The following is a 57,671-nucleotide window of genomic DNA, read 5'->3' as shown; positions in this document are numbered from 1 at the left end:
CTACGCCGCGCTGCGCGGCAGGCGCGCGGTCGTCGGGCCGCCCGTACCGGTGGAGGAGGCTGCGCATTCGCTGCGGTGGGCACGCCGCCTGGCCGAGTTGCGTGCGACCGGCGTCGTTGCCGCACCGGCACCGGCAGCCACCCCGGCACCCACTCCGGCCGGCGTCGCATCCGATGGCGCAGCCCCCGATGACGCAGCCCTCGTCGACGCCGCATCCGTTGAAGCCGCATCCGCTGACACCGCATCCGTTGAAACCCTGCGCGCCGATGCCGTGTTCGACGGGCCCTCGCCCGCCGGCGCCGACGACGTGCTGCGTGCCGACGAGCATCTGCTCACGCTGTGGCTGCTGAGCGATCCGCCGTTGGCGCGGCTGCTCAGCGACAAGGCCGTCGCGCCGCTCGACGGGTTCAACGTGCGCCATCGCGAGCGGCTCGCCGAGACGCTGCTGGCCTGGATCCAGCGGCGCGGCAGCGCCCCGGACATCGCGGCGCAGCTCAACATCCATCCGCAGACCGTGCGTTACCGCATGCACCAGCTCGAGGAACGCTACGGTGACCGGCTCTACGACCCCGACGGGCGCGTGTGGATCGCCACCGGGCTGCTGGCGCGGAACCTGCTCCGCAAGCAGGACGCCGCGCAAGTGTGACTGTCCGTGCACGGCGGTGGGGTCACGTCAGCGCGCGGAACGTGGCGTGCAGCACACTCCCACCTGGTGGCCGGCCATGTCGTGACCGAGGCAGACCAGTGAAAGCGGACATCGCCCGCATGCCGGTGAGCAACGGGCACCGCCGTTTTGTCAGCGCGGTGACAACCGCCTTGGTGCCGCCGTTCGGCTACTCGAACGGGTTATTGTCGGGCGCCACCCCGACGGGGGAGATTGACACCGGCTCGAGTTGGTTCGGCTCGCGAACCGCCCGGTGCGGCGTGCGACGACGGTGTCGCCGCCTCGGTCACCGGGTGCCGAGGTTCGCGGGGACATCATTCCCAGGAAAGGACCCTCGATGACGCGCAGGGAAGTCACGGACGTGCCGATCATCACCGGCACCATCACGTCGAAGTAGTCGCCGACCGGCGCACCTCGTCCGCCGGTCGGCGTCAGGCCCCGTGGGTGCCGGGCCCGGCCGGTGTCAGGCCCTCGCGGCGAGGTCGCGCAGCAGCGATCCCATGCGTTCGGCCGCGGCCCTGCCCGCCTCGATGACCTCCTCGTGGCTGAGCGGTTCGCCCGTGATTCCGGCCGCCAGATTCGTCACCAGCGACAGCCCGAAGACCTCCAGCCCCGCAGCCCGTGCCGCGATCGCCTCGAGCACGGTCGACATGCCGACCAGGTCGGCGCCGAGGGTGCGCAGCATGCGGATCTCGGCGGGCGTCTCGAAATGCGGTCCCGGCATCGCCGCGTACACGCCTTCGGCCAGTGACGGGTCGATCGACGACGCCACCTCGCGCAGCCTGCTCGAGTACAGATCGGTCAGGTCGACGAAGTTCGCGCCCACGATCGGCGACGTGGCCGTCATGTTCAGGTGATCGGAGATCATCACCGGCTGACCGACCTCGAAACCCTGCCGCAGCCCGCCCGCGGCGTTGGTCAGCAGCACGGTCTTCACGCCTGCCGCCGCGGCGGTGCGGATGCCGTGCACGACATTGGCCACGCCGCGGCCCTCGTACAGGTGCGTGCGGCCGAGCAGCACCAGCGCCCGGTTGTCACCGAGCGACACCGAACGCGCGGTGCTGCCGTGCCCCACGGCGCCGGGCTTGGCGAACCCGGGCAGGTCGCCCAGTTCGACCTCGGCGTCGGGCGCGCCGATGACGTCGGCGGCCGGCCGCCAGCCCGAGCCCAGCACGATCGCGATGTCGTGCCGCTCGGTCCCGGTGCGCTCGGCGAGAACGGAGGCGGCCTGCCGGGCCGTCTCGTGGGCCTGATCGGTGGGGGAAGCGTTCGAATCCGTCACGACCGCGCAGGTTACTGCAGGCCCGCACCCTTCCGTGGCGGGAACGCCGGACCCGGCCGGCTCTCGTGGGAGCGCGCGTCCGCCGTCGTCAGTCCGTCTGCCGGAACGTCGGGACGATGCGCTCGAACAGGTGCTGCCTGCCCAGCCGTTCCTGGTCCACCGGGACGGTCACGGCCACCACCCACAGGCCGGTGCTGGTGGGGAACACGTCGGCGGTGGTGCTGCGGTTGATCGCGCGGCCGTCCTCACCGGAGTCCTCGTCGCGGCCGCCGCGTTCGGCGGTGCGGTAGGTGATGCGCAGGCCCTCACCGTCGTGGATGTTCTCCTGCTGCACGAGCGTGAAGTCCGAGCCGGTCCACGACTCGCGCAGCCGGCCAACGTACTGCTCGGCGCCCAGATCCTCGCCCGCGAACCGTTCCACCCCGAGCGTCCGCGCGCCGTCGGCCGAGACGAATTGGATGTGCGTGCTGGTGGGCAGCGTGTCGGCGGGCCGCTGGGTGACGAACCGTTTCCAGTCGGAGGGCACCCGGACGGTGAACAGTCCGCCCTTCGCGCCGCGCATGTTGGTGGCGTCGCCGTGGCGCAGCTGCAGCGGCTGTGGCGTGGCGGACTCGGGCCCTTCGGCGGTGCGCTCGGGCTGCGCCCCTTCGGCCGGAGGGGCGAGCGACTGTCCCGAAACAGTGCGTACCAGCAGGAACCCGCCCGCGACGGCCAGCAGGAACACCGCGATGACCGCCGCCGAGATCAGCACGAGCCGCCTGCGCGAGGCGGGTTCCGGCTCGGCGGCATGGCTCGGGCCCGTCGACGGCGCGAACGGCAGCGGCCCCGGATCTGCGGCCAGCTCACCCGAACCGCCCGACTCGGACCCGTCGGTCGCGGTCGTCTCCGGCGCAGGTTCGGCGTCCTGCGCGGCCGGCAGCCGCGGGATGATCTGCGTGGCGCCCGGGTCGTGTCCGCCGCCGGCCTCCGTGTCGTCGAACAGCGACGCGGGGAACACGTCCTCCCGGTGCGGGGGCAGCATCGGCCGCAACCTGCGGCGCACCTCGGCGAGGGGTGTGCGTGCGCTCGGCTCCTTGGCCATCAGTCCTTGGATGACGACGGCGAGCGGGCCGGGCGACGGGGTCGGCGGGGTGCCCCGCACGACCTCGGTCACGGTGGCGAGCGGGTCGCCGCCCTCGTCGTAGGGCGGTCGTCCCTCCGTGGCGGCGAACAGTGTCGCGCCGAGTCCCCACAGGTCGGCCGCGTAGGTGACGGCTCCGCCCGAGGCGACCTCCGGTGCGATGAACGCGGGGGAGCCGAGCATCATCCCGGTGTGGGTCATCGTCACTTCGGAGACGTTGCGGGCGATGCCGAAGTCCGTCAGCTTGATCCGGCCGTCGTCGGCGATGAGCACGTTGCCCGGTTTGACGTCGCGGTGGGTGATGCCCGCCGCGTGGGCCGCCTCCAGTGCCGCCGCGACGGCCTCGGCGACCGTCACCGCCTGCGCCGTGGTGAGCCGCTGGCGATCGCTGTCGAGGATCGAGGCCAGGCTTCGTGAGGGAAGCAGCTCCATGACGACGTACGGATCGTGGCCCTCGCGGACGACGTCGTGCAGCACCACGACGTTGGGGTGCGACAGCGCCGCGATCGCACGCGCCTCGCGCAGCGTGCGTTCGCGCAGCTCGGCGAGTTGTTCGGCGGGCACGCCCGGCGGGACGTGCACCTCCTTCAGCGCGACCTGCCGTTGCAGGAACTCGTCGTGAGCCACCCAGACCGTGCCCATCGAGCCGGCACCGAGCACGGAGTCGAGTCGGTAGCGGCCTGCGACGACACGCGGCTGGTCTGCGGACACGTACACATTCTGTCGGGTGTCGGCGTTCGCGGGTGGCCGGGTACCCGCCCGCCCGCGGGGCCGGGTCGCGATCAGCCTCACACTTGACGGACCGCCGTGGGTCCTACCATCACTCGGTATGACGGAAGTGGCAGGAACGCCAGGTGCGGGCGGCCCGGAATCCCGGCAGACCGGTTCGGCCGGCGGTGCGGCCGCGGCCCCGAGCCTGTCGCTCGCGGCCGAGTTCGACACCCCCGACCACGAGACCTGGCAGCGGCTCGTCGCGGGCGTGCTCGGCAAGACCGGTGCGCTGCCCGAGGGCTTCGACGGCGCGCCGGAGAGCCTGCTGACCACCACGACCTACGACGGCATCGAGATCCAGCCGCTGTACACGGCGCGTGACGAAGCGCCGGACGCGGGCTTTCCCGGGCTGCCGTCGTTCGTGCGCGGCCGCCGCCCCGAGGGCAATGCGGCCGCCGGATGGGACGTCCGGTCCCGTCACGGACACGGCGACGCGGCCGCGGTCAACCGCGAACTGCTCGCAGACCTGGAGAATGGCGTCACCTCGGTGTGGCTGCGCGCGGGTCGCGGGGGCGTGCCCGTGGAGTCGCTGGCCGACGCGTTGCACGAGGTGCGGCTCGACCTGGCGCCGGTGACGCTCGACGCGGGCGCGGACTACGTGGCCGCGGCCGACGCGCTGCTGGCCGTCCACGCCGAACACGGGGTGCCCGACGCCGAAGTCGGAGGCACGCTCGGCGTCGACCCGATCGGCCTGCACGCGCGCACGGGCACCGCCCACGACCTGACGCCGGCCGCCCAGCTCGCCGCGCGCGTCGCGGCCCGGCACCCGCTGCTGCGCACCGTCGTCGCCGACGGGCTGCCGTTCCACGAGGCGGGCGGATCCGACGCCCAGGAACTCGGCGCGACGATCGCCGCGGGCGTCGCCTACCTGCGCGCGCTGGTCGACGGGGGCCTCGACGTCGAGGCGGCCGCCGCACAGCTGGAGTTCCGTCTCGCCGCGACGGCCGACCAGTTCCTGACGATCGCGAAGCTGCGCGCCGCCCGCAGGCTGTGGGCGCGGGTCGCCGAGGTGTCGGGCGTGACCGGTGCCGGCGCCGCCATGCGCCAGCACGCGGTCACCTCGCCCGCGATGGTCACCCGGCGTGATCCGTGGGTGAACATGCTGCGCACGACGATCGCCGGGTTCGCGGCGGGCGCGGGCGGGGCCGACGCCGTCACAGTGCTGCCGTTCGACGAGGCGCTGGGCAGGCCCGAGGAGCTGTCGCTGCGCATCGCGCGCAACACCCAGGCGATCCTGCTCGACGAGACCAGGCTGGCGGGCGTCGTGGACCCGGCGGGCGGGTCCTGGTACGTCGAGAAACTCACCGACGAACTGGCCCGGGCGGCGTGGCGCGAGTTCACCGCCATCGAACGGGCGGGCGGCGTCGTCGCGGAGCTGACCTCCGGTGCGCTCGCGGCGCGCCTCGCCGAAACTCGCGGCGCCCGGTCGGAGCGGATCGCGACGCGCAAGGACCCGATCACCGGCGTCAGCGAGTTCCCGCTCGCCGACGAGCAGCTCCTCGAACGCCGTCCCGCCGAACCGGACGGGCTCGACGGCGGCCTGCCGCGCCTGCGCTACGCGCAGGAGTTCGAGGCGCTGCGCGACCGCGCCGACGCTCACCTCGCCGCCACCGGCTCGCGGCCGGCGGTCTTCCTCGCCACGCTCGGCACGCTGGCCCAGCACACGGCGCGCGCCACGTTCACCGCGAACTTTCTGCAGGCCGGCGGCATCGAGCCCGTCAACCCCGGCGAGACCGGCTCCGCAGCCGACCTCGTCGCGAGGTTCCGCGAGAGCGGAGCCGCCGTGGCATGTCTGTGCGGCCCGGACACCGGCTACGCCGAGCAAGCCGCCGACGTCGTCGCGGCCCTGCGCGAGGCCGGTGCCACCGAGGTGTGGCTCGCGGGCAAGGCACCCGACGACGTGACCGTCGACGGCACCGTCCACTCCGGATGCAACGCGCTGGCGGCGCTCACCCGCGTCCTCGACACGCTCGGCGTCGACGGGCAGGGCAGCGGTGAGCGGGGCCGCGGTGAGCGGGGCCGTGACAGCCAGGGAGCCGACGAGCAGGGAGCCGCCCGATGAGCATCCCCGATTTCTCCGACGTCGACCTCGGCGCGCCCGCGGCCGGTGACCGCGAGCGCTGGGCCGAGGCGCTGCAGTCGGCCACCGGCAAGGGCGCGGACGCGCTCGAATGGGAAACGCCGGAGGGCATCGGCGTAAAACCGCTCTACACGGCGTCCGACCTGTCCGATGTGGACTTCCTGAACACGTATCCCGGTGCGGCGCCGTTCCTGCGGGGTCCGTACCCGACGATGTACGTGAACCAGCCGTGGACCGTGCGGCAGTACGCCGGTTTCTCCACGGCCGCCGAGTCGAACGCCTTCTACCGGCGCAACCTCGCGGCCGGCCAAAAAGGACTGTCGGTGGCGTTCGACCTCGCCACGCACCGCGGTTACGACTCCGACCACCCGCGTGTGGCCGGTGACGTCGGCATGGCGGGCGTGGCGATCGACTCGATCTACGACATGCGCCAGCTGTTCGACGGCATCCCGCTCGACAAGATGTCGGTGTCGATGACCATGAACGGCGCGGTGCTGCCGGTGATGGCGCTCTACATCGTGGCCGCCGAGGAGCAGGGCGTCGCGCCGGAGAAACTCGCGGGGACCATCCAGAACGACATCCTCAAAGAGTTCATGGTCCGCAACACCTACATCTATCCGCCGCAGCCGTCGATGCGGATCATCTCCGACATCTTCGCCTACACCTCGCAGCGGATGCCGAAGTTCAACTCGATCTCCATCTCCGGCTACCACATGCAGGAGGCCGGAGCGACCGCCGACCTCGAGCTGGCGTACACGCTGGCCGACGGCGTCGAGTACCTGCGCGCGGGAGAGGGCGCGGGCCTGGACATCGACGCGTTCGCGCCGCGGCTGTCGTTCTTCTGGGCCATCGGCATGAACTTCTTCATGGAGGTCGCCAAGCTCCGCGCGGCCCGGCTGCTGTGGGCCAAACTCGTCAAGCGGTTCGGTGCGCAGAATCCGAAGTCGCTGTCGCTGCGCACCCACTCGCAGACCTCCGGCTGGTCACTCACCGCGCAGGACGTCTACAACAACGTCGTGCGCACGTGCGTCGAGGCGATGGCCGCCACCCAGGGCCACACGCAGTCGCTGCACACCAACGCGCTCGACGAGGCGCTCGCACTGCCCACGGACTTCTCGGCGCGCATCGCCCGCAACACGCAGCTGGTGCTGCAGCAGGAATCCGGCACCACCCGCGTGATCGACCCGTGGGGCGGCAGCGCCTTCGTCGAGAAGCTCACCTACGACCTCGCCCGCCGCGCGTGGGCGCACATCGAGGAGGTCGAGGCGGCCGGCGGCATGGCCAAGGCGATCGATGCCGGCATCCCGAAGCTGCGCATCGAGGAGGCGGCCGCACGCACCCAGGCGCGCATCGACTCCGGCCGCCAGCCGGTCGTCGGCGTCAACAAGTACCGCCCCGAGGCCGACGAGCAGATCGACGTGCTCAAGGTCGACAACGCCGAGGTCCGCGCGCAGCAGCTCGAGAAGCTGGAGCGGCTGCGGGCCGAACGCGACTCCGGCGCTGTCGAGGAGACGCTGCGCAGGCTCACCGCGGCGGCGGAGGGGACGGGGAACCTGCTCGAACTCGCCGTCGACGCGGCCCGCGCCAAGGCCACCGTCGGCGAGATCTCCGAGGCACTCGAGAAGGCGTGGGGACGTCACGCCGGGCAGATTCGTACGATCTCGGGTGTGTACCGCGACGAGGTCGGCAAGACCGAGGGCGACGGCGGCATCGACACCGCACGGGAGCGGGTCGACGCCTTCGCCGAGCAGGAGGGGCGCCGCCCGCGCATCCTCGTGGCCAAGATGGGCCAGGACGGCCACGACCGCGGACAGAAGGTGATCGCCTCGGCGTTCGCGGACGTCGGGTTCGACGTCGACGTCGGCCCGCTGTTCTCCACGCCCGCCGAAGTGGCGGCCCAGGCGGTCGAGGCGGACGTGCACGTCGTCGGCGTCTCGTCGCTCGCGGCGGGGCACCTCTCGCTCGTGCCCGCGCTGCGGTCCGAGCTGGCCGCGCTCGACAGGGAGGACATCCTCGTCGTGTGCGGCGGGGTCATCCCGCCGCAGGACTACGACGAACTGCGCGCCGCGGGCGCCGCCGCGATCTTCGGTCCCGGCACCGTCATCGCCGACGCCGCGCTCGACCTGCTCGACCAGCTGGAGCAGGACGGATAGTGCCGCGCCGCAACGCCGTCGACGTCGCCGCGTACGCGAAAGGCGTGCGCGCCGGCGACCGCGGCATGCTGTCGCGGGCGATCACGCTCGTCGAATCGTCGAAACCCGAACACCGGCAGCAGGCACAGGAACTGCTCGTCGAGCTGCTGCCGCACGCAGGCGGTGCCCGGCGGATCGGCATCACCGGCGTCCCCGGCGCCGGCAAGTCGACCTTCATCGACCAGCTCGGCACGCAGCTGACCGAGGCGGGACATCGCATCGGCGTGCTCGCGGTGGACCCGTCGTCCACCCGGACCGGCGGGTCGATCCTCGGTGACAAGACCCGCATGGCACGGCTGGCCGTCGACCCGTCGGCGTTCATCCGCCCTTCGCCGACGTCCGGCACGCTCGGCGGCGTCGCCCGCGCCACCCGCGAGACGATCGCGCTGATGGAAGCGGCGGGCTACGACGTCGTGCTCGTCGAGACAGTCGGCGTCGGCCAGTCCGAGGTCACCGTCGCGGGCATGGTCGACTGCTTCCTGCTGCTCACCCTCGCCCGCACCGGGGACCAGCTGCAGGGCATCAAGAAGGGCGTGCTCGAACTCGCCGACGTCATCGCGGTCAACAAGGCCGACGGCGAACACGCCCACGACGCCCGCCGCGCCGCCCGCGAACTGTCCGGTGCGCTGCGCATGCTCTACGGCGCCGACGCGACCTGGACTCCGCCGGTGCTGACCTGCAGCGGCCTCACCGGTGAGGGACTCGACGAGGTGTGGGGCAAGATCGGCGAGCACCGCGCCGCGCTCGAAGCCACCGGTGAACTGGAGGCCAAGCGCACCCGCCAGCGCATCGACTGGACGTGGGCGATGGTGCGCGACCAGCTGCTCGACCGTCTCGCCGAGGACTCCGGCGTGCAGGAGGTCGCGGGCGAGGTCGAACGCGGTGTCCGCGACGGCACCCTGACCGCGACACTCGCCGCGGAACGGATCCTTGCCGCGTTCGGGTACGGCTTCGGCGACACACCGAGTGGGGGCTGACCACCCCGCGGATTCGGCGGCAGACTGACGGTGATGTGTGCCTGTCATGTGTCCGCTCCCGTGAGGTCCGCCGCGTCGTCGTCGCGTGCCGGCCGGACGGTCCCCGGCGTCGCGGTCCTTGCGGTGCTTGCCGTCGTGTCCGGTGGCGTGTGGTTCGGTGTGGCGGCCGCCGCCGCGCCCGCCGCGGCCGGTGCCGTTCCCGGTGCGGCTGCCGCTTCCGGTGCGCACGCCGGGGCCGTTTCCGCTTCGGGGACGGCTGCCGTGACGGAGGCGCCCACCGGCGGTTCCCCGTCCGCCGACGACGCGGTGGCCGATGTGCGGACTGCCGAGGTGGCAGGTGCTGACGTGGTGTCGGGTGCTGACGTGGTGTCGGGTGTCGACGTGGTGGGGTCCCCGCCGGCCGGCCTCCGCACGGCGGACGTCACAGCGATCGCGCAGGGAGGGGACTCCGGGCCGGAACTCGATCCGCAGACCGAGGCCGACCAGGAGAACGCGAAGAACAAGCTCGTCGTCGGTCTTGCGGCCGCCGCGCTGCTGGGCATCATCGTGTGGGGGCGCATCATCCGGCGTAAGCGCGCCAAGAAGGACGACTGAGCGCCTGCGATCCTGAGCAGGCCGAGGTACTGAGCAGGCCGAGGTACTGTGCGCTGGAGGTACTGCGTGCCGGGGTGCTGAGCGCCCGCGGTGCTTGCGTGCCGGAGTGCTGCGAGCGGGGCGGGTTCCGTGACGTCCGCGTGCCGGTTCACGTCGCGACGACAGCTCGCAGGGCTCGTCACAGGGTCGGGTGAGGCATCGCCGGGCGGTGCGTCTGCGCAGGTCGATGTGCATTCGGCGACGACCAGTGGTCACCCGTCGTGCGGTGGCCGGTAGCGGACGAAATTCGCATCGCCGCTCGCCGCAATCTGCCTACCGTCGGTCTCCCCGCTACGACATCCGGGTCTCGTGCTCACCTGTTCGGTGCAACACTGGAAACAGGATTCATGAGGTGACGTCCGCGCGCCGTGGACAGGGTTCGGCGTCGGCGGGCGTGCGCGGAGGTGTGCGGTGACCGTTCTCGACTCGCGACCCGAGGTGCCGGGTGACCCGGACGGCTCGTCGGACGCGGTGCTCACCGATTCCGGTGTGAGCATGGCGCCGGTGGCCGACCTCGGTGCGGGCAGAGGGCCGGAGTGGCTGGACGACTGGCTGGCCGGCCACGCGGGCGACGTGCTGGCCTGGCGCAGGCATATTCACACCAACCCGGAGCTGGCGCGGCGCGAATACGGTACGACGGAGCTGGTTGCGAGCCTGCTGGAGTCGGCGGGCCTCACGCCGCGGGTCATGTCGTCCGGGACGGGCCTGATCTGCGACATCGGCGACGGGCCGACGTGCGTGGCGCTGCGGGCCGACCTCGACGCGCTGCCCCTGACCGAGGCGAGCGGACTGCCGTTCGCCTCCACGATCGACGGCGCAGCCCACGCGTGCGGCCACGACCTCCACACCACGATCGTGCTGGCCGCGGGCCTGGCGCTGGCGCGTGTCGCCGACCGACTGCCCGGGCGGGTGCGGCTGATCTTCCAGCCCGCCGAGGAGGTCATGCCCGGTGGTGCCCTCGACGTCATCCGTGCGGGCCACCTCGACGGCGTCGACCGGATCTTCGGCCTGCACTGCGACCCGCGCGTGGAGGTCGGCAAGGTCGGGACCCGTATCGGGGCGCTGACGTCCGCGGCCGACCTCGTCGAGCTGCGGCTCACCTCGCCGGGTGGGCACACATCCCGTCCGCACCTGACGGCCGATCTCGTCCACGCGCTGGGCACGGTGATCACGTCGCTGCCGTCGGTGCTGTCGCGGCGCGTCGACCCGCGGTCCGGCACGGTGCTGGTGTGGGGCTCGGTGCACGCGGGTGAGGCCCCGAACGCCGTGCCCCAGGACGGCCTGCTGCGCGGCACGTTGCGCACCGCCGACGAGGACACCTGGAAACAGCTCGAATCGCTCGTCGAATCGTCGGTGGAGTCGCTCCTGGCGCCGCTGGGCGTCGGCTACGAGCTGAACTACCAGCGCGGGGTGCCGCCCGTCGTGAGCGGGCAGGACAGCACGGAGCTGCTGCGTGGCGGCGTCGAGGCCGCGCTCGGTGCGGATGCGCTGGTTGGGACGGAACAGTCGTCCGGCGGTGAGGATTTCGGCTGGTACCTGCAGCACGTGCCGGGTGCGTTCGCGCGGCTGGGCGTGTGGCCGGGCGAAGGGCCGAAACGGGACCTGCACCAGCCGACCTTCGAAGCCGACGAACGCGCCCTGCTCACCGGTACGCGAGTCCTGGTCAACACCGCCCTGGCGGCTTTCAAGTCCTGACCCCGGACCCGCGTGTCCTGCACCCAGCACCGCGTGTCCTGCGTCCAGCACCGCGTGTTCTGCACTCAGAACCGCCGGTTCTGCATTCGTGCACGCGCATGTGGATCTGAGTTATCCACAACAGGGCGAGTTATCCACAAATTGGGGATGAAGCCGTTTTCGGCATGATCGATACACCACGCTGACGGCATGACCGAATTGCCGAACAGTGTGCACGGCGCGTACCTCCGCGCCGAACTGCTGGCTGCGCTGGGGCGCTCAACCCTGCGCGTCGCCGTTGATGAGGGAACGCTCGTCAGAGCATCTCGTTCGGTTCTCGTGGAGGCCGACCGGGCTACCGGCTTCGCGACGAGGGCCGCCGCCTTCCAACTCGCGATCGGGCAGGACGCCGTGCTCACGGGGGAGAGCGCCCTGCGGATTCAAGGGTGTGACGCAGCAGAGGCTTCACCGGTGCATCTGGTGGTGCCGCACCACTGCAAAGCACGCAGTCGTCCCGGGCTGCTGCTGCACCGCGGCAATGTCGAGCCGGCGGACGTCGTCGACATCGATGGGCTGCGAGCGCTTGCACTGGACGCGGCGGTTGCCGAGGTGCTGCGGCGCAGTCGCCCACGCGCCGCGTTGGCCTGCGCTGACCAGGCTATGCGCCGGACCCCAGAGGCCGCGCGAGCGGAGTTCTACGCGGACATCGATACCCGTATCCATGTGAGCCCGGATGCGCGTGGCCGACGGCAGGCGCGGCGGCTGCTCCAGTTGACGACCGGTCTCGCCGAATCACCCGCCGAGAGTTCGATGCTGCTCACCGTGGTCGACGGCGGCTTTCCGGTGCCGCATCAGCAGTACTCGGTCACCGATCTCGCAGGCCGGGAGGTGTATCGGCTCGACTTCGCGTGGCCGGAACTCCTGGTCGCCCTCGAATACGACGGCCACGAAGCGCACGAAGGGAAACGCGAGCTCGACGCTGCGCGCGACGAGGACCTTCGACGTCGCGGATGGATGGTGGTGCGGGCACGTGCCGTCGACCTCGCGGAGCCGTCGCGGGTCCTGGCTCAGCTCACCCAGGTGTTCCGGAAACGTGGTTTCGATGTCGGAACGCAGAACACGCGGTGCTGAACGCAGAACACGCGATTTGTGGGGCTCGGCGGTGGGGTTACGGGCCGATGCCCTTGCAAGGGCGGGTGCGCAGGTCGGCCACGTAGTCGGCGGGGGCGCCGGCGGCCTCGGCGGCGTCGGCCAGCACGCCGAGATAGCGCGCCGACGGCAGGCCGCCCTCGTAGGCGTCCAGCACGTACAGCCACGCCAGCACCGATCCGTCCATGGTCTGAACCCGCAGGCGGATCTTGTTGTGCAGACCGAGCTCGTTGCCCTCCCAGCGGTCTAGCTGACCCTCGTCGAGCGATGTGACGTCGTAGAGCACGACGAACACCCTGGAGTCGGGGTCCTCCACGATCGTGGAGAGCGCACCTTCCCACAACAGGTCTTCGCCGCCGAACGTCAACCGCCAGCCTTCCAGCCAGCCCGTTCCCGCCATCGGCGAGTGCGGCGCTCGCTCGGCCATCTGGGAGGGTTCCATGTTGGACCCGTACGCGGCATAGAGAGGCACGGCGACAGCGTAACGGCCTCTCGGGAAGTCGAAACCCGGCCACGCCTAAAGTGGGACCGGACGGCGTGTGAGGAGGCACCAGACGTGACCAAGATCGTGATCATGGGCGGCGGACCTGCCGGGTACGAGGCCGCTCTCGTGGCGGCCCAGCACGGCGCGGACGTGACCGTCGTCGAGCGTGACGGTCTCGGTGGCGCCTGTGTGCTGTACGACTGCGTGCCGTCGAAGACGTTCATCGCCTCGTCGGGTGCCAGGGCGAGTCTGCACGGGTTCCGTGAGCTGGGCGTCAACGTCGACCTCGAGGACACCCGCGTGGACCTGTCCACCGTCCACGGCCGGGTCCGCGGGCTGGCGCTCGCGCAGTCGGCCGACATCCGTGCCCGCGTGCAGCGCGAGGGCGTGCGGGTGATCACCGGCGCCGCGCGGTTCTGCGACGACGAGCCGGGCCTGGCCACGCACAAGATCGCCGTCGAGGGCAGGGACGGCGACGAGGTGCTGGACGCCGACGTCGTGCTGATCGCCACCGGCGCCACCCCGCGGGTGCTGCCGGGCGCCGTTCCCGACGGGGAGCGCATCCTCGACTGGCGTCAGCTGTACGACCTGCCCGAGCTGCCGGAGCACCTCGCCGTCGTCGGGTCCGGTGTGACGGGTGCCGAGTTCGCCTCGGCCTACACCGAGATGGGCGTCAAGGTGACGGTCGTGTCCAGCCGTGACCGCGTGCTGCCGCACGAGGACGCCGACGCCGCGGCGGTGCTGGAGGAGGGCTTCTCCCGGCGCGGTACGTCCGTGGTCAAGCACGCGCGCGCCGACCGGGTGGAGCGCACCGAGAAGGGCGTGACGATCCAGCTGGCCGATGGGCGCACCATCGAGGCCAGCCATGCGCTGATGACGGTCGGTTCGGTGCCGAACACCGCTGACATCGGCCTCGACCGCGTCGGTATCGAGACGGCGCAGAACGGGTCGATCCCCGTCGACCGGGTGTCCCGCACCAGCGCGCCCGGCGTGTACGCCGCGGGTGACTGCACCGGGCTGCTGCCGTTGGCGTCGGTGGCGAGCATGCAGGGGCGCATCGCGATGTGGCACGCCCTCGGAGAGGGCGTCGCCCCGATCCGCCTGCGCACCGTCGCCGCGAACGTCTTCACCCACCCGGAGATCGCCACGGTCGGTATCGGCCAGCAGGCGATCGACTCCGGCGAGGTGCCCGCCCGGACGATCATGCTGCCGCTGTCGACCAACCCGCGCGCCAAGATGGAAGGTGTTCGGCACGGTTTCGTGAAGCTGTTCTGCCGCCCGGCCACGGGCGTGGTCGTCGGCGGTGTGGTCGTGGCGCCGACGGCGAGCGAGCTGATCCTGCCGATCGCGCTGGCCGTGCAGAACCAGCTCACGGTGGAGAACCTGGCGCTGACCTTCTCGGTCTACCCTTCGCTGTCCGGGTCGATCACCGAGGCGGGCCGGCAGCTGATGCAGCACGACGACCTGGACTGACGCGGATCGACGACGCTTGCCCGGCGGGTGCGCCGTGTCACACTGGACGCCAGGAGACGAAAGGGGCGGCCGTGACCTTCCGCGACACCGCCTGGCCCGAGGGCGCGCCTTGCTGGGTCGACATGATGGCCGACGACGTCGACGAGGCCACGCGGTTCTACGGCGACCTGCTGGGCTGGGAGTTCGTCGACACCGGCGAGGACTACGGGCACTACTCGATCGCGATGGTCGACGGCCGCGCCACGGCGGCGATCGGGCCGAAACCGCCGGGAGTGCAGGCACCGTCGGCGTGGAGTACCTACCTCGCGGTCGACGATGCGGATGCGGCTGCGGAGCGGATCACCGCGGCGGGCGGGAAGCTCATCCTGCCGCCGGGGGACGTCGGCGAGGCGGCGCGCACGGCGGTCGCCGTCGACCCTGCGGGTGCGGTGTTCGGCATCTGGCAGGCGGGTCGCACCACGGGCGTGCAGATCGCCAACGTGCCCGGTGCGCTCACCTGGAACGAGTGCGTCGTCCGCGACTATCCGGCGGCGAAGCGGTTCTACGCCGAGGTTTTCGGTTACGGCTTCGACGAGCCCTCTCACGGCGACTTCGAGTACGCCACGCTCCGCGTCGACGCCGGTGACGGCGCCGAGGCGGCCGAGGTCGGCGGCATCGGCACGTTGCCGGATATCGCGGTGGCCGACATTCCGCCACATTGGACGACGTATTTCGCGGTCACCGAGGTGGACGCGGTCGTGACGCGGCTGGTCGATCTCGGCGGCACCGTGCACGGCGGGCCGGTCGACTCACCGCGGGGCAGGCTCGCAGCGGTGGCCGACCCGGGCGGCGCCTACTTCCGGGTGATCGAAAGCTGACGCCGCCGGGCCGGTGCTGCTCACTCCACCCAGTCGAACGTCTTGGTGACCGCCTTCTTCCAGTTGCGGTACTCGCTTTCGCGGCGCGCCTCGTCCATGGCCGGCTGCCATTCCGTGTCCTTGGCCCAGTTCGAGCGGATGTCCTCTTCGGACTGCCAGAACCCGACGGCCAGGCCGGCCGCGTAGGCCGCGCCGAGGGCGGTCGTCTCGTTGACCTTCGGCCGGATCACCGAGACGCCGAGGATGTCGGCCTGGAACTGCATCAGCAGGTCGTTGACCACCATGCCGCCGTCGACCTTGAGCGTGCGCAGCGGCACGCCGGAGTCGGCGTTCATGGCGTCGATGACCTCGCGCGTCTGGAACGCCGTCGCCTCGAGCACCGCCCGTGCGAGGTGTCCCTTGTTGACGTAGCGGGTGAGGCCGACGATCGCGCCGCGGGCGTCCGAGCGCCAGTACGGTGCGAACAACCCCGAGAACGCGGGCACGAAGTAGGCGCCGCCGTTGTCGTCGACGGTGCGCGCGTAGCCCTCGATCTCGGCGGCCGAACCGATCATGCCGAGGTTGTCGCGGAGCCACTGCACCAGGGACCCGGTGACGGCGATGGAGCCTTCCAGCGCGTACACGGTGGCCTTCTCACCGATCTTGTAGCAGACCGTCGTGAGCAGGCCGTTCTCGGACAGCACCTTGTCGTTACCCGTGTTGAGCAGCACGAAGTTGCCGGTGCCGTAGGTGTTCTTGGCCTCGCCGGGCGAGAGGCAGGCCTGGCCGAACGTCGCCGCCTGCTGGTCGCCGAGGATGCCGGCGATCGGGACGCCGCCGAGCGCGCCCCGTTCCCGCACCGTGCCGTACACCTCGGACGAGGAGCGGATCTCCGGGAGCATCGACAGCGGGATGCCCATGTCGGCGGCGATGCCCTCGTCCCAGGACAGGGTGGACAGGTCCATCAGCATGGTGCGCGAGGCGTTGGTGGGGTCGGTGACGTGGATACCGCCGTCCACGCCGCCGGTGATGTTCCACAGCACCCACGTGTCCATGTTGCCGAACAGCAGGTCACCCGCCTCGGCACGAGCCCGCACGCCTTCGACGTTGTCGAGGATCCACTTGATCTTCGGGCCGGAGAAGTACGTCGCGAGCGGCAGGCCGGTCTTCTCGCGGTACCGCTCCTGGCCTCCGCCGAGCTCGCCGAGCTCGGTGATGATCCGGTCGGTGCGGGTGTCCTGCCAGACGATCGCGTTGTAGACCGGCTTGCCGGTGTGGCGGTCCCACACGACGGTCGTCTCGCGCTGGTTGGTGATGCCGACGCTGACCACGTCGGCGGCCGTGATGTCGGCGTTGGCCAGCGCGCCCGCGGCCGTTGCACGGGTGTTGGCCCAGATCTGTTCCGGGTCGTGTTCGACCCAGCCCGCCTGCGGGAAGATCTGCTCGTGCTCCCGCTGATCGACGGCCACGACGTTGCCGGCGTGGTCGAAGATCATCGTGCGGGTCGACGTCGTGCCCTGGTCGATGGCGGCGACAAAACGAGACACATTTGCTCCAAACTCAGCTCAGGCCGCTGACTGCGAGGTAGAGGAGGCCGGCAAGGCCGGCACCGATGAGCGGGCCGGCGATGGGAACCCAGGAATACCCCCACTGCGGGTTACCCTTGCCGCGGATCGGCAGCAGCGCGTACGCGATACGAGGTCCGAGGTCGCGTGCCGGGTTGATCGCGTAGCCCGTCGGGCCACCGAGCGAGGTACCGATCACCAACACCACGAACGCCACGCCCGCGTAGCCGAGCGCGGCGTTGCCGAACACGGGCTCGCCCTCGGCGTTGACGGTCGCCGCCGGGGTGAGCAGGATCCACGCCAGGAGGATGAACGTACCGATGATCTCGGTGACCGTGTTCCACAGCTTGTTGGGGATCGTCGGAATGGTGGAGAAGATGCCGAGCGTGTTCTCCGGTTCCGGGTGGTCGTCGAACTGCAGCTTGTAGGCCAGCCACGTCAGCGTCGCACCGATCACACCACCGACGAGCTGACCGGCCCAGTAGATCGGCACGTCCGCCCACGCCAGCTCTCCTGCGACGGCGAGCCCGAACGTCACCGCCGGGTTGATGTGGCCGCCCGACGGGTCGGCGATGCTCGCGCCCGCGAAGACCGCGAACCCCCAGCCGACCGTGACGAAGAGGAACCCCGCCCCGTTCCCGAGGGTCTTGCGCAGCATGTTGTTTGCTACGACGGCGGTACCCAGGAGGACGAGCACCGCGGTGCCCAGCATCTCCCAGACGAAAATAGCTCCGGCGTTCATAGGCTCTCAGCCCTCCACCTTGGACGTCGCAGCCGTCGACGTTCCGCCGCGGCCACACCTGACATGTCCGTACAGGGCGAGCCCGTCGACGGGCGACGCCGCTGCCGTTCCACGTTGGATCAGAACGCTACTCGCCTGTGAGTGATCGCTCAAAGCGACGTTCGGCCCACAACCGGCGCGGGCGACGTGCGAGCGACGGGGAACGTGCCATGCTGGAAGCGTCCCGGTGATCGGGCGCGACGTCGGCGAGGAGGAGTTACGTGACAGCGCAGCGTGGACGCGAGGCGAGGACGTCGGCGAGGGCCGCGGCGTCGGCACAGCTGGGCCCTGAGACGCGCGCCGAGTCGTGGCAGCGGCTCGGGAAGGAAACCTTTGACCTCGTCGTGATCGGCGGCGGCATCGTGGGCGCGGGCACGGCGCTGGACGCGGCCACGCGCGGGCTGCGCGTGGCCCTCATCGAGGCGCGCGACCTGGCCTCGGGCACGTCGAGCCGGTCGAGCAAGCTGTTCCACGGTGGGCTGCGCTACCTCGAACAGCTCGAATTCGGTCTCGTCCGCGAAGCGCTGCGCGAGCGCGAACTGATGCTCAACCGGATCGCGCCGCACCTGGTCAAGCCGGTGAGTTTCCTGTATCCGCTGACGCACCGCGGATGGGAACGTCCCTACACCGCCGCAGGCCTGCTCCTGTACGACACGATGGGCGGCGCGCGCTCCGTGCCGGGGCAGAAGCACCTCTCGCGTGCGGGCGCGCTGCGCATGGTGCCCGCCCTGAAGCGCGATGCGCTGATCGGCGGCATCCGTTACTACGACGCGCAGGCCGACGACGCGCGCCACACGATGACCGTCGCCCGCACGGCCGCGCACTACGGCGCCGTGGTGCGCAACTCCACGCAGGTCGTCGACTTCCTCCGCGAAGCGGACCGGGTGTCCGGGGTGCGCGTGCGCGACGTCGAGAGTGGACAGGAGACCGACGTCCAGGCGCACGCGGTGATCAACGCGACCGGCGTGTGGACCGACGAGCTGCAGCGCCTCTCCGGCAGCCGCGGGCGGTTCCGGGTGCGGTCCAGCAAGGGCGTGCACATCGTCGTTCCGCGGGACCGCATCGTCGCCGAGAGCGGCATGATCCTGCGGACGGAGAAGTCGGTGCTGTTCGTGATCCCGTGGCGCAACCACTGGATCGTCGGCACCACCGACACCGACTGGAACCTCGACCTGGCGCATCCGTCGGCGACGCGCAGCGACATCGACTACCTTCTCGAGCACGTCAACAAGGTGCTGGCGACACCGCTGACGCACGACGACATCGAAGGCGTGTACGCCGGGCTACGGCCCCTGCTGGCCGGCGAGAGCGAGGAGACGTCGAAGCTCTCGCGCGAGCACGCCGTCGCGCGCGTGGCTCCCGGACTGGTGGCGATCGCGGGCGGCAAGTACACGACCTACCGCGTGATGGCGGCCGACGCGGTGGACGCCGCGGCCGTCGACGTGCCCGAGCGCGTGCAGGAGTCGATCACCGACAAGGTGCCGCTCGTCGGCGCCGACGGCTATCACGCGCTCGTCAACCAGGCCGATCACCTGGCATCCGACCACGGGCTGCACCCGTACCGCGTACGGCATCTGCTCGACCGGTACGGCTCGCTCATCGGCGACGTGCTCGCCGTGGCCGACGGCAGGCCCGACCTGCTCAAGCCGATCGAGGCCGCGCCGGACTACCTGCGCGTCGAGGCCGTCTACGCCGCCACCGACGAGGGTGCGCTGCACCTCGAGGACGTGCTTGCCCGGCGGACGCGGATCTCCATCGAGTACCCGCACCGCGGGGTCGACTGCGCCGAGCAGGTCGCCGATCTCGTGGGTGATGTGCTCGGCTGGACGCCGGAGCAGCGGCAGCGCGAGGTCGAGGTCTACCGCGCCCGCGTGGAGGCCGAGCGCGATTCGCAGGCCCAGCCCGACGACGAGGCCGCCGACGCCAGGCGAGTCGCCGCACCGGAGGCGAGGGACCGGCTCACCGAGCCGGTCAGCTGACCGCCGCATCTCGCGGCTGACCGCCGCCGGGCTTGCGGCTGACCGGCGTCGAAACCGTCGGCTGACCGGCGTCGAATCTCGCGGCATGCTCGCCGCGCCGGGGGCGATTCCCGGAGCGGCGAGCACGCCGCGCGTGTCCTGCATTCAGGCCCGCGTGTTCTGCACTCGGACCCGCGTGTTCTGCGCCGCCGCCCTGCCGCCAGCCTCCCCTTCAACGCCGCGTCGGGACGCGACTGCGCCGCCGCGAGATGCTGTCGGAGTGTGCCCGTGAGGGCGGCGGAAAGGCCGTGGAGCCTGGTCCGGTCCGTCGCTAGGCTCGGGCGGGTGATCATCGACCGCACGCGGGTGCTGCGCACGCCGCGACTGGTGCTGCGGACGTTCGAGCAGGGAGACCTCGACTCGCTCCATGCGATCCGTTCGCGGGAGGACGTGAACCGGTATCTCTACAGCAGCCCGCTGTCGAGGGACGAGACGGCGGCGAAGCTGTCCACGCGGATCGAGCAGCACTCGACGTTGGCCGAACCCGGTGACACGCTGCTGCTGGCCGTCGCCCTGCGGGGCCCTGACGGCGAGGCGGGCGAGGTGATCGGCGACGTCAACCTGGAGTGGCAGCACGGCGATCACCGGCAGGCCGAGGTCGGCTACGTGCTGCACCCCGAGCACGCGGGCAGAGGCTTCGCCACCGAGGCCACCCGGCCGCTGATCGATCTCGCGTTCACCGAGCTCGGCGTGCATCGCGTGTGCGGACGGCTCGACGGCCGCAACGCGGCGTCCGCGCGCGTGCTGGAGAAACTCGGCATGCGCAGGGAAGCTCACCTGCGGGAGAACGAGTACGTCAAGGGCGAATGGACCGACGAGGTCGTCTACGCTGTGCTGGTGCGGGAATGGGAAGGCGCCGCGTCGTTGTGATCACCGATCCACATGCGACATCCACTGTGGACGTAATGACGACCGCCCGGGAATGGGACAGGGGCGACGTGACAGGGGCGACGTGGCGGGGGAGTCAGCGGCGGTTGACGATCAATCCGGCCAGCAGGGCCGCCGCAGCGGGGATCAGGAACACGAAGAACCCGGCGCGGGTGACGAAGAACAGCGCGATCGCCAGCACCGCTGCCACGGGGACGGCCGCCGAGGCCAGCCGCTGCCGCCACGGTTGCACGGGCGTCGCCGCAGGCGGGTTCACCCGGGACATCCCGCTCTCCTGCCGCGGGCGGTGTTCGAGGACGCTCGGCCGGGGTTCGGGAAGGTCGGCGAACAACGGTTTCAGATCCTTACGGAACTTCGCCCCGCTGACCTGCACCGAGCGCTCGTCGAACTCGGTCAGCTCGAGCCGCCCGGTGCGCACGTGCTCCGACAGCGCATCGAGGGCTTCCTGCCGCTCAGCATCGCTGAGCCGCAACTCGGATCGATCAGCGGCCACACCTCGATCGTAGGCGTGTCGGCCTCGGCGGGGCCACGGTGCCTGCGAAACCGTTGCCGAGTGTTCGCTCCCGAACGCAGCGGGTGGGCCACAGGGCAGTCGCTTACCCGGCGCGTCGGTGCCGTGTGGTGGTCGGGTGCCGGAGTTTCAGGACACGCGCGAAGGAGCAGGCGCGCGTCGGCCCGGTCGTGAGGCGCGGCGACCGGGCGACGGGCGAACGCAGGACACGCGCGCCTGAACGCAGGACACGCGTGTCTGGGTGCAGGACACGCGCCTCGAAAAGTGTCAGTCCTTGAGTTCGAGGAGGACGGTGCCCTGGTTGACGGTGGTGCCGGTTTCGGCGGACAGGCCGGTCACGGTGCCGGACTTGTGCGCGGTCACCGGGTTCTCCATCTTCATGGCCTCGAGCACCACGATGAGTTCGCCGGCCTCGACGTGCTGACCGTCCTCGACCGCGACCTTGATGACCGTGCCCTGCATCGGGGCGGTCACGGCGTCGCCGCTGACCGCGGCCGCGCCGCCGCCCGCGCGCTTGCGCGGCTTCGACTTCTTCGCGGCGCCGCCGCCACTGCCCGCTGCGGCGAGGTTGCCGGGCAGCGACACCTCGAGCCGGCGGCCGCCGACCTCGACGACCACGTTCTGCCGCGGCTCCTCGTCGGAGTCGGCGGCGTCGACCGGCGCGACGTAGGGCTCGATGGTGTTCTCGAACTCGGTCTCGATCCAGCGGGTGTGCACCGAGAAGGTCTTGCCGTCGCCGATGAACGCCGGGTCCCGCAGGATCGTGCGGTGGAACGGCAGCACGGTGGCGATGCCCTCGGCGACCATCTCGTCGAGCGCGCGGCGGGAGCGTTCGATGGCCTGGTCGCGGTCGGCGCCGGTGACGATGACCTTCGCCAGCATCGAGTCGAACTGGCCGCCGATGACGGTGCCGGTCTCCATGCCGGCGTCGACGCGCACGCCGGGGCCGGAGGGGAAGTCGAGCCGCGTCACCGTGCCGGGGGCGGGCAGGAAGCCGCGGCCCGCGTCCTCGCCGTTGATGCGGAACTCGATGGAGTGGCCGCGCGGTGTCGGGTCCTCGGTGAGCTGGAGTTCGTGACCCTCGGCGATGCGGAACTGTTCGCGTACCAGGTCGAGGCCCGTGGTCTCCTCCGAAACCGGGTGCTCGACCTGGAGCCGGGTGTTCACCTCGAGGAACGAGATGGTGCCGTCGATGCCCACGAGGTATTCGACGGTTCCCGCGCCGTGGTAGCCGGCCTCGGCGCAGATGGCCTTGGCGGAGGCGTGGATGGTCGCGCGCTGCTCGTCGGTCAGGAACGGCGCGGGCGCCTCCTCGACGAGCTTCTGGTGGCGGCGCTGCAGGGAGCAGTCGCGGGTGCCGACGACGATGACGTTTCCGTGCTGGTCCGCCAGCACCTGCGCCTCGACGTGCCGGGGCTTGTCGAGGTAACGCTCGACGAAGCATTCGCCGCGGCCGAACGCGGCGACCGCCTCGCGGGTGGCGGATTCGAACAGCTCGGGGATCTCGTCGATCGTGCGGGCGACCTTCAGGCCACGACCGCCGCCGCCGAACGCGGCCTTGATGGCGACGGGCAGCCCGTGCTCGTCGGCGAAGGCCACGATCTCGTCCGCGTTGGCCGCGGGGTCCTTGGTGCCGGGCACGAGGGGAGCGCCGGCCTTCAGCGCGATGTGCCGCGCGGTGACCTTGTCGCCGAGGTCGCGGATCGCCTGCGGCGACGGGCCGATCCAGGTCAGGCCCGCGTCGATGACCGCCTGCGCGAAGTCCGCGTTCTCGGACAGGAATCCGTAGCCGGGGTGCACCGAGTCCGCGCCGGAGCGCTTCGCCACGTCGAGCAGCTTGTCGAACACCAGGTAGCTGTCCGCCGCCGTGTCCCCGCCCAGGGCGAACGCCTCGTCGGCAAGTCGGACGTGGGGCGCGTCCCTGTCCGGGTCGGCGTAGACGGCCACGCTGGCGATGCCTGCGTCCTTCGCCGCCCGGATCACGCGCACGGCGATCTCGCCACGGTTCGCGATGAGCACCTTCGTCACCGCGCCTGCCACGACCTTGCTGCCTCGCTCCGGCACGCCTACCTCCATGTCAAGCCGTTCTCGGTCGGAGTCTACGGACCGGCGGACGACCATCGGTGAGACCCGAGTCACGGCCGGGTGATCGGCGTCGTCAGGCCGAGTGGCGCAGCTCCTCGGGAATCTCGGCGTCGACGAGGATCACGTCGTAGGGCTGGGACTCGTGCAGGGTCTGCAGGTCGGAGGTCTGCACGAGCATCCACGGCTGATGCTCGCCGCAGCACTCCACGAGGCGGTCGACGGCGGTGTAGGCGAGGAGGGCGAGGCGGCCGTCGGGGGTGCGGCGGAGCTCGACGTCGGTCTGCAGCGTGTGCCTGCCGTCGTGCGGGCCGGTGGGCAGGTAGACCACGGGCGGCAGCTGGGGGTTCGTCACCGGCGTCACGGTAGTCGTGCGCGGTCCGTGATCCGGGTTGTCCCACGTCCGCGCGATGTGCCACGGATGAGCGGTCACGGGCGGTGCGGAGCTTTAGGCTCGGTGCGTGCGGAGTGAGTCGTCGGAACCGGAGCAGCCGGAGGGGGCCGAGGGGGCGGAGTCTGCCTCGGGCAGGCCGCCCAGGCCGGTGCTGCTGACGGTGGCGCTCGCGGCCGTGGTGGTCGTGGCGTCCCTGGTGGCGGCCGTGCTGCTGCGCCCCGGCGACGAGCACGAGGCGGCCGACGGGCTCTCGATGCCGACGCCGACGGCTGCCGACGGCTGCGGCGGCGGTCCCTGCCGGGTGGTGGCTTCGGCGTCGGTGAACGGTATGACCGTCGAGCTGCTGGCTGCCGAGCGCGGGTCGGCGGGCAGGCTGCGCGCGGGCGGGCCCGCGTCGGCGAGCGTGGCCGAGGTGGCGATCGGCACGATGGGGGTTCCGCTCAACCAGGATTCGCTGCGCTGCAAGGAGAGTGCGACGCCGGTGTGTCTCGTGCGCGGTCCGCACGACGGCGGCATGGTCGGTGAGCTCCACGTGTGGCAGGGCGACAGCTGGCGGTCGGATCAGCGGCCGTACTTCTCCGACGCGGGCAGTGTGACGCTCGACGACGTCGACGGCGACGCCGTGCCCGAGGTGGTCGTCGTCAGTCACGACTGCAGTGACGTCGACAGCGTCGCGGCCTGCCGGGAGGCGCCGGTGTTGGCCGAGGTGTTCGACCTGTCGGGCGGAACGGTCGGCTGTACGGGTACCTACGGCTCGCCGGGGTCGCTGCGGGGTTGGCCCGAGGTCGACGTCGAATCGTACGAGCTCATGGCCTGCTCGTAACACACCGTCACGATTCCACTGGTCCGAACCGGTCACGAGCGTGTGAACCGGATCTCACGGACGCGTCTTTCATCTAAGGCTTACCTAACGTAGGTTCGGATTCGTTAGGTAAGGCTAACCAAGATGTCGCCGACCGGATGGCACCGACCGGGCATCGAGGTTCGGCTTCGTCCCCGGGAATCGCCGGCGACGAAGCCGGCGGGAAACGAGGAGTGAACGCCGTGTCTGACGAGGGAGTTGTCTGAGTGTCCTCACCGGTCCTGGCGCGGCCCCGGCCCCAGTACGACGCCGCCGACCTGCTGACGGCCTACCTGCCCGGCTCGTTCTACTACTCGTCGCCGCGGGGCACGCTGCTCGCCGACGGGGTGCACGCCGCGGTGGCCGCCGAACCGGGTGCGTCCAGAGCCGAGGCCGCGGCACGAGCACTCGCCGACGCCCGCGCCGCGGGGATGGTCGATCCGATCGTCGCCGGCGCCGTCGGATTCCGGCCGGACGACGAGGCGAGCCTGGTCGTACCGGCTCTCGTCCGCCGCGCGCCCGCACCGGACCGGACGACCGCCGCCTCGGCCGCGTCGGCACCGGCCCGCGCGAGCCGGATCGTCACGCCCCAGTCCGATCTCGCCGACTACGTCGAGGCCGTCCGCAAGGCGCTGCTGCACATCGAGACCGGTGACATCGACAAGGTCGTCCTCGCGCGCGCCCTCGACGTCACCGCGGACGCCCCGGTGTCCGTGCCGCCGCTGCTGGCGCGCCTCGTGCACGCGGACCCGGCCGCGCACGCCTTCGCCGTCGACGTCACGGCCCCCGGCGACCCTGCCGCCCGCACCCTCTTCGGCGCCAGCCCCGAACTGCTGATCTCCCGGCGCGGCCGCACCGTCACCGTCAACCCCCTGGCAGGCTCCCGGCCGCGCAGCGCCGACGACGCGGAGAACCGCAGGCGCATCGACGACCTGCGCACCGCCGCCAAGGATCGTGCGGAGCACGAACTCGTCATCCGCCAGGTCGCCGACGTGCTGCGGCCGTTCTGCGCCGACCTCGACGTGCCCGAGCCCGAGGTGGTCGGCACGCCGACGATGTGGCACCTGTCGACCCGCATCACCGGCACGCTCGCCGAGCCCGGCGACCCCGCCTCCTCGTCGCTGGCCCTCGCGGAGGCGCTGCACCCGACCCCGGCCGTGTGCGGCGTCCCGACGACCACCGCCCGCGACGTCATCGCCGACCTCGAACCCACGCGCCGCGGCTACTACGCCGGGCTCGTGGGCTGGACGGCTGCCGACGGCGACGGCGAATGGGTCGTGACGATCCGCTGCGCCGAGGCGTCCGGCGCGGCCGTGCGCGTGCACGCGGGCGCGGGCATCGTCGCCGGGTCCGACCCGGATGCGGAACTGGCCGAGACGCGGGCGAAGTTCCGCACCCTGCTCGGCGCGCTGGGGGTGGCCGAATGAACTCCGGACCCGCCGGGAGCACGAGCTCCGTTGTGGACCCGTTCGTGACGGCCGACTCCACTGTGGACGCCGGCCCCGACCACACGCCCTGGCCCGCCGAGGACGCGGCGCGGTACCGGGCGCTGGGCCACTGGCGCGGGCAGACGTTCGGCACCTGGCTCAGCGGCCTGGTCGCGGCGTATTCCGAGCGCACCGCGGTCGTCGGCGTCAGTGCGGCGACGGGCCAACAGGTGCGCTGGAGTTACGCCGAACTCGACGAGCGGTCCCACCGACTCGCCGCCGGGTTCGTCGACCGGGGTATCGAGGCGGGCGAGCGCGTGCTCGTTCAGCTGCCGAACGTCGCCGAGTACGTCCCGGTCGTCTTCGGGCTGTGGCGGGCAGGCGCCCTGCCGGTGTTCGCACTGCCCGCACACCGGCATTCCGAGCTGGTGCACTTCGCCTCGCACGCGGAGGCGGCCGCGATCGTCACGGTCGGCAGCCACGAACGTCACGACTACGCCGCCGAGGCGCGCTCGGTGGCCGACGAGGTGCCGTCGCTGCGGCACGTGTTCGTCGTCGGCAGCGACGAGTTCGCCGACCTGGCCGCCGCCGAACCGCGGCAGCTGCCCGACCCGGACCCGGAGGGCCTCGCGTTCCTGCAGTTGTCGGGCGGCAGCACGGGAATGTCCAAACTGATCCCGCGCACGCACGACGACTACCTCTACAGCGTCCGCGAGAGCGCCCGGATCTGCCGGCTGCGACCCGACAGCGTGTACCTCGTGGTGCTGCCCGTCGCGCACAACTATCCGATGAGCTCGCCGGGCATCCTCGGTGCGCTGCACGCAGGGGCGGCGGTGGTCCTCTCGCCGCGACCGGACGCGGACACCGCGTTCGCGCTCATCGAGGCCGAGGGCGTGACGATGTGCGGAGTCGTGCCGCCGCTGGCCGCCGCGTGGGTGCAGGCCGCGGGCCGCACGGCGCGCGACCTGTCCACATTGGAGGTGCTGCTCGTCGGCGGTGCCAAGTGCGGCAGGGAACTCGCCGAGCGCATCGAACCGGCGCTAGGTTGCCGGCTGCAGCAGGTGTTCGGCATGGCCGAGGGGCTCGTGTTCTACACGCGCCTCGACGACCCGGACGAGCTCGTACTGTCCACCCAGGGCAGGCCGATCTCCCTCGACGACGAGATCCGCGTGGTGAACCCCGACGACCCGGATGCGGGCTCCGACGACGTGGTCCCACCGGGGCAGGCTGGCGCGCTGCTGACCCGCGGCCCGTACACGATCCGCGGCTACTACCGGGCGGCCGAGCACAACGCGAAGGCCTTCACGGCCGACGGGTTCTACCGCACGGGCGACCTGGTGCGGCTCCACCCGTCGGGGCATGTCGAGGTCGTCGGCCGGGTCAAGGAGCAGATCAACCGCGGCGGCGAGAAGGTCGCACCGGAGGAGGTGGAGAACCACCTCATGGCCCACCCCGACGTCCTCGACGCCGCACTCGTCGGCGTGGCCGACGAGTTCCTCGGCGAGCGGACCTGTGCCTACGTGGTCCCGGCCGACGGGGCCGAGCCCGCCGAGGCCGAGCTGCGGCGGTTCGTGCGTGAACGCGGCGTCGCGGCGTTCAAGGTCCCGGACCGGGTCGTGCTCACGGCCGAGTTCCCCACGACCGGCGTCGGCAAGACGAGCAAACGGGAGCTGCGGGCAGTGCTCGCGGCTCAGGCGAAGAACGGGTGATGTCGTTGTCCCTGCCGAAGATCGAGCCCTACGCGCTGCCCACGGCCGGTGAACTGCCGGTGTCGCGTGTGGACTGGCACATCGAGGCGCACCGGACCGCGCTGCTCGTGCACGACATGCAGCGGTACTTCATGCGCCCGTTCGCCGGTGCGCCGATCCCGGAGATGACCGGCAACATCGCCGCGCTCGCCGCGGCGTGCCGGGAGCGGGGCGTCCCGGTGTTCTACACCGCCCAACCCGCGACCCCGCCACCCGGCGAACGCGGGCTGCAGACCGACTTCTGGGGCCAGGGAATGCGCGCCCACGTCGACGACGACCCGCACGTGGCGGACATCGTCGACGAACTGACCCCGGCCGCGGGCGACACGGTGCTGACGAAGTGGCGCTACAGCGCGTTCCAGCGCAGCGACTTCGCCGAACGCCTCGCCGACGCGGGCCGCGACCAGCTGATGATCACCGGCGTGTACGCCCACATCGGTTGTCAGGCGACCGCGCAGGAGGCGTTCATGCGTGATGTGCGGCCGTTCCTCGTCGCCGACGCGGTCGCCGACTTCGCCAGGGACCGCCACGACCAGGCGTGTGCCTACGTGGCGGGTTGCTGCGGGGACGTCGTCGACACCGACACCGCCCGCGGCGCGCTCACCGCGCCCGTGACCGCAGGGGCGCGGTGACGACCGGCTCGCGCCCGGCTCGAGTCCGCCAGACACCGCCACAGCAGACGCCACCACGACAGACACCGCCACAGCAGACGCCACCACGACAGACACCGCCACAGCAGAGGACAGACCATGGCAGACCCCACGCAGCAGGCGGGCCTCACGGCCGCTTCCGTCCGCGCCGACGTCGCCGACCTGCTCGGCCGTGAGGCCGACGACATCGCGGCCGAGGAGAACCTCCTCGACGCCGGCCTCGATTCGATCCGCATCATGAGCCTCATCGAACGCTGGCGCGCAGCGGGAGCCGACGCGGTCGAGTTCCCGGATCTGGCCGAACGGCCCGAACTCGGCCACTGGATCGCCCTGCTGACCCAGGAGAACGCATGACCGATCGTCGTGGTGCTTCCGGTCATGTGGTTCGACCGGGTGCGGGTGTCCCGCAGAACACAGGAGAACGCATGACCGATCGTCGTGGTGCTTCCGGTCATGTGGTTCGACCGGGTGCGGGTGTCCCGCAGAACACAGGAGAACGCATGACCGATCGTCGTGGTGCTTCCGGTCATGTGGTTCGACCGGGTGCGCGGGTGTCCGGTGGAACACAGGAGAACGCATGAGCCGAGTCGATCACCGCCACCGCCATCTCGACCGGATCGCGGAGGTGCGTGCGGGCGACGGTGCCGAGAAGGTGGGCTATCCGATTGGGATCCGTACCGTCGAGGTCGTCCGTACCGCGATGGTGGGCTCCGGGCTGATCCGCCTCACGCTGGGCGGTCCCGGCGTCGACGGCTTCGAGGCCCACGTGCCCGACGAGCACGTCAAGCTCGTCTTCGCCGATCCCGACGGCACGCTGCGGCTGCCCGAGTCGAACGGCACCATGCTGTCGTGGCCGAGGCCCTCGCCGACGTCGCGGGAGTACACGGTCCGCCGGTTCGATCCCGACGCGCGGGAGCTCGACATCGACATCGCGGTGCACGACGGCGGCCTCGCCGCGGAGTGGGCGCGCACGGTCGAGGTGGGCGAGCCCGTCCACGTCGCGGGTCCGCCCGGAGGGCTCGTCGTACCCGACAGCTACGACAAGTACCTGCTCGGAGGTGACATCACCGCGCTGCCCGCGATCGCGAGGTGGCTCGAGGAGATGCCGCCGACCGCCGAGGGCTGGGCCGTGATCGAGGTCGCCGACGCCGGTGAGGAGATTCCGCTCGACGCCCCAGACGGCGTCGCGATCCACTGGCTCCATCGCGACGGTGCGCGACCGGGAACGACGGATCTGCTGGAGTCCGCGATCCGGTCCCTTCCCGTTCCCGGTCCGTCCGATGAGGACAGCCTCTACGTGTGGCTGGCCGGTGAGGCGGGCACGCTCAAGCCGCTCCGCCGGTGGGTCCGCGACGAACTCGGCCTCGCCCGCCGCGACTACGACATCACCGGCTACTGGAAGCTCGGCGTCGCCGACTACGACGACGACCACGACTGACCGGCGAAGGCCGACAACTGAATCCCCGACCCCACTCGAGTTGTTCAAGGACGAATACGATGTCTCTGCTCAGATCCCGTCTCGCCAAGGGAGTGGTCACCACGGCCGCTCTCGCCCTGACCGTCGGCATCTCCGGTTGCGGAGCCGCCGGCGGAGAGCAAACCGAGGGCCCCACCCGGCAGTTCGAGGCCGACAACGGCACCGTGGAGATTCCGCAGGACCCGAAGCGGGTCGTCGCCACCGGTTACGCCGTTCCCACGCTCATCGAGGCCAACGCCCCGCTCGTCGGCATCTCCTCGTGGGAACGGGGTGAACCGCTGATGTCCGACGAGGACCTCAAGACCTACAAGGACCTGCCACGGGTCGCCGGTGAGACCGCTGCGGAGACGAATTACGACGCGATCGCCGAGCAGGACCCCGACCTCATCGTCATCGGCGTGCCGAAACCCATCTTCGGCGAGATCGACGCCGAGCGCCTCGAATCGATCGCGCCCGTCGTGGCCGTCGGCCCCGAGGTGCCGTCGGCGTGGCGGGAGGTTTCCCAGAAGCAGGCCGATGCGGCAGGCGCACTCGAGAAGTTCGACGAGGTCAAGAACGCGTACGAGAGCAAGGCCGACGAGCTGAAGCAGAAGTACGCCGACGTCCTGCCCGATCTCGAACTGGCGCACGTCGGCGGCTACGGCGAGGTCGAGAACGGCAACTTCCAGCGGGAGTTCGACGGTTCCTGGGGGACGAATATCGCCAACGACATCGGCGCGAAGTACTACGGCGAGGTCGAGGAGAAGGGCAAGGGTTCGCGCGCGGTCAGCGAGTACCCGTCGCTCGAGGAACTGCCGTCGGCCATGCGCGAGGCCGACGCGATCACCTACACGGTGGACGCGGACGGGTCCGCACCCCAGCCCGTCAAGTACGCCATGGACTCGAACCTGTGGAAGAACCTGCCCGCGGTGAAGAAGGACATGACGTTCCCGATCAAGTACACCGAGGCGGCGACGTACGGCCAGGCGCAGCAGACACTCGAGGGGTTGGACGAGACGTTCGCACCCCTGCTGAAGAAGTGACGCCGCGGACGTGACGAGCGCACCACCCGCGAGCCCGCCCACGGCGAGGACGGCCCGCCCGGTCGTCCTCGCCGTGGGGCTCGTCGCCCTGTTCGCCGCCTGCGTCGCCAGTGTCGCCGTCGGCTCGCGTGCCGTGCCGCTCGGCGAGCTCTGGCGGGCGCTGGCGGACTTCGATCCGCTCAGCGGTGACCACCTGGTCGTGCGCGACATCCGGCTGCCGCGGACGCTGCTCGGCGTCGCCGTCGGTGCGGCACTCGCCGTCGGCGGCGCGCTGATCCAGACGTTGTCGCGGAACCCGCTCGCCGAACCGGGTATCCTCGGCGTCACCCACGGAGCCGGGTTCGCGCTCACCGTGGGCGCCGCGCTCGGTCTCGCGGGCTCGACGGTCTCGCAGCTCGGCCTCGGTGTCGTGGGATCGGTGCTGGCGACGGCCCTCGTGTACGCCGTCGGCAGGCATTCCACGTTGCGGCTGCTGCTCGCGGGTGTCGCGTTCTCCGCGGTACTGATGGGCGTGTCGCTCGGAATCCGGCTCATGTCTCCGGACACATTGGACAAGTACCGGTTCTGGTCGGTCGGCTCGTTGGCAGGACGGGAGCAGACGGACCTCACGGTGCCGCTCGTGGCGATCGGCGTCGCCCTCGTCGGCGCGCTGGTGATCGCGCGGTCGCTCAACGCGGTCGCGCTCGGCGACACGGTCGCGCACACGCTGGGGGCCAACGTCGCGCGCGTCCGCACGCTGACGCTGGTGCTGATCACGGTGCTGGCGGGCGCGGCGACCGCGGTCGCGGGGCCGATCCTGTTCGTCGGCCTGATCGTGCCGCACCTGCTGCGCAGGTTGACGGTGGGTTCGGTGCCGTGGCTGGTCGGCCTGTCGGCGGTCGTGGGGCCGGTGTTGATGCTCGTGGCGGACACGATCGCGCGGGTGCTGCTGGACACCGGCGAAGTGCCGGTCGCCATCGTCACCGCCTTCCTCGGCGGTCCGATGCTGATCTGGGTGGTCCGGCGATACGGGGCGGGATCGCTGTGACCGACATGCAACGACCGGACACGCCGCGGCGGCACGCGCAGTCGCAACACACGCAGCCGCCGGACACCCAGCCGCCGGACACCCAGCCGCAGGACACCCGGCAGACACCGGAGGCGCCGCTGCTCCGGCGCACCTCGACGGTGCGGGTTCCCGTGCGTGGCCGCGCGTGGTTCGTGGAACGGCGCACGGTCGGACTCGTCGTCGGCTGTGTCGTGGCGATGCTCGGACTCGGCTTCGTCGGCCTGTCGTACGGCACGAGCTGGGCCACGCCCGGTGAGGTGTTCGGTGCGCTGACGGGGCTGGAGCCGTCCGTGGTGATCGCCGAGTGGCGCGCACCCCGCGTGGTGGCCGGGATCCTGTTCGGCGCAGCGCTCGGGGTGGCCGGGGCGATCTTCCAGAATCTGACGCGCAACCCGATGGGCAGTCCGGACATCATCGGTCTGGACGCCGGTGCCTACACCGGCACGCTGCTGGTCATGACCGTGTTCGCGGGCACGTCGGTCACCGTCGCGTTCGGGGCGGTCGCCGGCGGGCTGGTGACCGTGGCGCTGGTGTACTCGCTGTCGCGGTCGAACGGACTGTCCGGCATGCGCCTTGTCGTCATCGGCATCGCCGTCAACGCCATGGTCACGGCGCTGAACAACTGGCTCGTGCTGCGCGCGGAACTCGAGGTCGCGATGGCCGCGGTCGGCTGGAACTCGGGCTCGCTCAACGGCATCGACTGGGAAGACCTGATCGTGCCGCTGGCCGTCATCGCGGTGCTGTTGGTCGTCATCGGTCTCCGGGCTTCGGCCTTGCAGCAGTCGGCGCTGGGCGACTCGATCGCCGTGTCGACCGGTGTGCCGCTGGAACGGCAGCGGCTGCTGATGGTGCTGGTCGGCGTCGGCTGCACGGCGACCGTGACCGCGGTGGCGGGCCCCGTCATGTTCGTGGCACTGGCCGCACCGCAGATCGGCCGCCGACTCGCGAGGGCGCCCGGTATTCCGCTGCTGCCCGCCGCGCTGACCGGCGCGGTGCTGCTGCAGCTGGCCGACATCATCGCGCAGATGCTGCTCGCCCCCGTGTCCCTGCCCGTCGGCGTCGTCACGACGGCGATCGGCGGCGGTTACCTGATCTGGCTGCTCGCCCAGGAGGTGAGGCGGAGATGACCACTCGACTGTCCGCCCAGGACGTGACCCTGAGCTACGGCGAACGGGTCGTGTCGACCCGGCTCAGCCTCGACGTCCCCGACGGTGCGTTCACCGCGGTCGTCGGGCCGAACGGCTGCGGGAAGTCGACGTTGCTGCGGGCGTTCGTCCGGCTGCTGAAGCCCGGTGAGGGCACGGTGTCGCTGGATTCGCGTTCCGTGTCGGACTTCCCGGCGAAGGCCCTCGCACGCGAACTGGCGTTCCTGCCGCAGGACCCGCTCGCGCCGGAGGGCATCACGGTGCGCCAGCTCGTCGCGCGCGGCCGGTATCCGCACCAGTCGCTGCTGGCGTTGTGGACCACGGCCGACGAGCAGGCGGTGGCCGAGGCCATGGTCACCGCAGAGGTGGAGGACTTCGCCGACCGGCCGGTGGCGGAACTGTCGGGCGGGCAGCGCCAGCGCGTGTGGGTGGCGATGGTGCTGGCGCAGGACACGCCGTACCTGCTGCTCGACGAACCGACGTCCTTTTTGGACATCACGCACCAGTATCGGCTGCTGGCGCTGCTGTCGCGGCTGCGGGACGAGGGCCGCACGGTGATCGCGGTGCTGCACGACATCAACCAGGCGTGCCGGTACGCCGATCATCTCGTCGCGATGAAGGACGGCCGGATCGCCGCGGAGGGCACGGCCGCCGACGTCGTCGACGCGGCACTGATCAAGGACGTGTTCGACCTGCCGAGCGTGATCGTCGCCGACCCGGTGAGCGGCACGCCGATGGTCGTGCCCGAGTAGCCGCAGCCGCCGACCGGCCGCACCGGCCGGTTCTGCCCAAGGCGTTCGTGAGGAGCGAGTGTTGTCACCGTCGGAACACGCGGAATCCGCGGCACCTGCCGCCGAGCTGTTCGAGTTGACCAGTGCGCAGCTGGGCATCTGGAACGCCCAGCGCCTCGAACCGGATTCGCCGTACTACGTCGTCGGTGACGTGGTGCAGCTCAGCGGTGAGGACCCGGTGGACGTCGCGCTGCTGGCCGAGGCGATGACCGGCACCGTCGGCGACGCCGAGTCGCTGCGGCTGCGGCTCGCCGACACCACCGACGGGCCGCGGCAGTGGATCAGCGACGAACCGGTGCCCGCACCGCGGGTGGTCGACGTCAGCGGTGCGGCCGATCCGCGGGCCGCAGCGGAGGAGCTCGTGGCGGCGGAGCGGTCCGCGCTTGCCGAATCGTCGCGTGGCATGACCGGCCGCCCGCTGTACACCCAGACGATCATCACGCTGTCCGCCACGGACGTCTGGTACACGCAGCTGGGGCACCACCTGGTGTTCGACGGGTACAGCGCGGCGATGCTGGCCCGGCGCACCGCCGCCCGGTACACGGCGCTGGTGCGGGGCGAGGAGCCGCCGAAGTGCCCGTTCAGCCCGTTCGCCGATGTCGTCGCCGCCGACCGCGACTACCTGGCGAGCGAACGGCCCGAGGCCGACCGTGCGTACTGGGTCGACCGGATGACGCCGTTGCCGGACCTTCCCGAGTGGACCGCTCCCGGTTCGGGCCTCGCGGACACCGTGTCGGCGAGCGCGGAGCTGCCTGCCGAGGACATGGCAGAGCTGCGCGCGTGTGCGGACCGGGAGGGCGTCACGTGGGGCGACGCCCTCCTGGCCTGCTACGCCGTGTTCCTGCACCGCGCGCTAGGCCGCACCGACGTGGTGTTCGCGCTGCCGCTGATGTGCCGCACCAGCGGGGCGGAACTGCGCACGCCGAGCATGGCGGTGAACGTGCTGCCGTTGCGGCTGGAGGTGCGAGGCGGCGACACCCTCGGAGTCGTCGCGCGGCGCGTGGCCGAGGCGATGGCCGAACTGCGTGCCCACCAGCGCTACCGCGGGGAGAACCTGCCGCGCGACCTGGCGGCTCCGGGGGCGGGGGCGATCCTGCACGGGGCCGGCGTGAACCTGAAGGCGTTCGACCTGACCCTGGATTTCGCCGGTTCGCAGGGCGTGATGCGCAACGTCGCGGGCGGACCGCCGGAGGACATGGGGCTGAGCGTGCTGCCGAGTCGCGGCGGTGGGTTGTTGCTCGGCTTCGAAGTGGACGCCCGCACTCACACGCAGTCCGATGTGGATGCACGGCTCGACGCGGTACGGTCGATCGTCCGGCAGCTGTCCGCGGATCCGGATGGGACGGCGGAGGGCACGGCGGGACGCGTCTCGCTGCTGCCCGGCGAGACCCGCGCCGCGGTGCTCGAGGCCTGGACACCGGCCGCGATCCCGGGAGAACCGGCTGCGGTGCCGGACGTCCTGGCTGCGCTGGCGACGTCCCGCGGCGGCGAGACGGCGCTGGTCTGCGGCGGCGAACGGGTCACCTACGCCGAGCTGGCAGGCAGGGTGCACCGACTCGCGCGTGCGTTGCGGGCGCGCGGCGCGGGTCCCGACGACGTGGTGGCGGTCGCCCTGCCGCGGTCGGCCGACCTCGTCGTGGCGCTGCTGGCCGTGCTCGACGCGGGGGCGGGGTTCCTGCCGCTCGACCTCGACCACCCCGACGAGCGCCTGCGTCTGCTGTGCGACGACGCGCGGCCCGCGCTGGCGATCACCGACCCCGCGCTCGGCCGTGACCTCGGCGCCGTGCCCACCCTGGCGGTCGCGGACGCGTCCGGTTGCGACGACCGTCCACTGTCGTCCGGCGAACTCGCCCGCGAACGCAGGCCCGACGACCTCGCCTACGTCATCTACACGTCCGGCTCGACCGGAACGCCCAAGGGGGTGCTCGTGCCCTCGGCCGGCCTGCGCGCGCTGCTGCACCATCAGCGCGCGACCGTCGTGGCCGACACCCAACGCAGGGCCGGCCGCAGGCTGCGCGTCGCGCACACGTACTCGTTCGCGTTCGACTCCGCCCTCGACCAGCTGCTGTGGCTGCTGTGCGGGCACGAACTGCACCTCTACGACACCCAGGTCACCAAGGACGCCGACGCGCTGCTGGCCGCCTGCGAACGCGACGTGATCGACGTCGTCGACACCACGCCGTCGCTCGCCGCACCGCTGCTCGACGCCGGCCTGCTCACCGGCGCGCACCGGCCGTCGCTGCTCGTGCTCGGCGGTGAGGCGACACCGCCCGCGCTGTGGCGGCGCATCGCCGAATCCGATGTGGCCGGACGGAACATCTACGGCCCCACCGAGGCGACCGTCGACGCGGCCTACGCCGACATCGTCGGCGACACCCCGGTGATCGGTAAACCCTTGGCGGGGATGCGCGCGTACCTGCTGGACAACGCCCTGCAGCCGGTCGCACCGGGCGCGGTGGGGGAGCTGTACCTCGCGGGGTCGCAGCTCGCGCGCGGCTACCTCGGTCGGTTCGCAGGAACCGCTGAACGCTTCGTGGCCGATCCGTACGGGCCCGCAGGCGGCCGGATGTACCGCACCGGCGACCTCGCCCGGTGGACCCCCGAGTGCGGCTTCGACTATCTGGGCCGCGCCGACGGCCAGGTGAAGATCCGCGGCCACCGGGTCGAGGTCGGCGAGGTCGAGGCGGAACTCGGCGCACTGCCCGGGGTGAGCGGCGCCGCCGCGATGGTCCGCCGCGACACGACGACGCCGCGGCTAGTCGGGTACGTCGTGCCCGAACGCGGCGCGGCCCCGACCCCCGACGGGATCCGCGACGGCCTCGCCGAGCGGCTGCCGGACCACCTGGTGCCGTCGGCCGTCGTCGTGCTCGACGAGCTGCCGCTCACCGTGGGCGGCAAGGTCGACCGTGCCGCCCTGCCCGCGCCGCGCGTCGCGACGTCGGGCAGGTCGGCGTCGACCGAACGCGAACGGTTGCTGTGCGCCGTCGTCGCCGAGGTGTTCGACCTGGCGGCCGACGACGTGAGCCCGGACGACGACTTCTTCGGCCTCGGCGGCGACAGCATCAGCGCGATCAGCGTCAGCAGCCGCCTCCGCGGCCACGGGTTCGAGCTGCGCCCGCGCGACCTGCTGGCCCGGCGCGACCTCGCCTCGCTGGCGACGCGCATGTCGGCCTCCGGCGACGAGGCCGCGCCCGTCATCCCCGATGAACCGGTCGGCACGCTGCCCGCACCGCCGATCGCCCGCGGCCTGCTCGACCCGCATACCGACCCGGCCGCCTTCGCGGGCTACGCGCAGTGGACGGTCGTCACGACTGCCGCGCCGCTGGCACCCTCGAGCGTGGTCACCGGCCTCGGTGTCGTCCTGGACACGCACGCCGCGCTGCGGCTGCGGTTGACCGGCCGCCGGGAACTCGAGGTACGGCCCGTCACGGATGTCTCCGCCGAGGGCATGGTGTCGGCCGAACCGGCCGGCGCCGATCCGGCCGACGTGGCCGAACGCCTCGCGGCCGAGCTGGACCCGGTCGCCGGCGACGTACTGCGGCTGGCCCTCGTCGGCGACGACCGGCTCGTGATCGTCGCCCATCACCTCGTCATGGACGGTGTGTCCTGGCGAGTGTTGCTGCCGGACCTGCGGGCCGCCTGCCGCGGCGACGCGCTGGCCCCCGTGGGAACGTCGTGGCGTGCGCATGCGCTGGCGCTGGCCGAACAGGGTGGCTCGGGAGAGCGCCGCGGCGAACTGGACCACTGGCGCGACGCGGCCGATCCGGAGATCCGGCCGCTCGGCCTGTCTGAACTCGATCCCGCACAGGACACGGCCGCGACGGCCCGCCGTGACGTCACCGTCCTCAGTGCACGGTCGTCGGCCGCCGCGTTGACGGCGCTGCCCGCGGCGTACCGCACCGGAACCGACGAGGTGCTGCTCGCGGCACTGGCCCTGGCGCTGCGGGTCGTGCGGTCGGCGGGCGCGCAGGCGCGTCCGCGCCGCGACGCGTTCGGGATCACGGTCGAGAGCCACGGCCGCGAACCGCTCGCTCCCGGGGCGGACCTCTCGCGCACAGTCGGCTGGTTCACCGGCGAGTTCCCGGTGCGCGTTCCCGTCGAGACACTGCGGACCGGCGCGGAACTGCGCGATGCCCTAGCAGGCGGCGAAGCCGCCGGACGACTGTTGCGCGCGGTCAAGGAGGCTCGCCGCGCCGTGCCCGGCGGCGGCCTCGGCTACGGCATCCTGCGCCACCTCGACGACGGCGCCGAACTCGTCCCGGAACCACCGGAGGTCCTGCTCAACTACCTCGGCAGGTTCGCCGCACCCGACGGCGGCGACTGGCGCCTGCCCGAACGCGAGGCCTTCGGCGTCCTCGAGCCCGAGGACAAGGCGCTCGAGCAGGTCCTCGCGCTGAACTGTTTCGTCCACGAGCACGCCCCCGACGGTGACGCTGCCGACGGTGGCGCTGCCGACGGTGACGGCGGCCCGCGGCTCGCCGTCGAATGGACCGCCGCGGGCAGGCTCGTCGACGCCGACCTCCTCGCCGAACTGCAGCGGGCCTGGACCGAGGCGCTCGATGCGCTCGCCGCCCACGCCGAACGCATCGGCCCCGGCGGTGGTGGGCTCACGCCGTCCGACCTGCCGCTCGTGTCGCTGACCCAGGCCGACATCGACGCGCTCGAACAGGCGCGTCCCGTGTCGGACGTGCTGCCCGCGACGGCGTTGCAGGCCGGGCTCTCGTTCCACACGATGGCCGCGGGTGACACCGACGCGGACGTCTACGTCGTGCAGGCCGTGCTCACCCTCACCGGAGAGCTGGACCGGCAGCGGCTCGCCGACGCCGCGGCGGAACTGCTGCGCAGGCAGCCCGCCCTGCGCACGCACCTCGCCACGACCTCGGCGGGTGAGGTCGTGCAGGTCGTGCCCGCCGAGGTCGACCTGGACTGGCAGCACGTCGATATGTCCACAGTGGACTCAGGCGACGGCGATGTGGAGGCGCTGTTCGCCGAGCGGTGCCGCGAGGAGCTGGCGCGCCCGTTCGACCCCGAGGTGCCGCCGCTGATCCGGTTCCGCCTCTTCCGGTTCGGCCCGGCCGAGCACCGGCTCGTGCTCACCAACCACCACGCGCTGCTCGACGGCTGGTCGATGCCGCTCACCGGGCGGACCCTGCTTGGCCTGTACCGCGAACTCGGCGGCGGACCTGCCGTCGCGCCGTCGGCGTCGCTGCAGGACTACCACCACTGGCTGGCGAGCAGGGACCGCAACGCCGCGCTCGACGCATGGCGCGACGCGCTGTCCGGTGTGGACGAGGCGACCCTGCTGGCTCCCGCCACCGCGCGGCGGGAGACCGCCCGGCCGCAGCACGTCACGCTCGATCTGGGGGAGGAGTTCAGCAGGCGGCTGAGCGCCTTCGCCCGGGACCGCGGCGTCACCGTCGCCACCGTGCTGCAGACGGCGTGGGGACTGCTGCTCGGGAGACTGACCCGCAGGCGCGACGTCGTGTTCGGCTGCCCGGTGTCGGGCAGGCCCGCCGAGGTGGACGGCGTCGAATCGATGATCGGCCAGCTCGGCAACACGATTCCCGTGCGGGTGCGCTACCGCCCGGACCAGCGGGCGGCCGAGCTGCTGGAGACCGTCCACGACGAGTCCGTCGCGCTCGCCGAGCACCATCACCTCGGCCTGCCCGACATCCAGCGCGCAGTCGGCGTGGGCGAACTGTTCGACACGATGCTGGTGATGGAGAACTTCCCGTTCAACGGCGCGGGCCTCGCCGTTGACGAGTCCGTCGCGCTGGCCGACGTCGACATCACCGACGCGACGCACTATCCGCTCACCGTCATCGCGCTGCCCGGCGATCCGCTGCGGCTCGTGCTCAGCTACCAGCCGCACGCGCTGCCCGCCGACACCGTGCGCGGGTACTCCCGGTGGCTGCACACGCTGCTGACCGAACTGGTCGCCGCACCCGACCGGCCAGTCGGCAGGCTGCCGATGCTCGACGCCGGCGAAACGGCCGCGGTGCTGCACCGGGGCACGTCACACCACCCCGCGACACCGCGCGACGGGGTGCTGGAGACGTTCGCCTCGTGGGTGGCCCGCACCCCCGACGCCGAGGCGCTCGTGTGCCGCGACCGCAGCCTGACCTACGCCGAACTGGACCGGCAGGCCAACCGCCTCGCCCACCGCCTCCTGGAGGCGGGAGCGGGGCCGGAGACGCCCGTCGGCATGCTGCTGGGCCGGGACGTCGAGATGATCGTCGCGCTGCTGGGGATCCTCAAGGCGGGTGCGGTGTACCTGCCCCTCGACCCGGACTACCCGAGCGACCGGTTGGCCTACATGATCGGCGATGCGCGGCCGGCCGCGTTCGTCACCGACGCCGGCGCGCTGGCCAAGCTCGGCGGGGAGGTCCCCGGTGACGGCGTCGTGGTGCGCATGGACACCCCGAACGCGCAGACCGCCGGCCGCGACGACGACCCGGCGGGCGCCCGCGCGTCGCTGACGCCGGACTCGCTGGCCTACATCATCTACACGTCCGGCACGACGGGTAAGCCCAAGGGTGTGGCCGTGACTCACCGCGGCATCCCGGATCTGATCGCGCTGCAGGAGGAGGTCGTCGGGGTCACCGAACGCGACCGCTACCTGCACTTCGCCTCGACCAGCTTCGACGTCGCGTTCTGGCAGACGATGGTGCCGCTGGCCTCCGGCGGAACTCTCGTCCTCGCGCCGGAGGAGGTGCGCGTGCCCGGCGACGAGCTGCTCGACTACATCGCCGAGCACCGGCTGACCGGCGTCAACCTGCTGCCGTCGTTCCTGTCGGCCGTGCCCGAGGACCACACGGTGCCCGACGACGTCTTCTTCGTGGTCGGCGCCGAACGCCTCGACCCGGAACTCGCCGACCGCTGGGGCAAGGGCAGGCGCGCGCTGTTCAACGCCTACGGGCCGACCGAGGTCACCATCAACTCGGTCACCTGGCACTACGAACCGGGCGAGACCGGCGCCGTCCCCATCGGACGGCCCGACCCGAACGTGCGTGCCTACGTGCTCGACGACGGCCTGCAGCCCGTCGGCACCGGCGTGCCCGGCGAGCTGTACCTGGCGGGGCCGAAGCTCGCCCGCGGTTATCTCGGCAGGCCGGGACAGACGTCGCAGGCGTTCGTGGCCGATCCGCACGGCGAACCGGGATCGCGGATGTACCGCACCGGTGACGTCGTGTACTGGCGCCCCGACGGGCAACTGGTGTTCCTCGGCCGCGCGGACCGGCAGGTCAAGGTGCGCGGATTCCGGATCGAGCTCGCCGAGATCGAGACGGCGCTGACGCGGCACCCCGACGTGCGCGGATGCGCCGTCGTCGTGCGCGGCGGCAGGCAGCTCGTCGGGTACGTGATCCCCGCAGAGGGTGCGGAGTTCGATCCGCTGCGGCTGCGGGAAGACCTGCTCGGCGAGCTGCCCGACTACATGGTTCCGGCCGCGTTCGTGCGGCTCGACCGGTTGCCGCTCACGCCGGGCGGGAAGCTCGACGAGCACGCATTGCCCGCACCCGACCACGCCGGCGGAGGCGCGGGACGGGAACCGTCGACCCACGCCGAGGAGGTCCTGCTGGGCATCGTCCGGGACGTGCTGGGCGCGGGCGACATCCGCCTCGACGACCACTTCCTCGAGGTCGGCGGTGACAGCATCGTCTCGCTGCAGGTCGTGTCCCGCGCGCGCAGGCAGGGCCTGCGGCTCGGGCCGCGGGACGTGCTCGACGGCGGGACCGTCGCGGGCATCGCCGCGCGCTGCAACGCCGCCGTGGACGGCGCCGACACCGGACCGTCCACAGGGGATGCCCCGTTGACGCCTGTCATGCGCGACCTGCTCGACCGCGCACCCGAGCCGGGCGATTTCTGCCAGTGGACCGAGATCTGCGTGCCAGCGGGCGGCGACATCGCCACGTGGTCGCGAACGGTGGACGCGCTGCTGCGGACCCACGACGTGCTGCGGGCACACCTCGCAGCGGAAGCCGACGGCACGGTGCCGGGGAACCGGGTGCTGCGGATTCCCGAACCGGACGCCGTCACCTCGGCGGACGTGCTCACCCGCGTCACCGCCACCGGAGACGTGCGCGGTCTCGTGGACGGCTGGATCGCCGACGTGCGGGAGCAGTTCGACGTCGACCACCCACCGCTGGTGCGGGTGCTGTGGGTCGATCGTGGCCCCGCCGAGCTGGGCAGGCTCGTGATCGTGGCACACCACCTGCTCGTCGACGGCGTGTCGTGGCGGGTCATCCTCGACGACCTCACCGACGCCCACGACGGCAGGGAGCTCGTCAAGCCGACGCCGTTCCTGGGCTGGGCACGTGCGCTGGACTCGGCCGCCGAGGCGAGGTCGGGCGAACTGCCGCACTGGCGCGGCGTCGGGCGGAACCCGCAGAAACGGCTCACCCGCGCCCGGTTCGACCCGGTGCGGGACACCGCCGCGACGGCCGTGCACCACGAGTTCTCACTGGACCCCGAGACGAGCAGGACCCTGCTGACCAGTCTGCCCGCCGCCTACCACGCGACGCCCGACACCGTCCTGCTGACCGCGCTCACCAGGGCGATCGCCCGATGGCGGGACCGCGAACCGGACCTGTACGTCGCCTTGGAAGGGCACGGCAGGCACGCGCCGGACCCGGCCGGGGAGTTCGACCTGTCGCGCACGGTCGGCTGGTTCACCGCCGTCCACCCGGCGCGGATCACGCTGCCGGAAGATGATCCCGCCGCGCAGCTGAAGGCCGTCAAGGAACAGCTCCGCGCCCAGGGCGACGGTCTCGGCCACGGAATTCTCGCCGCGGCAGGGCAGGTGAGCCCGGTGCGGCCGGACGTCAGCTGGAACTACCTCGGCCAGTTCACGTCGCCGCCCGAGAGTGAGCGCGCGTGGCAGGTGCCGCCGGGGTCGGCGCCGTTCGGTTCCGGCGGCGACACGATCCCCATGCCGCACAGTCTGCTGTTCAACGCGATGACCACCGGCGGCGATGACGGCCAGGAGCTGCACGTGCGGGTGAGCTGGCCACGGGCCGTGCTGACCGATGCCGACGTCGCCGGGCTGGTGGAGACGTTCCGGGAGGAGCTCACCGCGTTGGCCGCAGATGAGGACGCGCGGGCGGGCGGGGGCCGCACGCCGTCCGACTTCGAGCTCGTCTCCCTCACCCAGTCCGATGTGGAGGCTCTCGAGCGGCGGTACCGCGTGGCCGACGTGCTGCCGCTGAGCCCGTTGCAGGAACTGATGCTGCAGCACTCACGGCGGGTGCCCACGGGCGAGCGCGATCCGTACACGGTGCAGGCGGCGTTCTCGCTGACCGGTCGAGTCGATGTCGACGCGCTCCACGCCGCGGCCTGCGACCTGCTGCGGCGGCATCCGAACCTCGGCGCCGCGTTCCCGCCGGGGCTCGACGTCGCGGTTCTGTCCGCCGACGCGGCACCGGATCGCCGCTATGTCGACTCCTCGACCGAGGCCGACGTCGACGCCGCGGTCGAGCGGGTGCTGGCCGCGGACCTGTCGGAACCGTTCGACCTGGCCGAGGGGTCGGCGGTGCGGCTGACCGTCGTCCGCCGGGCCGCCGACCTGGTCGAACTCGTCCTGACCACGCATCACGTGCTGTCGGACGGCTGGTCGGCCCCTCGCATGCTCGGGGAGATCTTCACCGCCTACACCGCGCGGACCGCGGGCCCGGAGACGGTCGAGCAGTCGGAACCGGTGCCGTTCACGCGGTACCTGCGGTGGCTGTCCGAACGCGACCGCGCCGCCGACGTCGCAGCATGGGCGGGCGAGCTCGCGTCGGTGGACCGGTACGACAGGGCGCTGCCCGACACCCCGGCCTCCGGTGCGGCCGCCGGGGACGTGGCTGCCGCGGCGGCGGCAGCGATGCCGGAACCGGTCACGTTCGACCTCGAACCGCAGTTGGTGCGCGATCTGGCGGCGACGGCAGCCGCTCGCGGAATCACGCCGGCGACCCTGGTCCAGGGCGCGTGGGCGGCCGTGCTGACGGCGCGAAGCGGGCGCAAGGACGTGCACTTCGGAACGATGGTGTCCGGCAGGCCGCCCGAGGTGGACGGTGTCGAGGAGATCATCGGCCTGCTGGCGAACACGTTGCCGGTGCGCGCGAACCTCACCGGCTCGCTCGACGGCGTGCTGCGCGACCTGCAGGACCGGCAGCAGGCGATGGCCGAACACCACACGGTGTCGCTGCCCGCACTCGAACGGTCGGTGGGAGTGAAACGGCTCTTCGACAGCCTGTTGGTGTTCGAGAACTACCCGGTCGACCCGGACCGGCTGGCCGAACCCGCACCCGGCCTGCGGCTCACGGGTATGCGGTTCCGCGAGTTCACCCACCACCCCGTGACGGTCACCGTGATGCCGGAGGGCGCCGGCTGGCGCGGCATCGTCGCGTGCCGGCCGGGCATGGTGGCCGAGTCGGCGGGAACCCTCGCCGCCGCATTCGAACAGGTGCTGCGGGCGCTGCCGGACCTGCTCACCGGTGACGGTGCCGCGGCCGAAGCCCCGGCCGGCGCCGAGGCGGCGGTGCGGCTCGCGAGGCGGTCCCTGCGGGCGGGTCCGGAGTGACCGCGCAGACCGGCAGCGACGGTCCCGCCGCGCCGGAGGTGTCCGACCGCATCGGCGGCCGGCTGCTGGCGATGTCGCTCGTGCTGGTGCTGGGCACGTTCATGGCGTCGCTGGACTCGACGATCGTCAATGTCGGGTTGCCGGTGCTGAGTGTCGAGTTCGGCGCGAGTGTGACCGAGGTGCAGTGGGCGAGCACCGCGTATCTGCTCGCCGTGGTCGCGGCGGCGCCCACATCGGGGTGGCTGGCGGAACGGTTCGGTGCGCGCCGCGTGTGGCTGGCCGCGGTGGCGGTGTTCCTGGTCGGGTCGCTGGCGTGCGCGCTGGCGTGGTCGACCGCGTCGCTGGCGGCGTTCCGCGTGCTGCAGGGCCTCGGCGGCGGGTTGCTGCCCCCGACGGGGCAGGCGCTGCTGGCGCGCGTGGCCGGCAAGAGCCGCACCGGCCGGATCATGAGCATCGTCGGTGTGGTGCCGATGCTGGCGCCCGTGCTCGGCCCGCTGGCAGGCGGCACGCTGCTGGAGGTGGCGGACTGGCCGTGGCTGTTCCTCGTGAACCTCCCGGTCGGTCTGGTCGCGATGCTGCTGGCCGCGTGGCTGGTGCCGCACGTGCCCGCCGCGGACCGGGCGTCGCGGTTCGATCTGCGCGGGGCCATGCTGCTCTCGCCGGGACTGGCCGCGGTGCTGTTCGGCCTCACCGACATCGGTTCCGCCGGCCGCAACACCCCGATCGCCGTGACGGCGTTGGTCGCCGGTGCGGCGCTGCTGGCCGCATTCCTGGCGCACGCGCTCCGCGCGGACCGGGTGCCCCTGGTGGATCCCCGGTTGTTCCGTACCCCGCCGTTGGGCGCCGCGGTGCTGGCACTGTTCGTGGCTGCGGCGTCGGTGTTCGGCACGATGTTCCTGCTGCCGATGTACCTGCAGTCGGGGCGCGGACTGTCGGCATGGGACGCGGGGCTGATGCTCGCCCCGCAGGGCGCCGGTGCGGTACTGGGGTCGCTGCTGGTGGTCAAGCCGCTGATCGACCGGGTGGCGCCGCGCACCATCGTGGTGACCGGGTTCGCCCTGATCATCGCGGCGACGGTGCCGCTGACCCAGCTCGCCGCCCTCTCCGACGGCTGGCTGGTCGCAGCGCTGCTCGTCCGCGGTCTCGGCACCAGCATGATCGCCTCACCCGTGATGACGATCGTCTACACGGGAGTCGACCCCGAATGGCTGCCACGGGCGTCGAGTGTGCTGAGTCTCGTCAACTACGTCGGCGGGGCGATCGGCACCGCGGGGCTGGCGGTGTTGCTGGAGCTGCGGCTCACCGCGACGGGCGATGTCGCCGCGTCGTTCAGCGAGGCGTTCTGGTGCGTGCTGGGGCTGTGCGTGCTGGCCCTCGCCGGTGCGCTCCGACTACCCAAGACGGCGCCGTCCCGCTAACCGCCCGGTTCGACGGCCCGAGTGGCGCATCGGTGGGGCTGCGCGTGTAACACGGGCCCCAGGAAACACCGGCGCGTGCTGGCGTCGATGAGGAGTGGTGGCCGGGCTACGGGCGGGAGCAGCACACGGCCCCCGGAGGCCGCAACACGGCCCCTGGAGAACGCAACACGGGCCCTGGAATCCGCACACGGGCCCGGAATCACCGTCGCGCGGTAGCGGGCCGATGAGAGGGCGGTGGCCGGGCGAGGAGTGGGAGCGACACCGCGGGTGGGGTCAGCGGAGGGTGGCACCGCCGTCGACGTAGAGCTCCTGCATGGTCACCTGCCGGGCCCGGTCCGAGGCGAGGTAGAGGACGGCGTCGGCGACGTCCTCCGGATCGGCGATGCGCCGCAGCGGAATGCCGACCCGGTAGTTCTCCGGATCGCCCTTGAGTACGGGATCCGGGCCGCGGCCGTCGTACTCCCACATCGCGCGCTGCATGGGAGTGTCGGTCGACCCTGGGCAGACGACATTGCAGCGGATGCCGTGGTCGGCGAGCTCGAGGCCCAGCGACTTGGTGAACATCGTCGTGGCCGCTTTCGACGCGGCGTACGCCGCCATGCCCCGTCGCGGCACGCCACCTGCGTTCGACGACACCGTGACGATGCAGCCGCGTTCCCGTTCGATCATCCGCGCGCTCACGGCCCGCGACACGTGGAACACGCCCGTGGTGTTGACCCCGAACGTGAGCTCCCAGTCCTCGTCCGAATAGGACGCGACGGGTCCCTTGACGAGGACGCCCGCGACGTTGGCCAGCACGTCGATGGCGCCGACGGTCTCCTCGGCCTTCGCCACGGTGTCGTCGACCTGTGCCGAGTCGGTCACGTCGCAGGGCAGTCCCGTGATCCCGGGTTCGCCCGCGTAGGTCTCGACGACACCGGGGGAGCGATCGGTGGCGACCACGGTGGCACCCGCGTCCCGCAGCGCCCTGGCCACTGCGGCGCCGATACCCTGCGCCGCACCCGTGACGAAGGCGACCTTGCCGGCGAATTCCTGCTGATCCACGGAGCTCCTTCGAACGGCCGGGCTCGCACGAGCCGTTGGCGGGGACGCGTGCGACATTACCCCGGCACACCGCCGATGCGCTGTTGACGAGACCACAGCTCGGCACCGGGCCTGCTCGAAGACGTGCCCTACACCGCGTTGCCGGTCCCGGACACGCGAAATCCCCGGGGTGGTCCGGCCACCCCGGGGATTTCGCGGCTACGCGGTATCGAGCGCCGCTGTTGTATGGAGCTCCGCGGTTGTACTGAGCTCCGCTATTGTATTGAGCTCCGCTATGCGAGCTCGGTCTCAGGCGCCCAGGATCGACGGGATGGCGCCGGCCCAGGCGGAGCTGACCAGGCCTGCGGCACCGGCGCCGAAGTGAGCACCGGACTCGTTCCAGGCGTTGACGTAGTCGGCGCCGGTCGGGTTGGACGGAACCTCGGGAACGTCGACCGTGCCGGCGGATGCGACACCCGCGGTGGCGGTCAGGGCGCCCAGAGCGATGGCGGTAGCGGCAGTGGTACGGGCCAGGGTCTTACGCAATTTCCAGTCTCCCTAGGAATCGGGGTGCTTGAGTTGTCGGGTCGTCGGGCTGTCGTCGACCCGGCTCCAAGATCATCGAACCGATTCGTCGCAGGTCGCAAGGGTAGCCATGCGATCGAGACATGGGGGAACATGAACGAGTGACACGTTGTCACACACGGTTTTCACTGCTCCCACTGCTGGTGTCCCACTGTCGAATGAAGACAGTTCAGAGTGGAATGTTGTTCATGTTCGAAGGTCGGCCTGTCCGCGCGGGAGTGGTGTCCAGTGTGTCCACATTGGCTGAGTCGGGCAGCCCCTGAACGGGTGACCACCGTAGCCGCCCTCGGGCCGTCTCCGGTGGCGAGGTCCACTCCGGACTTCGACGCGGGGCGTCGGTCAGCGGTTCCAGAGGTCGACGACACTGACACCGGCCTCGCCGAGCAGCCGGCGGGTCAACGGCAGGCTGATGCCGATGACGCTGGACGGATCGCCGTCGATGCCCTCCACGAACCAGCCACCGAGTGCGTCGAGCGTGAACGCCCCCGCGACCTGCAGCGGCTCACCGGTGGCGATGTAGGCGTCGAGCTCGTGCTGGGCGGGCTCGGCGAACCGCACCGTGGTGGTGCACGTGCCGCTCGCCTCGGCCGTGACCGTGCCGCCCGAGAGGCGCAGCACCGAGTGCCCGGTCAGCAGCTCACCCGTGCCGCCCGCCATGTCCGTCCAACGTTTGCGCGCGACCTCGGCCGTGTGCGGCTTGCCGACCAGGGCGTCGCCGATCGACAGCATCGAGTCGCAGCCCACCACGACGGCGTCCCCGCCGGCCACATCGCCGTCGGAGCCTCCGCGGGCGTCGAGGTCGGCGGCCACCGCGCGGGCCTTGGCCGCGGCCAAGGCCGTCACCGTCTCGGCGGGCGTCGGATCGGTGAGTTCCGCCATCACGGCGTCCTCGTCGACCCCGGAGACGATCACGTCGGGCTCGACCCCTGCGGCGCGCAGCACGGCGAGACGGGCGGGCGAGGCGGAGGCGAGAACGAAGCGCACGGGACCCAGATTACGAGGAGGCCGCCGCCGGTCGCCGGGTGGCCGCCGGCGACGGTGCCGCCGTGAGCCGTGAGCCGTGAGCCGTGAGCCGTGAGCCGTCGGTCGAGCCGTCACCTGTCAGCTGTCGAGCAGGGCGCCGTGGGTGCCGCTGATGTGCTCGGTGAGCGTGCTGCGGAAGCCGGCCGCGTCCCCTCCTTCGAGCAGGCCGCAGAGGCGGTCGTGCTCGGCGAGGATCTCTTGCCGCCGGTCCGGTACGCGGCGCAGTGCCGACGTGGCCATGCGCACCTGCCGGTCGTGCAGTCCGGAGTAGAAGTGCGAGATCAGGCCGTTTCCGGCCGCGTCGACGAGCGTCGCGTGGAACTCGCGGTCCAGCGCCGAGAATCGGGCCCGGTCGTCCGGCATGTCGAGCTCGCGCTGCCGGTCGAGCACGGTCCGCATGCGGGCGGCGACCTCGGCGGCGTCGCCGCGGTCGATCACGCGCTCCGCGGCGTGGCTCTCCAGCAGGATGCGCGCCTCGGTGACCTCGTCCACCTCGTTCGGCGACACGGGGACGACGAGGGCGCCGCGCTTCGGATACAGCCGCAGCAGTCCTTCGACCTCGAGTCGCAGGAACGCTTCGCGCACCGGCGTGCGGGACAGGTTCAGCGCCGTCGCGGCGTCTCCCTCACTGAGCAGTTCGCCACCGGGCAGCCGGCCGTCGAGGATGCGCTCCTTCACCCAGTCGTACACCCGCTCGCCCGCCGGGCGCGGCGGTGACGGTTCGTCGGGACGTCGCGGGTCCGGTTCCCCGCCGGTCGCGGGCGAGTCGGTGGCCGGTGCGGGCGGGTGTGACCGGTCGCTCGTTGACATGTTCCGCAGTCTAGTCGGATCGTTGAGTGCAACATAGATACAAGTTATGTACGTGTGATGTTCATGCGCTCGGGACTGTCGAACGAGGGGATGGGTGTGCGCTTACTCGGGTCGCGTCCCGCTGTGACGCCGCACAGGAAAACGCTGCAGAGGAAAACACCGCAGAAGAGTGCGTCGGTGCGGGCCGCGGCGGGGCGGGCCGCGTCGGGCGTCGCGGCATCGGGCGTCGCGGTGCCGCGGGAGGCACCCGCGTCGCGGGCGGGATCGCCGGGTGCGTTCGTGCCGTGGGCGATGTGGGCGCTCGGCGCGCTCTGCTACCTGACGGCGATGTTCCACCGGATGAGCCTGTCGGTCGCGGGGCTGACCGCGCAGGAGCGGTTCGACATCGACGCGACCGGCCTCGCCGCGTTCTCGGTGGTGCAGCTGACGCTGTACGCGCTCCTGCAGGTGCCCGTCGGCATCGGCAACGACCGGTACGGACCGCGGGCCCTGTTGCTCGGCGGCACCGCGCTGATGGCTGCGGGGTCGGTGGTGTTCGCCCTGGCGACGGCGTATCCCGCGGCGATGGCGGGCCGCGCGCTGATCGGCGCGGGGGACGCGTGCATGTTCGTCAGCGTCCTGCGGATCACGCGCAACTGGTTCCCGGGCCACCGCTACGCGTTCGTCTCCGCCCTCACCGGCATGATCGGCGGGCTCGGCCAGATCATCGCGACCTCGCCACTGGCTTCGCTGCTCGATGCGGAGGGCTGGACGGGGGCGTTCCTCATCGCCAGTGTCGTCACGGTCGTCGTGCTGACCGCGACAGCCGTCGCCCTGCGGGAATCACCGCAGCCCCGCGTCGTCCCTGACACCGCAGCGCCGGCCGGCGGAAGCCCGGGCAGTGCGGCGCCGGAGGGTACGGCGGCTCCCGCATCCGAGCGGTTGCGGGACACGTTGCGCCTGACCTGGCGTTCACCCGGGGTGCGGCACGCACTGCTGACCCACTTCGTCCTGATGGGCTCGTTCGTCTCGTTCACGGCGGTGCTCGGCCAGCCGTACCTCGTCGCCGTGCACGGCCTGTCCGGTGGTGCCGCGGCCGGGCTGGTCATGGCCGTCGTGCTCGGATTCGTCGTGAGCAGCACGGCCGCGGGACGGCTGGCGTCGCACCGGCCGCACGTGCGCGGCCGCCTCGTGCTCGGTGCAGGTGCGCTCGCCGTCGCCGGGGCAGTGGCGCTCGTGGCCCTGCCTGCGGGAGCGACGGCCGCGACGTTGCTGCCACCGCTGATCGCACTCGGCGTCGGTGGGGGCGTCAGCATGCTGGCCTTCGACCTGGCGCGCTCGGCCAGCCCGGAACACCGTGCGGGCGTGGCCAGTGGGCTCGCCAACATGGGCGGGTTCACGTTCGCGGTCGTGTCGCAGCTCGGGGCCGGCCTGGCGATCGACGGGCTGCTCGCCGCGGGCGCGGGCCAGGCGGCGGCCCACCGCTACGCGTTCGCGATCCCGCTGGCGATGGCCGCCGTCGGGGTGGTCGGGATGGTGCGGCTGCGGCGGTTCGCCGGGGCAGCGGGGACCGATACGCCGGCGGTCCGGGAACCGGACCCGGACCTGGTACCCCTCCCTCTCGGTGGCGTCGCGGCCGCTCCGGTCGAGCGGCGTCACGACCAGAAGGTCAACGCGCCGGCTGGCGAGAACCGGACGGTGTGATCGGCCGCGGCTGCCGATGCCCGCGCGCCGCCGTACGCCGTCCGGGGTGCGCCGACGTGGGTTCCGCCGGCCGAGGTCAGCGGCGCAGTGCCGACGCGCGCCACGCCCCCGGTCCGGGGGTCAGCGGCGCGCGCACGAGCGCGGCCCGGTCAGCCCACCGGGACCGCGGCGATGCGCCGTCGTCCCCGCCGCCGTCGCCGGCCGCCAGGCCCGCCACCACCGCGGTCAGCGCGGCGAGCTCGGCGTCGTCCGGCTCCCCGCGCACGACCCGCAGCAGCGGCCGATCGTTGCCGGAACCGTCGGTCTCGACGTCTGCCGACGCCGTCTCGGGAGTCTCGTCGGAGGCGCTCACAGCGGAATGTTCCCGTGCTTCTTCGGGGGCAGGTTCTCGCGCTTCTCCCGCAGCATCCGCAACGCGCGCGTGACGTGCCCGCGCGTGTGCGCGGGCGGGATGACCGCGTCGACGTACCCGCGCTCGGCGGCCACGTACGGGTTGCACAGCGTGTCCTCGTACTCCTGGATGAGCTCGGCCCGCAGCTGCTCGACGTCCTCGCCGCTCTCGCCCGCGGCGGCGAGCCGCTTGCGGTGCACGATGTTGGCCGCGCCCTGCGCGCCCATGACGGCGATCTGCGCGGACGGCCACGCGATGTTGATGTCGGCGCCGAGATGCTTGGAGCCCATGACGTCGTACGCACCGCCGTAGGCCTTCCGCGTGATCACCGTGACCAGCGGAACCGTCGCCTCGGCGTAGGCGTAGAGCAGCTTCGCGCCGTGGCGGATGATGCCGTTCCACTCCTGGTCGGTGCCCGGCAGGAAGCCCGGCACGTCGACGAACGTCAGCACCGGCACGTTGAACGCGTCGCAGGTGCGCACGAACCGTGCCGCCTTGTCGGAGGCGTCGATGTCGAGGCAGCCCGCGAACTGCGTCGGCTGGTTGGCCACGATCCCGACGGCCTGGCCCTCGACCCGGCCGAAGCCGGTGATCACGTTCGGTGCGAACAGTTCCTGCACCTCGAGGAACTCGCCGTCGTCCAGCACCCGGCTCACGACCTCGTGCATGTCGTACGGCTGGTTCGGCGAGTCCGGGATCAGCGTGTCGAGTTCCCGGTCGCCGTCGGTGACGTCGTCGGCGATCGCGCCGCCGGTCGGTTCCGGTGCGTCGAACACCGGCGGGTCGGCCAGGTTGTTCGAGGGCAGGAAGCTGAGCAGCTCCTTGACGTAGGAGACCGCGTCGTCCTCGTCGGAGGCCAGGTAGTGGGCGTTGCCGGACTTCGCGTTGTGCGTGCGCCCGCCCCCGAGGTCCTCGAACGTGACCTCCTCGCCGGTGACCGTCTTGATGACGTCGGGGCCCGTGATGAACATGTGCGAGGTCTCGTCGACCATCACGACGAAGTCCGTCAGCGCGGGGGAGTAGACGTGCCCGCCCGCGTTGGTGCCCATGATCAGCGAGATCTGCGGGACGACACCGGAGGCGTGGGTGTTGCGGCGGAAGATCTCGGCGTACAGGCCCAGCGAGACGACACCCTCCTGGATGCGCGCGCCACCGCCCTCGTTGATGCCGATGATCGGCCGGCCGGTCTTCATCGCCAGGTCCATGACCTTGGTGATCTTCTCGCCGTAGACCTCGCCGAGCGCGCCGCCGAGCACCGTGACGTCCTGGCTGAAGACGCACACCTCGCGGCCGTCGATCGTGCCGTAGCCGGTGACGACGCCGTCGCCGTACGGGCGGCTGGCCTCGAGTCCGAAGTTCGTGGAGCGGTGCCGCGCGAGCGCATCCAGCTCGACGAAGGAACCCGGGTCGAGCAGCATGTCCACGCGCTCACGCGCCGTCTTCTTGCCCTTGGCGTGCTGGCGTTCGACGGCGCGCTCCGACCCGGCGTGCACGGCCTCGTCGTAACGCAGATACAGGTCGGCGAGTTTGCCTGCCGTGGTGTGGATGTCCGGTTCTGTGTTCGGTGCGTCAGGCGCGTCCCCGACCGGCTCCGTTGCGCTGCTCATGACACGCGAGCTTAATCATGGCGTCGGGGGCTCTGGTGTGGCGTGGGCTACGTCCCCGGTGCCTGTCCTACGTGGGTGTTACGTGCTCCGGCGTCCCGGCGGCGTCGCGGGTGGGTGGCCGGTACGACGACGTCGTGGCCGCGCTCGACGCCGCCGACCCGTATGGGACGTGACCGGCCCACGGGCACCGGAGTTAGGGTTCCGCGCGTGCCGAATCGCATCGATGGAGCCCGCCTGCGCGGTGAACTGGCCGCGCCGGTGGGGCCGTACGCGCAGGTCGACGTCGTCGCCAGTACCGGGTCGACGAACGCCGACCTGCGGCAGGCCGTGGTCGACGGCGCACCGGACCGGACCGCGCTCGTCGCGGCCGAGCAGACCGCCGGGGTCGGCAGGCGGGGCCGGACATGGGCGTCGCCGGGTTCCGGGGTGTACGTCAGTGTGCTGCTACGGCCGACGGGCGTGCCGATCGCGGGCGTGGGGTCGCTGTCGATCATCGCGGGGCTGGCCGTGCTCGACGTGGGCGACGCACTCGGGGCACGGGTCGCGCTCAAGTGGCCCAACGACGTCCTCGCCGCCGATGCTTCCGGCAAGTGCGCGGGGATCCTGTCGGAGGCGGCCTCGTCGGACGAGCTGGCCGTGGTGCTGGGCATCGGCCTCAACGTCACGCGCGTGCGCGCGGACGTGGCCACGCCCGCGGGTGCGCTGTCTCCGGTGTCGTTGGCCGAGCTCGGCGCGGCCACCAGCGATCGCACCGACGTGGCGATGATGGTGCTCGCGGCGCTGCACGAACGGGAGGTCGCGTGGCGCGAGGCGGCTGGCGACCTCGTCGACGCCGGCATGCTCGACGAGTACCGGCAGCGCTGTCTCACGCTCGGCCAGGAGGTCAAGATCGTCACCGGTGGCGGCAACGTGGTCGGCGACGCCGTCGACGTCGAATCCACCGGCGCACTGGTCGTCGAACTCCCCGGTGGCACACGGCGGAGTGTTTTCGCCGGAGATGTCGTGCATCTCCGTCCGACCGATGGGTGAAACACGCTACGGAGCGGTACTGTTGCCCGCAGAAATGATGACCGCGTTTCGGGGAGTGGCCAGCGGTGGCGTATCCACAAAGCCTGCTCAGTGAGGGCGAGAGCGTCGTCGTCCACAAGCATCCGCACTTCAAGATGCTCATCTGGCCGGTGCTGATCCTGGTGATCACGCTGGCCGTGGGGATCTGGCTGGCGTTCGTCGTCGCGCCGGGTTTCGATGCGCCGTGGGACATCGTCACGCAGATCGCCGTCGGCGCCGTCGCGCTGATCCTGCTGATCTGGCAGGTCTTCGCGCCGTTCGTGCGGTGGCGCACCACCCACTTCATCGTGACCACCGACCGCGTCATCGCCCGCGAAGGCGTCGTCAAGCGCACCGGTATCGACATCCCGATGGCGCGCATCAACAGCGTGCGGTTCGAGCACGGCCTGCTCGACCGCGTCTTCGCCTGCGGCACGCTGATCATCGAATCGGCGTCGGAGGAGCCGCTCACCTTCGACGACATCCCGAGCGTCGAGAAGGTGCACACCTACATCTACCGCCAGGTCAACGAGAACCCGTACGACGACTTCGACTACGACCCGTCGGGGCACGCGCCGACGGTCCAGCAGCAGCCGCCCCAGCCGCCGTATCAGCCGGGGCAGCCGCCCCAGCCCGGCCCGCAGCAGAGGTGACGCGCGTGGGTGTGCGAGAACTGGGGCTGCCCGAACGCCTCACCCGTCACGACGACCTGCCTTCCCGGGTGACGATCTGGGAGGTCGGCCCTCGTGACGGCCTGCAGAACGAGGCGGACACGGTGCCCGTCGACGTCAAGCTCGAGTTCCTGGACCGGCTCGCCGGCGCGGGCCTGACGACCCTGGAGGCGACCAGCTTCGTCCACCCGAAATGGGTGCCGCAGCTCGCCGACGCCGAGGAGCTGCTCTCCCGGCTCGACCGCAGGGACGGTGTGCGCTACCCGGTGCTGGTCCCCAACGCGCGCGGCCTCGACCGTGCCGTCGACGCGGGGATCGCCGACGCGGCGGTGTTCGCCAGCGCCACGGAGTCGTTCGCCCGGCGGAACCTCAACTCCACCTTCGACGACCAGTTCGCCATGTTCGAACCGGTCGTGGCGCGTGCCCGCGACGAGGGCATGGCCGTGCGCGGATACCTGTCGATGTGCTTCGGCGACCCGTGGGAAGGCGTCGTCGACCCTGGCCGGGTCGTCGCGGCGGGCAAGCGCCTGCTCGACGCCGGGTGCTGGCAGCTGTCCCTCGGCGACACCATCGGCGTCGCCACGCCAGGACAGGTCGACCGGCTGGTCGACGCGTTCGCCGCAGCGGGCGTCGGCGTCGACGCGCTCGCCGTCCACTTCCACGACACCTACGGGCAGGCGCTGTCGAACACGCTCGCCGCGTTGCGCCGCGGCGTGGCCACGGTCGACTCGTCCGCGGGCGGCCTGGGCGGCTGCCCCTATGCTGAGTCGGCCACCGGGAACCTCGCCACGGAGGACCTCGTGTGGATGCTCGACGGGCTCGGGGTGCAGCACGGCGCCGATCTCGACGCGCTGGTCGCCACGAGCACGTGGATGGCCGAGCAACTGGGCAGGCCGAGCCCGTCACGGGTCGTGCGCGCCCTCGCCGGCTAGCGCGGGCATCCTTTCCGGGGGCGCCGGGAACCGCGGGCCGGGCCGCCGCGTCCGAACTCCAGCCGGGCTGCATGCGGCCGCACTGAACGACGTCGGGAGAGCGCCGTGACCGACCATCGCGACGAGGTGGAGCAGTTGCTCGCCGAGTACCGGCGGAGCCGGGAACAGCTGGCGGACGTGCAGCAGCAGCTCACGGCCATCAGCGAATCCGCCAGCAGCGACGACGGCCTCGTCACCGCGACCGTCGGTGGGCGCGGCGTACTGACGGGCCTGACGATCGCCGACGCCGCCTACGAGCGTTACCGGCCCGCCGAGCTCGCCGCCCAGATCGTCCGCCTCACGGGCGCGGCGACGGCGAAGGCGTTCACCGGTGCGAGCGAGGCGCTGGCTCCGGCGCTGCCGCAGGACACGGACCCGCAGGCGCTGCTGCTCGGCACGGCCGACCTGACGGCCGACGAGATCACCCCGTCCGGGGAGAACAGCGCCCCGACCGCGGACGACTTCGACGACGACGAGAGCTTCGAAGACGCCAACTGGATCGACGACTCCGAATGGCAGCGATCACGATGAGCGGTCCCGGTCACCACGGTTTCGAGGCCGACGCCGAGCGGCTCGGTGAGCGCGCGGCGGAGTTCGACGGGCTCACCCGGCGCGCGGAGGAGATCGCGCGGACGTTGCGTGAGGCCGTCGCGTCGTCGCCGTGGGGCGACGACGAGGTCGGGCGGGCGTTCGACGGACGGCATCGCACGCCCGCCGACGAGACGGCCGGGGTCCTCGACGGACTGTCCGGCGGACTGACAGAGATGGGCAGCGCGTTGTCGCGGGCGGCCGAGGCCTACACGGCGGGTGACGAGGCGGCGCAGCAGTCGATCACCGACGCCGGGCGCGAAGGGTAGGCCCGCGACATGGGGATCGAACTGCCCGCGGAACTCGCCGACATCGCCGCCGAGACCGGTGTCGCGTGGCCCCAGGCCGACGAGGACGCGATGCGTGAGCAGGCGCGGTCGTGGCGGCAGGCCGCGGGCGAGCTGCAAGGGCTCGCCGGCGATGCGGACACGGTCGCGGGCCAGGCACTCGGCGCGATGAGCGGGGAGGCGGGCGACGCCGCGCGCCGGACGTGGTCGGGGTTCGTCGATCCCGAACGCGGCAGTCTCAGCCAGGCCGCGCAGGGCGCGGGCGACGCCGCCGACCGGCTCGACCGCGCCGCCGAGCAGGTCGGCCGCACGAAGGTCGAACTCGTGCGCAAGCTGCGCGACGCCGCGGTGGCGCGCGACGCAGCGGGTACGGCCGCCGATGCGGGCCACCCGGCCGCACTCGCGGGCATCGACACGGTCGTTCAGGGCACCGCAGCCAACATGCGGGCCATCACCGGCGGGCTCGCCGACACGGTCGGCGTCGACGGCGCGGGCCCGGGCGTGGCACCCGATGTGGTCAACGACCGCCCCGGTGCCGCCGGTGGTTCCGGTTCGGGCGGTGGTGGCGGTCTGCTCGGGGCGCTCGGCCTGCCCGACGTGGCGGACACGGCCGCCGCTCCCGGCGACACCGTGTTCGAGGACGCATCGGGCCTGTTCGGCTCCGACCGGGACGAGGGGCAGCCGCTCGGCCAGGGCAGTCCGCCCGTCGGGGAGGGGCTGCCGGTCGGGCCCGGCTCGTCGCATCAGCAGGGTCCGCTGGGGCCGGTCGACGACGTGCTCGGCCAGGCACCCGGGATCGGATCGGGTGGAGCGCTCGCCGACGCCTCGGACGTGCTGGGCGACGATGCCTCCCCGCACGGTCCCGGCGGCGTACTCGGTGGCGGTGGCGGCGCAGGGACGGCCCAGCCCGGCCGTGACCTGCTGGACGGCGTGGAGGAACTGCTCGGCGGGCCGGACGCGGGCGAACACCCCGGTCAGGGCCCCGCCGGCGGACCCGGTGGCCAGGGCGTGCCCGGTTTCCCCGGCGGTCCGGGGTTCCCGGGTGGACCCGGTGGTCCGGGTGACGCGGGCACACCGCCGTTCGGTCTGGGACAGGGCCACTCCGACGGTCCCGGCGTCCAGCCGGCGCCGCCGTTCGCCGGTGGTGACCGCGGTACGGGCCCGATCGTGCTGCCGGACGCACCGACTCCGCCGGGAGGCATTCCCGTCGGTTCCGCGTGGGGGCCGCCCGCACCGGGTGGCGACGCGCCGACGCCGCCGACCGGCACGAACCTGTCCGGCTT

At 71.8% G+C, this 57,671-nt stretch carries 44 protein-coding genes (2 of these 44 running past the window's edge); 30 read left to right on the top strand and 14 right to left on the bottom strand.

Annotated elements, in window-relative coordinates:
• Window positions 1-646, top strand: partial view of a helix-turn-helix domain-containing protein gene (locus FB384_RS04400; protein ID WP_183779375.1) — the 3' portion only. Its footprint begins 758 nt before the window's first position; only the last 646 of its 1,404 coding nucleotides appear in the window; its start codon lies beyond the left edge, outside the window; its stop codon occupies window positions 644-646.
• A 481-nt stretch (window positions 647-1,127) separates the two neighbouring features.
• Here FB384_RS04400 and FB384_RS04395 read toward each other — a convergent pair whose 3' ends face one another.
• On the bottom strand, window positions 1,128-1,946 hold the full coding sequence (locus FB384_RS04395) for a purine-nucleoside phosphorylase (RefSeq protein ID WP_183779372.1): 819 nt from the start codon (window positions 1,944-1,946) through the stop codon (window positions 1,128-1,130).
• A gap of 88 nt (window positions 1,947-2,034) precedes the next feature.
• Window positions 2,035-3,783 carry a serine/threonine-protein kinase gene (locus FB384_RS04390; RefSeq protein WP_183779370.1) on the bottom strand — a complete coding sequence of 583 codons (1,749 nt, stop codon included), beginning with the start codon at window positions 3,781-3,783 and terminating at the stop codon, window positions 2,035-2,037.
• Between the two features lie 112 nt (window positions 3,784-3,895).
• On the opposite strand from FB384_RS04390, the gene FB384_RS04385 reads away from it, so the two are divergent.
• The 6 genes from FB384_RS04385 to FB384_RS04360 all read left to right on the top strand — a co-directional run bounded on the left by FB384_RS04385 (window position 3,896) and on the right by FB384_RS04360 (window position 12,524).
• The gene (locus FB384_RS04385; RefSeq protein ID WP_183779368.1) at window positions 3,896-5,899 is read left to right on the top strand and encodes a methylmalonyl-CoA mutase family protein; all 2,004 of its coding nucleotides are present in this window, start codon (window positions 3,896-3,898) and stop codon (window positions 5,897-5,899) included.
• The gene (gene scpA, locus FB384_RS04380) at window positions 5,896-8,070 is read left to right on the top strand and encodes a methylmalonyl-CoA mutase (protein ID WP_183779366.1); all 2,175 of its coding nucleotides are present in this window, start codon (window positions 5,896-5,898) and stop codon (window positions 8,068-8,070) included. Before FB384_RS04385 ends, scpA begins: the two co-directional genes overlap by 4 nt.
• Window positions 8,070-9,086 (top strand): methylmalonyl Co-A mutase-associated GTPase MeaB, encoded by a 1,017-nt coding sequence (meaB, locus tag FB384_RS04375; RefSeq protein ID WP_183779364.1) that lies wholly within the window; start codon window positions 8,070-8,072, stop codon window positions 9,084-9,086. The genes scpA and meaB overlap by 1 nt, the downstream gene beginning before the upstream one ends.
• A gap of 60 nt (window positions 9,087-9,146) precedes the next feature.
• Complete coding sequence (locus FB384_RS04370) at window positions 9,147-9,680, top strand: hypothetical protein (RefSeq protein ID WP_183779362.1); 534 nt, start codon at window positions 9,147-9,149, stop codon at window positions 9,678-9,680.
• 450 nt (window positions 9,681-10,130) lie between these two features.
• The gene (locus tag FB384_RS04365; protein ID WP_183779360.1) at window positions 10,131-11,414 is read left to right on the top strand and encodes a M20 family metallopeptidase; all 1,284 of its coding nucleotides are present in this window, start codon (window positions 10,131-10,133) and stop codon (window positions 11,412-11,414) included.
• 189 nt (window positions 11,415-11,603) lie between these two features.
• On the top strand, window positions 11,604-12,524 hold the full coding sequence (locus tag FB384_RS04360; RefSeq protein WP_183779358.1) for an endonuclease domain-containing protein: 921 nt from the start codon (window positions 11,604-11,606) through the stop codon (window positions 12,522-12,524).
• Between the two features lie 37 nt (window positions 12,525-12,561).
• On the opposite strand, the gene FB384_RS04355 is transcribed toward FB384_RS04360, so the two are convergent.
• The gene (locus FB384_RS04355) at window positions 12,562-13,014 is read right to left on the bottom strand and encodes a gamma-glutamylcyclotransferase (RefSeq protein ID WP_183779356.1); all 453 of its coding nucleotides are present in this window, start codon (window positions 13,012-13,014) and stop codon (window positions 12,562-12,564) included.
• 84 nt (window positions 13,015-13,098) lie between these two features.
• On the opposite strand from FB384_RS04355, the gene FB384_RS04350 reads away from it, so the two are divergent.
• Window positions 13,099-14,499: an NAD(P)H-quinone dehydrogenase gene (locus FB384_RS04350; protein WP_183779354.1), complete on the top strand. Its 1,401-nt coding sequence runs from the start codon at window positions 13,099-13,101 to the stop codon at window positions 14,497-14,499.
• A gap of 71 nt (window positions 14,500-14,570) precedes the next feature.
• A complete protein-coding gene (locus FB384_RS04345; protein ID WP_183779353.1) occupies window positions 14,571-15,356 on the top strand; it encodes a VOC family protein in 786 nt (261 codons plus the stop codon).
• Between the two features lie 20 nt (window positions 15,357-15,376).
• On the opposite strand, the gene glpK is transcribed toward FB384_RS04345, so the two are convergent.
• Together glpK and FB384_RS04335 are read right to left on the bottom strand one after the other, a co-directional pair.
• Window positions 15,377-16,882 (bottom strand): glycerol kinase GlpK, encoded by a 1,506-nt coding sequence (glpK, locus tag FB384_RS04340; RefSeq protein ID WP_183779351.1) that lies wholly within the window; start codon window positions 16,880-16,882, stop codon window positions 15,377-15,379.
• 13 nt (window positions 16,883-16,895) lie between these two features.
• Window positions 16,896-17,642: an MIP/aquaporin family protein gene (locus FB384_RS04335; RefSeq protein WP_183779349.1), complete on the bottom strand. Its 747-nt coding sequence runs from the start codon at window positions 17,640-17,642 to the stop codon at window positions 16,896-16,898.
• A 260-nt stretch (window positions 17,643-17,902) separates the two neighbouring features.
• Between FB384_RS04335 and FB384_RS04330 the strand changes: the two genes are divergently transcribed.
• Together FB384_RS04330 and FB384_RS04325 are read left to right on the top strand one after the other, a co-directional pair.
• On the top strand, window positions 17,903-19,660 hold the full coding sequence (locus FB384_RS04330) for a glycerol-3-phosphate dehydrogenase/oxidase (RefSeq protein ID WP_323985118.1): 1,758 nt from the start codon (window positions 17,903-17,905) through the stop codon (window positions 19,658-19,660).
• Window positions 19,661-19,987: 327 nt separating this feature from the next.
• Window positions 19,988-20,569 (top strand): GNAT family N-acetyltransferase, encoded by a 582-nt coding sequence (locus FB384_RS04325; protein ID WP_183784958.1) that lies wholly within the window; start codon window positions 19,988-19,990, stop codon window positions 20,567-20,569.
• Between the two features lie 94 nt (window positions 20,570-20,663).
• Here the strand turns inward: FB384_RS04325 and FB384_RS04320 are convergent, their stop codons facing one another.
• The 3 genes from FB384_RS04320 to FB384_RS04310 all read right to left on the bottom strand — a co-directional run bounded on the left by FB384_RS04320 (window position 20,664) and on the right by FB384_RS04310 (window position 23,535).
• Complete coding sequence (locus FB384_RS04320) at window positions 20,664-21,080, bottom strand: DUF1707 SHOCT-like domain-containing protein (protein ID WP_183779347.1); 417 nt, start codon at window positions 21,078-21,080, stop codon at window positions 20,664-20,666.
• Window positions 21,081-21,365: 285 nt separating this feature from the next.
• Window positions 21,366-23,162: an acetyl/propionyl/methylcrotonyl-CoA carboxylase subunit alpha gene (locus FB384_RS04315; RefSeq protein ID WP_407676063.1), complete on the bottom strand. Its 1,797-nt coding sequence runs from the start codon at window positions 23,160-23,162 to the stop codon at window positions 21,366-21,368.
• Window positions 23,163-23,256: 94 nt separating this feature from the next.
• Complete coding sequence (locus tag FB384_RS04310) at window positions 23,257-23,535, bottom strand: SAV_915 family protein (protein WP_183779343.1); 279 nt, start codon at window positions 23,533-23,535, stop codon at window positions 23,257-23,259.
• 106 nt (window positions 23,536-23,641) lie between these two features.
• On the opposite strand from FB384_RS04310, the gene FB384_RS04305 reads away from it, so the two are divergent.
• The 12 genes from FB384_RS04305 to FB384_RS04250 all read left to right on the top strand — a co-directional run bounded on the left by FB384_RS04305 (window position 23,642) and on the right by FB384_RS04250 (window position 45,702).
• Window positions 23,642-24,397, top strand: coding sequence for a hypothetical protein (locus FB384_RS04305; RefSeq protein WP_258938337.1), 756 nt, complete (start codon window positions 23,642-23,644; stop codon window positions 24,395-24,397).
• 245 nt (window positions 24,398-24,642) lie between these two features.
• Entirely contained in the window at window positions 24,643-25,842 is a 1,200-nt protein-coding gene (locus FB384_RS04300; RefSeq protein ID WP_183779341.1) for an isochorismate synthase, read from the top strand.
• Window positions 25,839-27,551, top strand: a complete 1,713-nt coding sequence (locus FB384_RS04295; RefSeq protein WP_183779339.1) for a (2,3-dihydroxybenzoyl)adenylate synthase — start codon at window positions 25,839-25,841, stop codon at window positions 27,549-27,551. The genes FB384_RS04300 and FB384_RS04295 overlap by 4 nt, the downstream gene beginning before the upstream one ends.
• Window positions 27,551-28,222: an isochorismatase family protein gene (locus tag FB384_RS04290; protein ID WP_183779337.1), complete on the top strand. Its 672-nt coding sequence runs from the start codon at window positions 27,551-27,553 to the stop codon at window positions 28,220-28,222. Before FB384_RS04295 ends, FB384_RS04290 begins: the two co-directional genes overlap by 1 nt.
• 117 nt (window positions 28,223-28,339) lie before the next feature.
• The gene (locus tag FB384_RS04285; RefSeq protein WP_183779336.1) at window positions 28,340-28,594 is read left to right on the top strand and encodes a phosphopantetheine-binding protein; all 255 of its coding nucleotides are present in this window, start codon (window positions 28,340-28,342) and stop codon (window positions 28,592-28,594) included.
• Window positions 28,595-28,817: 223 nt separating this feature from the next.
• Entirely contained in the window at window positions 28,818-29,678 is an 861-nt protein-coding gene (locus tag FB384_RS04280; protein WP_183779334.1) for a siderophore-interacting protein, read from the top strand.
• Window positions 29,679-29,737: 59 nt separating this feature from the next.
• Window positions 29,738-30,739 carry an ABC transporter substrate-binding protein gene (locus FB384_RS04275; protein ID WP_183779332.1) on the top strand — a complete coding sequence of 334 codons (1,002 nt, stop codon included), beginning with the start codon at window positions 29,738-29,740 and terminating at the stop codon, window positions 30,737-30,739.
• A gap of 10 nt (window positions 30,740-30,749) precedes the next feature.
• The gene (locus FB384_RS04270; RefSeq protein ID WP_183779330.1) at window positions 30,750-31,766 is read left to right on the top strand and encodes a FecCD family ABC transporter permease; all 1,017 of its coding nucleotides are present in this window, start codon (window positions 30,750-30,752) and stop codon (window positions 31,764-31,766) included.
• Between the two features lie 218 nt (window positions 31,767-31,984).
• A complete protein-coding gene (locus FB384_RS04265; RefSeq protein WP_407676088.1) occupies window positions 31,985-32,914 on the top strand; it encodes a FecCD family ABC transporter permease in 930 nt (309 codons plus the stop codon).
• On the top strand, window positions 32,911-33,684 hold the full coding sequence (locus FB384_RS04260; protein ID WP_183779326.1) for an ABC transporter ATP-binding protein: 774 nt from the start codon (window positions 32,911-32,913) through the stop codon (window positions 33,682-33,684). Before FB384_RS04265 ends, FB384_RS04260 begins: the two co-directional genes overlap by 4 nt.
• Before the next feature lie 58 nt (window positions 33,685-33,742).
• Window positions 33,743-44,284, top strand: coding sequence for an amino acid adenylation domain-containing protein (locus tag FB384_RS04255; protein WP_407676062.1), 10,542 nt, complete (start codon window positions 33,743-33,745; stop codon window positions 44,282-44,284).
• Between the two features lie 71 nt (window positions 44,285-44,355).
• On the top strand, window positions 44,356-45,702 hold the full coding sequence (locus tag FB384_RS04250; protein WP_183784952.1) for a DHA2 family efflux MFS transporter permease subunit: 1,347 nt from the start codon (window positions 44,356-44,358) through the stop codon (window positions 45,700-45,702).
• 273 nt (window positions 45,703-45,975) lie between these two features.
• On the opposite strand, the gene FB384_RS04245 is transcribed toward FB384_RS04250, so the two are convergent.
• The 4 genes from FB384_RS04245 to FB384_RS04230 all read right to left on the bottom strand — a co-directional run bounded on the left by FB384_RS04245 (window position 45,976) and on the right by FB384_RS04230 (window position 49,143).
• The gene (locus FB384_RS04245; RefSeq protein WP_323985117.1) at window positions 45,976-46,746 is read right to left on the bottom strand and encodes a 2,3-dihydro-2,3-dihydroxybenzoate dehydrogenase; all 771 of its coding nucleotides are present in this window, start codon (window positions 46,744-46,746) and stop codon (window positions 45,976-45,978) included.
• A 288-nt stretch (window positions 46,747-47,034) separates the two neighbouring features.
• Window positions 47,035-47,271, bottom strand: coding sequence for a hypothetical protein (locus FB384_RS04240; protein ID WP_183779322.1), 237 nt, complete (start codon window positions 47,269-47,271; stop codon window positions 47,035-47,037).
• Between the two features lie 378 nt (window positions 47,272-47,649).
• Entirely contained in the window at window positions 47,650-48,294 is a 645-nt protein-coding gene (locus tag FB384_RS04235; RefSeq protein WP_183779320.1) for a Maf family protein, read from the bottom strand.
• A gap of 117 nt (window positions 48,295-48,411) precedes the next feature.
• Entirely contained in the window at window positions 48,412-49,143 is a 732-nt protein-coding gene (locus FB384_RS04230) for a GntR family transcriptional regulator (RefSeq protein ID WP_183779318.1), read from the bottom strand.
• Window positions 49,144-49,320: 177 nt separating this feature from the next.
• On the opposite strand from FB384_RS04230, the gene FB384_RS04225 reads away from it, so the two are divergent.
• Window positions 49,321-50,826: an MFS transporter gene (locus tag FB384_RS04225; protein ID WP_323985116.1), complete on the top strand. Its 1,506-nt coding sequence runs from the start codon at window positions 49,321-49,323 to the stop codon at window positions 50,824-50,826.
• Window positions 50,827-50,902: 76 nt separating this feature from the next.
• On the opposite strand, the gene FB384_RS04220 is transcribed toward FB384_RS04225, so the two are convergent.
• Both FB384_RS04220 and FB384_RS04215 read right to left on the bottom strand, forming a co-directional pair.
• Window positions 50,903-51,178, bottom strand: coding sequence for an acyl-CoA carboxylase subunit epsilon (locus FB384_RS04220; protein WP_183779316.1), 276 nt, complete (start codon window positions 51,176-51,178; stop codon window positions 50,903-50,905).
• Window positions 51,175-52,824, bottom strand: a complete 1,650-nt coding sequence (locus FB384_RS04215; RefSeq protein ID WP_183779313.1) for an acyl-CoA carboxylase subunit beta — start codon at window positions 52,822-52,824, stop codon at window positions 51,175-51,177. Before FB384_RS04215 ends, FB384_RS04220 begins: the two co-directional genes overlap by 4 nt.
• Before the next feature lie 162 nt (window positions 52,825-52,986).
• On the opposite strand from FB384_RS04215, the gene FB384_RS04210 reads away from it, so the two are divergent.
• The 6 genes from FB384_RS04210 to FB384_RS26715 form a co-directional block, all read left to right on the top strand.
• On the top strand, window positions 52,987-53,853 hold the full coding sequence (locus FB384_RS04210; protein ID WP_183784948.1) for a biotin--[acetyl-CoA-carboxylase] ligase: 867 nt from the start codon (window positions 52,987-52,989) through the stop codon (window positions 53,851-53,853).
• Between the two features lie 65 nt (window positions 53,854-53,918).
• Window positions 53,919-54,524, top strand: coding sequence for a PH domain-containing protein (locus FB384_RS04205; RefSeq protein WP_183779311.1), 606 nt, complete (start codon window positions 53,919-53,921; stop codon window positions 54,522-54,524).
• 5 nt (window positions 54,525-54,529) lie between these two features.
• On the top strand, window positions 54,530-55,474 hold the full coding sequence (locus tag FB384_RS04200) for a hydroxymethylglutaryl-CoA lyase (RefSeq protein ID WP_183779309.1): 945 nt from the start codon (window positions 54,530-54,532) through the stop codon (window positions 55,472-55,474).
• Window positions 55,475-55,579: 105 nt separating this feature from the next.
• Complete coding sequence (locus FB384_RS04195) at window positions 55,580-56,044, top strand: YbaB/EbfC family nucleoid-associated protein (protein WP_183779307.1); 465 nt, start codon at window positions 55,580-55,582, stop codon at window positions 56,042-56,044.
• A complete protein-coding gene (locus FB384_RS04190; RefSeq protein ID WP_183779305.1) occupies window positions 56,026-56,370 on the top strand; it encodes a hypothetical protein in 345 nt (114 codons plus the stop codon). Before FB384_RS04195 ends, FB384_RS04190 begins: the two co-directional genes overlap by 19 nt.
• 9 nt (window positions 56,371-56,379) lie before the next feature.
• Window positions 56,380-57,671, top strand: partial view of a TNT domain-containing protein gene (locus tag FB384_RS26715; protein ID WP_228725959.1) — the start only. Its footprint extends 1,897 nt past the window's final position; 1,292 of the gene's 3,189 nt are visible here — the first part of the coding sequence; the start codon lies at window positions 56,380-56,382; its stop codon lies beyond the right edge, outside the window.

It is taken from the genome of Prauserella sediminis (assembly GCF_014195435.1).
Classification (GTDB): Bacteria; Actinomycetota; Actinomycetes; order Mycobacteriales; family Pseudonocardiaceae; genus Prauserella; species Prauserella salsuginis.
The sequence above is the reverse complement of the archived record's forward strand: the minus strand, read 5'-3'. Positions and strand labels throughout refer to the sequence as shown.

Excerpts from the sequence above, each read along its gene's own strand:
- FB384_RS04385 (WP_183779368.1), top strand. The coding sequence starts at position 3,896 with ATGACGGAAGTGGCAGGAACGCCAGGTGCGGGCGGCCCGGAATCCCGG.
- scpA (WP_183779366.1), top strand. The coding sequence starts at position 5,896 with ATGAGCATCCCCGATTTCTCCGACGTCGACCTCGGCGCGCCCGCGGCC.
- FB384_RS04360 (WP_183779358.1), top strand. The coding sequence starts at position 11,604 with ATGACCGAATTGCCGAACAGTGTGCACGGCGCGTACCTCCGCGCCGAA.
- FB384_RS04335 (WP_183779349.1), bottom strand. The coding sequence starts at position 17,642 with ATGAACGCCGGAGCTATTTTCGTCTGGGAGATGCTGGGCACCGCGGTG.
- FB384_RS04295 (WP_183779339.1), top strand. The coding sequence starts at position 25,839 with ATGAACTCCGGACCCGCCGGGAGCACGAGCTCCGTTGTGGACCCGTTC.
- FB384_RS04290 (WP_183779337.1), top strand. The coding sequence starts at position 27,551 with ATGTCGTTGTCCCTGCCGAAGATCGAGCCCTACGCGCTGCCCACGGCC.
- FB384_RS04285 (WP_183779336.1), top strand. The coding sequence starts at position 28,340 with ATGGCAGACCCCACGCAGCAGGCGGGCCTCACGGCCGCTTCCGTCCGC.
- FB384_RS04280 (WP_183779334.1), top strand. The coding sequence starts at position 28,818 with ATGAGCCGAGTCGATCACCGCCACCGCCATCTCGACCGGATCGCGGAG.
- FB384_RS04275 (WP_183779332.1), top strand. The coding sequence starts at position 29,738 with ATGTCTCTGCTCAGATCCCGTCTCGCCAAGGGAGTGGTCACCACGGCC.
- FB384_RS04265 (WP_407676088.1), top strand. The coding sequence starts at position 31,985 with ATGCTCGGACTCGGCTTCGTCGGCCTGTCGTACGGCACGAGCTGGGCC.
- FB384_RS04260 (WP_183779326.1), top strand. The coding sequence starts at position 32,911 with ATGACCACTCGACTGTCCGCCCAGGACGTGACCCTGAGCTACGGCGAA.
- FB384_RS04250 (WP_183784952.1), top strand. The coding sequence starts at position 44,356 with ATGTCGCTCGTGCTGGTGCTGGGCACGTTCATGGCGTCGCTGGACTCG.
- FB384_RS04230 (WP_183779318.1), bottom strand. The coding sequence starts at position 49,143 with ATGTCAACGAGCGACCGGTCACACCCGCCCGCACCGGCCACCGACTCG.
- FB384_RS04215 (WP_183779313.1), bottom strand. The coding sequence starts at position 52,824 with ATGAGCAGCGCAACGGAGCCGGTCGGGGACGCGCCTGACGCACCGAAC.
- FB384_RS04210 (WP_183784948.1), top strand. The coding sequence starts at position 52,987 with ATGGGACGTGACCGGCCCACGGGCACCGGAGTTAGGGTTCCGCGCGTG.
- FB384_RS04190 (WP_183779305.1), top strand. The coding sequence starts at position 56,026 with ATGGCAGCGATCACGATGAGCGGTCCCGGTCACCACGGTTTCGAGGCC.